This is a genomic window from Maribacter huludaoensis, assembly GCF_029350945.1.
Lineage (GTDB): Bacteria > Bacteroidota > Bacteroidia > Flavobacteriales > Flavobacteriaceae > Maribacter > Maribacter huludaoensis.
In genome coordinates this window covers 57,672-115,342 of the sequence record NZ_JARKMS010000003.1, presented here as the reverse complement: position 1 = coordinate 115,342, position 57,671 = coordinate 57,672, and the positions used below count along the sequence as shown (strand labels likewise).

Genomic DNA, 57,671 nt, shown 5'->3' with positions numbered 1-57,671 from the left:
AAAACCTTTAAAGCATTATTTGGAACAGCTACAGAGGATGCCTCTTACTATATCATTTGGGAATATAGATTACCAAAAGCAATGACAACTATAATGGTCGGTGGCGGACTGTCGCTTAGCGGACTACTAATGCAAACGCTATTCAGAAACCCTTTAGCAGGACCGTATGTACTTGGTATTAGTTCTGGCGCCAGTTTAGGCGCTGCGCTCTTAATTATGGGTACTTCATTATTTTCGGGCGCATTCACTCTTTCTACTTTCAATGATATCACATTAGCTATAGCATCAAGTCTTGGTTCTTTTTTGGTGCTATCACTAGTTCTTGTGGTTGCAGCGAAGGTAAAAGACACCATGGCCCTATTGATTATAGGGCTCATGTTTGGCAGTATTACCGCTGCTATTGTTAGTGTACTTTCTTATTTCTCTAAAGCTGAAAAGCTGCAACAGTACATTTTTTGGTCTTTTGGTAGCTTAGGTAATCTATCTTGGGTACAATTACTCATAGTTGCGCTATGTACTATAACAGGAATTTTTCTAAGCATCATATCCATTAAACCTTTAAACGCTTTTTTACTTGGTGAAAATTATGCTAAGAGTTTAGGTATAGGTCTACAAAAATCACGGTATCTTATTATAGTTGCTACTGGGCTACTTGCTGGATCTATAACCGCATTTGCCGGTCCTATAGCCTTTATTGGCTTAGCTGTACCACACATTACCAAACAACTGTTTCATACCACAGATCATAAAGTTCAAATACCCGCTGTACTTTGCTGTGGCGCTATTTTAATGTTGATATGTGATACTATTGCGCAATTGCCCGGATCAGTTAGTGTTTTACCTATAAATGCGATTACTAGTATTTTTGGAGCTCCGGTAGTAATTTGGCTACTGGTTCGTAAAAGAAAAATGATATTCTAATTTTAAACTGACATCATCACTAAAAGCACATCACATAGCACCCTTTCCATCAACAAGCTGTCCGTCGGGTATGACGACAAAGTTGTTGTCTCCAATATTTCTTTTAAATTAAAGAAGGGAGAACTTGCGGCTATTGTTGGTATCAACGGAATAGGAAAATCTACATTGCTACGCACCTTAGGTAATTTTCAACCTAAATTTTCCGGTACTATAGCAGTTGAAGGAAAAGAACTTTCAACTTATAACGAACTACAAATAGCATCTAAAATCAGTGTGGTGTTAACTGAGCCTATCGCTTCTAAAAACCTTTCAGTTTATGAATTGTTGGCTTTAGGTAGACAACCCTATACCAATTGGTTAGGCAAATTAGCCAAGAAAGATATATCTATTATTAACAATAGCATTTCACTCTTAGAGTTAGAACCGTTTTTAGATAAAAAGTGTTTTCATCTGAGTGATGGTCAATTACAACGTGTACTTATTGCAAGGGCCTTAATTCAAGATACGGATATTATATTATTAGATGAACCAACCACTCACTTGGATCTCTACCACAAGGTTCAAATATTAAAGCTACTGAAAACAATTGCCCATAAAACCCACAAAGTCATCTTATTTACCAGTCACGAAATTGAGCTTGCTATCCAGTTATGTGATAAAATGTTGATTTTAGACGGAAAAGAGAACGCATTTAATGAACCATGTGCATTAATTGAAAATAAAAAATTTGATTCTCTCTTCCCTACAGACACAATTTCCTTTGACCCTAATACCGGCTCTTTTAAAATCAAGAAATAGGTTTTTCAACATTTATAAGAAATTAAAGTTGGTATGTTAATTAAAAACAGACCAGCTCTTTTAAACTTTATTGAGCAATCAAGTATCTTTACCAGATTACTTTAGCATAAGAATGAACGAAATCTATATTTACTTAATCATTGCTGTCCTATGTATTGCCATCGGATATTTTTTGGGTAACTATATTCAGCTTCTTAAAACAAAATCCCGTCAAAGCACTTTAGAGGAGAGAGAGCAACAAATGCTCAATAATCTTTCTGTTTTTCAGGACAGATTAAAGCATAGTGAGATACAAAAGGAACAGTTACAGTCAGAAAAAGAACGGCTAGGCAATCAAATTGTGCGTTATCAATCTGATATAGAAAATTTACAGAGTAAGAATAGAGAGCAGAAAGAGGAAGTTGAAAAGCTTCAAGAAAAATTTACAAAGGAATTTGAAAATCTTGCCAATAAAATATTGGAAGAAAAGAGCTTAAAATTTACGGAACGTAATGAAAAGAATATCAAAAATATTCTTACTCCCTTAAATGAAAAAATACTCCTGTTTGAAAAGAAGGTAGAGGAAAGTCAGAAAGAAAACATCAGCATACATTCCGCATTAAAAGAACAGTTGCTCAATCTACAGACCCAAAACATCAAAATTACACAAGAAGCCGAAAACTTGACCAAAGCCTTGAAAGGAGATAGCAAAACGCAAGGTAATTGGGGAGAATTGGTATTGGAACGCGTATTAGAAAAATCAGGTTTAGAGAAAGACCGTGAATATACAGTACAAAAAAGTTTTACTCGTGAAGATGGTAGCCGCGTGTTACCAGATGTCATCATCAACCTACCGGACGGTAAGAAAATGGTGGTAGATTCTAAAGTATCCTTAACCGATTATGAGCGTTATGTAAATGCCGAAGATGAACTTAGAGAGAAGTTTTTGAAAGACCATATCAATTCCCTTAGAAGACACGTTGATCAATTATCCGCCAAGAAATATGAGGATTTATATGAAATGGAGAGTCCAGATTTTGTACTGATGTTCGTCCCCATTGAACCTGCATTCGCTATTGCTATAAATCAAGATAGTTCTTTATATAATAAAGCTTTTGAGCAAAATATTATTATTGTTACTCCTTCAACACTTCTTGCTACCTTGCGCACAATCGATAGTATGTGGAATAATGAGAAGCAGCAACGAAATGCTATTGAAATTGCACGGCAGGCAGGTGCACTTTATGATAAATTTGAAGGATTTGTCAATGACTTAATGAAAGTAGGCAAGAAAATGGATGATGCAAAAGATGAATACCGTGGTGCCATGAACAAATTGGTCAACGGTAGAGGCAATATCATTACTAGTATAGAAAAGCTTAAAAAAATGGGTGCTAAAGCTAAAAAATCCATTCCAGATTCGCTTATTAACAGAGCGTTTGAAGATGACGATTTTGAAGAAGAACCTAAATTGAAATTGTAATTATAACCATTAACTATATTAAAATTAAATACATGAAAAAGATAGTATCATTACTTTTATTAAGCGTAGTCATTATTGGTGCGCTGTATTACGCCTTTATATATTTTGTTACTTTTAGTGAAGGCGTTAGATCTGGAGAACTTATTAAAATTAGCCGTAAAGGGGTGATAGCAAAAACTTGGGAAGGTGAAATTAGCCAAGGTATTTCAGGTGCTCAAATATTCTCTTTTTCAGTATTGGACAAAGACAAAGATGTTATTGAAAAATTACAGGAATATCAAGGCCAATACGTTAAAGTAAGTTATGTAGAACGTTATGCGACCTTCTTTTGGCTGGGCGATACCAAATATTTTGTTACCGAGGTACATGCCGAAAAATCTCCGCATTTTAGAAATTAAAAAAGAGACCAGAAGACTATGAAAAAATTTAAAAGCGTTAAAGAGTCAAGGGTTTCTATTACAGAGTTGATGCTACCTTCCCACTCTAATTTTGGAGGAAAAGTACATGGTGGATACATATTGAACCTAATGGATCAAATTGCCTTTGCCTGTGCCTCAAAACACTCTCAGCAGTACTGCGTTACCGCATCCGTAAACCGTGTAAACTTTTTAAACCCTATAGAAGTTGGCGAATTAGTGACCTTAAAGGCTAGTATAAACTATACCGGCAGAACATCTATGGTAGTAGGTGTTCGTGTAGAATCAGAGAATATTACCTCAGGCACCAAAAAGCATTGTAACTCGTCTTACTTTACCATGGTAGCCAAGGGAACAGATGGTAAAAATGTTCCCGTACCAGGTTTAATAATTTCCGATGATCAAGGTATTAGAAGATTTGCCCGTAGCAAATACAGAAAATTAGAAGCTCAAGAAAGAGACACTAAATTTGAATCTAAATCTTTTAATTCCAAAGAATACATTCAGGAATTGAAATCTGAAAATATTAAGATCGATATGAAGTAAGAAGCTTTGCCGCGGCGGCATCTAAAAACCAGACCAGGTCTTTTGTTTTAGGTGCTACGTGACTTGCAGGATATTCTAAATACCCTTCTTCCCTATCCACAATTATCTTCACTTTTTTCGCCTTACTTTCCCCAGTTACCAAGAAGGCAACGGTTTTAGCATTATTGATGATTCTACCCGTAAGAGAAACTCTGCGTTGACCCGATTCCGGGTGAATAGCCACCTCGCAATTATCCGGTGAAACCCATAGATTAATTTCATGAGGAAAAATAGAAGCAGTATGACCATCATCTCCCATACCAAGAATAACCAAATCGAATTGTGGCAGGTCCAATTCTTTTGGCAACTCTTTCTCCAATAACTCCCCGTAACGTTTCGCTTCGTCCTTTGGGTCGTTTTCTCCTTTAATTCTATGAATATTAGCTTCTGGTATATCTACTTTAGAAATAAGATGTTCTACCGTCATTTTATAATTACTCTCACTATCGGTAGGCGCTACACATCTTTCATCTCCCCAGTATAAATGAATATTCTTCCAATCTACATTATCGGCAAATTGTTCTGCAAGAACATCGAATACTATTTTAGGTGTACTACCACCGGACAGGGCTATATGAAAAGGTTTCTGTGTACCTGATTTTTCGATCAAATACTTAGAAAATTCTTCGGCAACCTTTACTTTATTTTGATATACTTTCAATTCCATTTTTAATACACGCTTTAATTAATCTTATAACCAATTAGCAAATTACGCAGTAGCCCGATTCATCTGCCAAATTCTCGCTAGGATTTCTCCATTCGCCAACACCTTCAATTAACTCATTGGCATTTTCAGGACCCCAAACTCCGGCCGCATAACCGTACATTTTTACATCCTTTCCATCTTTCCAGTAATCTAAAATTGGATCCACAAAAGCCCAGGCAGCCTCAACTTCATCCGCTCTTGCATATAAAGTAGCATCTCCTTGCATCGCATCTAACAAAAGACGCTCATAAGCTTCCATAACATGTGTTTCGGTTAAACTGGAATAATAGAAATCCATATTCGCACGTTCTACCTCAAACCCTTGCCCCGGTACTTTAACACCGAACTTTATTAGAATACCTTCATCTGGTTGAATACGTATTACCAACTTGTTGTCCTTGTTACTAATACCAGATTCCTTAAAAATTTGATGATGCGGAGTTTTAAAATGTATAACTACCTCTGTTACCTTTGTAGGCATACGTTTGGCCGTTCTTACGTAAAAGGGAACATCTGCCCAACGCCAGTTATCCACAAAGAATTTCACCGCCGCAAAGGTTTCTGTAGTTGAGTTTTTATCAACCCCTTCTTCTTCTCTGTAGCCCTTTACTTCTTGTCCGTCTATTTTAGAGGACACGTATTGTGCCCTGATCGTATTTTCAAAAAGTGTTTTCTCGTCGTTCATGATCCTGAGCGACTTTAATGCCTTCAGCTTCTCATTACGAATTTCTTCTGCATCTGCACTCAACGGTGGCTCCATTACGATCAACGCTACTATCTGCAATAAATGACTCTGAAACATATCTCTTAATGCCCCAGATTTATCGTAATATCCTCCTCTTTTTTCTACACCTACACTTTCGGCATTCGTAATTTCTACATGGTGAATATAATTTCTGTTCCAAAGTGGCTCAAAAATGCTATTGGCAAAACGTGTTACCAATAAATTCTGAACAGTTTCCTTACCAAGGTAATGGTCAATTCTAAATATCTGGCCTTCTTTAAAATAGGTATGCAAACCGTCATTTAATTCCTTTGCCGATTCTAAACTGTACCCAAAAGGTTTTTCTACTATAATTCTTCTCCAACCCTCTGTTTCATCATTTAGACCTTGGTCAGATAAATTTTTTGCTATTGGTTCATATAAGCTTGGTGGCGTAGACAAATAGAACATATGATTGCCTTCCGTACCATATTTCTGATCAAGATCAGAAATGCGCTTTTCCAAACGCTCATATGATATATCATAATCAGAACCCAAATCTTCGTAAAAGAGCTTATCTGCAAATTTTTGAATATAATCTGCATCAAATTCCTCACGCTCCTGTTCTAAATAAGGGCTTTCTAAAACTACCTTGTTCCTAAATTTTAAATCGCCAAGATCACTTCTACTTACACCCAGTACCACAAAATTATCAGGTAAGTCATTTCCCTTATATAAATTGAATATTGCAGGTATAAGTTTTCTTGCCGTTAAATCTCCAGATGCCCCAAAGATTATGAGCATTTGATTTTCTGTCTTTTTCATTTTAGGTAGATATTCTTTATTCTTCAAATATCTTAAAAAGTAAGCCATTATTGGGCGTTATTAAGATACAATTTGGATTTAAAGTCAATATTTTAAATTATTTTTGATTCACATTATGTTACTGACAATAAATAATTAAAAATTGTAACATTTTGATGTATTCTAATTATAAAACATTCAATTTATGTACGATTTTGGTTTAGTAGGTCTTGGAGTAATGGGACAAAATTTTATCCTCAATGTGGCCGACAACGGATTCTCTGCCTACGGATATGATTTAGATGATGAAAAAGTAGAGACTTTAAAGACTTTAGGAGGAGATTTAGATAAGGTAAGTGCATCTAGCAACATAAAAACGTTTGTAAAGAACCTTAAGCAACCACGTAAAATAATGCTTTTGGTACCTGCAGGGAAAATTGTAGACGCCGTTATAGAATCTCTGTTACCGCATATTGACAAGGGAGATATAATAATAGACGGCGGTAACTCTTTCTTTACCGATACGGACAGAAGAGAATCTTACTTACAAGAGAGAGGTATCAACTTTTTTGGAGCAGGGGTTTCCGGTGGAGCAAAAGGTGCCCGTAAAGGACCTAGTATTATGCCAGGTGGTTCAAAATCTGCATATGAACATATAAAACCAATTTTTGAAGCCGTATCCGCCAAATATAACGGCGAACCATGTGTAGCATACCTAGGTCCAAAATCTGCCGGTAACTACGTGAAAATGGTTCATAACGGTATTGAATATGGACTTATGCAGTTAACATCTGAAATATATGATGTGCTCAAAAAAGGAGGCGATTACAATAATGATGAATTGCACGGTACTTTTGCGAAATGGAACTCAGGAAGATTACAATCTTTCTTAGTTGAAATTACTTCTGAAATTTTTGAACAAAAAGATGATTTAACTGAAGGCAGATTGGTAGATCAAATATTGGATAAGGCCAAACAAAAAGGTACTGGTAAATGGACGAGCCAAAATGCCATGGATCTTGGTATTCCCGTTCCTTCAATAGATGTTGCCGTAAGTATGCGAGAACTTTCTGCATTGAAGGACGAAAGAATTAAAGCCGATGCCTTATATGACAGACCAACCGTAGCACACATGGATAAAGAAAAGCTAGAATCCTTAACGGAAAAGGCTTTATACTTTTCATTTATCATCACTTATTCCCAAGGTCTTCATCAATTAGCGGATGCCTCTAGAGAATATGGTTATAACTTGGATATTTCTGAAATTGCTAAAATTTGGAGAGCAGGCTGCATCATTCGTGCCGGATTGTTAGCCGATATCACTGAGGCCTTTAAAGCCGAACCAACATTGCCAAACTTATTGCTATCTCCAAATTTTGTGGATAAAGTAAAAGAAACCGTAGGTGCCGCAAGGGAACTGGTAGCATTTGGTGCACAAAACGGAATTCCGTTGCCTGGTCTATCAAATTCGCTTACTTATTTTGATGCCTATACCTCTAGTAAATTACCTTTGAACCTTATACAGGCACAACGAGATTACTTTGGCTCTCATACCTATGAGCGTTTAGACCGTGAAGGTATTTTTCATACAGAATGGGAAGATTAAATTTTAAAATTTGAGAAAATTACACATATCTTTTAGTAGCATTTGCCTTTTGGTTGTTTCTGCAATTACAATTATATCCTGCAAGCAACCTTCAAAAGAAGAAGTTCCTGTAGAAATACTGGATAACCATACTTTGAACAGAGCTGCAAATGCTACTATAAATGATTCTCTTGTTAGGCAAGTATATGTGCCTATATACTCAGATATCTATAATCAAACAAGAGACTCAAGAACCCTTCTTACCGCTACCCTAAGCATAAGAAATACCAGTTTAAAGGACAGTTTGTTCGTAAGCAAGATCGATTATTACAATACAGAGGGAGATTTGGTAAGAAGTTATATAGACTCCCCTATTTACCTTACCCCAATGGAATCTATTGATTATGTTATAGAACAACAAGATACCTCTGGTGGTAGCGGGGCTAATTTTTTAATAGATTGGTACGCTAAAAAACGACTAAATCCATTATTTCAAGCAGTGATGGTAGGTGGCCTTGGCGCTCAAGCTTTTTCTTTTACTACTGACGGGATTGAGGTTATCGAGGAATAACCCAAGCAAATGAACGTAATTAAAGTCCGTTTATCATACTAAAGTACATGTATTCTATTTACGTTATTGAACTATCTAAAAAAGTATATACCGAAAACAGAAAATTTCGGGAGGCAAATCCTCAATTTAACGGTGTACTAGAATGTTTATATGTAGGCATGACAAGCAAAACCCCTAAAGAGCGGTTTAACCAACATAAAAATGGTTCTTTAAGTAAAAAAGGACATAACCTTTCCTCTAAAATTGTTCAGAAATACGGCTTGTATCTACGCGGAAGTCTTTTTAATCACATAGATCCAATTAAAACAAGAGCCCAGGCTTTAAAAATGGAAGAGCAATTAGCACTTGAACTTAGACGCAAAATATACGCGGTTTGGTTTAACTAGTGACAATCAATTACTTTGGCAAGGGTGTTACGGCATCTAAAAGTTCATCTTCCATACCGTAATATTTTAGCGCAAAGCCAAATGCTATAACAGATAGTATAACGCCAATAAGAAACACCGTATACGTTAACCGTAACAATCTATATTTTTCCTGTAATACTTTCCCTAGATAATATAAATCCATACTCAAAGAATCATAAATAGACTCTTTGCTTTTTATAATATCCCTTAACTTAGATTTAAAGTCACTCAAAGTCATGGTGTGAAAATTTCCAAAGAACAAAAAATTGGTATCCTTCTTCTTAATTTCATTTTCAACAACATCCGTATTACTCACTTTTGGCCGTGTAGCCAAAACGGACATGATCATAGATGCAATACTGAATAGAACAAAAATTACTGTTGGATAAATTAAATACGAATTTGATGGTGAATCCAGTTTCGGTATCAGATTTGCCAACAACAAGGAAATGATAATAGCATTTACGGATAATAAAATATTAGCCTTGGTATCCGCTATATCACTCAATTTTATATGATTCCTAAGTTCTATTCGATATAAAGATTGAATGGCACGTTGCGGACTATCATCTTTTAATTTTGCTTTTAGTTTTTCTTTCTTTTCGGTTTTTTCAGCTTTTTGTAGCCTAGAGATTAGCGATAAGATATTTTTTTCTTTCTGCTCCTGCCAATTTTCTTTTGCATAATCCGTGTAATATCGATGTTCTATTCGAAGTTTTTCCAAATAGTTTAATCGCCATGTATCTAGGTCAAGATTGTTTTTATTAAAATTCTCCAGTTCCAATCTTAATAATTGTAGCATCTCCTCAAAATCCTCCGATGCATAAAACCATGTACGAACATCCTTGAGTACTGCTTCTGCATGGTTGGTAGGCTTTTCATCGCTCCATGCATTTTCTACCAATTTAACAATATTGGCAATGCGCTGCCCTGAACAATCATTATCATTTAAAAACTTTGTAGCCAATTGTACACTCTCCTGTACATGATTCTGGTAATCTATGGCAAAACCGGCATGAAGAAACCATGTAGCCAACAATACATCATCTACTACTACATTCTCTCCTGAATCAAATTCCAAAACGTTTTTGGTCTTTTCTACGGTTTTATTGGCATAACCCTGACTATGAAATAGAAAATTTTTGTTCATCTGTTCAGATAACAAGTTTCTAATATACTTCTCAGCTTTCGCTACGGTAGATTCTTTCATAACATCAAGTTTGTCGTTTATAATTATTTCATGTAAAAATTAGTTGCCAATGCAATTAAAACAAGCCATTTGTTCTTTGGTCATCTGTATATCTTCAGACCCTTTTAAGGCTGTATCCAATTTTTCACTTTTCACCAATTCTTTATGAAATAGCGCTGCATACTCTAGAAGATGGTTGCGCCTACTTTTTATTTTGGCAATAAGTTCTTTTCCATCCAATTCATAAATGTCATTTGGCCATACGGAGAAAGATGATTCTATTGCCCCATCAGTTAGCATTTCTTGCAAAACCCTAGCCTCTTCTTCAAATACCGATGCAGGGGCGTCTTGCATAAAATAAACATCAAACGGTGAGATTAGTCCGGGAAGAAAATCAATTTCCTTTTCAAAAGATTGCACCTCCGGAAGAAATGCATCGTTAGAAATTATACTGGGCAAAATACCTTCTAGATTAAAAAAAGCATTATCCCGATCACATGGTAACGGTATTGCATTTATTGAATTACCTGCGTTTTCAATAGCCCAACCCCATTGTTTGGCATGACGATCCCAATCACCTATCAGCAAATCAAATAAACGTGCTCTGACCAATGAATTTATGACTACGTGAACCTTATCGGGATTTTTCATTTTCAACTTTTGTAAATCATCCGTATCCAATAAACTATCTACATTTTGTATTCCCAACCAGTTTGCATTTCCCTTTGTTTCATATTCCAAAAGAAAAAGTCGATTACCATATTTCTCGTTATAATTTAATAGCTGTTTTTGTTTTGGCAAGAATACCAGTTGTGGTCTGGTATTTAAAATCTTAGCTTTTTCAGAAAGTTTTGCTACGACCAATGCAGCATATGGATGTTGGGCAGAGATACCGTCAACCACAATATTTTCTAACCCTAATGTCTTGGCAACTTTTGGAATTAAAGGAGAAGGGTCTTTAGAAACACTACGCAATGTCATTAAGGTACCATCATCTATCCGTAGTTTTAAAGAATGTGTTTGATGGCCGCCGCCCTCTTCCACTATTTTTGCATTACCATTAATATCCTTCAAGTAAAGAATTGAAACTTTTACAGGAGTAGACCATGCTTTTCTATACTGTTCTCCCTGCATCACATTTTTTAAACCATTTCCTTCATATAGTGTGCTTGCAGCAACCAATACAGAATCATACTTGCTAAAGTCAATTTCTTCAACATCGGCAATCCCAACAATCTTACAAGTTTCAAAAGATTTATCCGTACTGGATAGTGACCAATAGGTCAATCCCAAGAACACCAAAAATAAAACCAAGATCAAGAATGCTATTTTTTTCAATTTGCAGAATTTAATTTTCTCAGAACAAGAGTACAGCTTAATGGCCTTAATGAATCCTCTGATAAATTTATTTTTTAACCTTAAACAGTAGACCATTTATTCTGAACATTATAGGGTACATCATTTTTTTGAATGTTAAAAAATTAATGAATTCTCATTATAATTTGATTAAATTTAATAGCTAAGCAAATTGAATAACTTAAAAGTGTGTTTTTATGAATGGATTGATAATGGATTACCCACTAACCACCACTACCATATTAAATTATGCAAAAAGCGCCTTTCCCGATAAAAAACTAATCTCTTACCTACCTGATGGAAGTAGACATGAATATACATACGGCCAACTCTACAAAAGATGTTGTCAATTGGCAAATGCATTAAAAAACAAACTTGGCATCCGTAAAGGGGATATGGTAGGCACTTTTGCCTGGAACCATTACCAACATGTGGAACTATATTATGGAATTCCGGGTATTGGCGCAGTCTGCCATACTATAAATATTAGGCTGTCATCTCAACAGACAGAATTTATAATCAATCATTCTGAAGACAAGGTCATTTTTGTAGACGCCACCCTAGTTCCCTTATTAGAAAAAATTGCACCAAAATTAGAAACGGTAGAAAAGTTCATTATAATAAATGCCCCTAAAGGTTTTACAACGAGTTTACAAAATATTATACATTACGAAGATTTAATAGGCGAGCAATTAGAAACGATAGACTGGCCAGAACTGAACGAGAACGATGCTAGCGGCATGTGCTATACGAGCGGAACTACAGGCATGCCCAAAGGGGTATTATACTCACACAGATCTACCTATTTACATGCAATGACAATACTATCGCCCAATGCGGGTAATTATAGTAACAGGGATGTCATATTATTGATTGTACCACAATTTCATGTTATGGCCTGGGGCTTTCCTTACATGTGCCTTTTAACAGGATCAGACATGGTAATGCCTTCTTTACACTTAGGACCGGAATCCATTATAAGAATTCTTAAAAACGAAAATGTTAACAAGGCCAACGGTGTACCTTCTATATGGAGAGGCGTTTATGAGGAAATGAAAAAAAATCCTCCAAAGGACAAATTGGCTTTAGAAGAATATTTAGTAGGCGGTTCTGCCCTATCGGCTAGTCTTATCGAAAATTTTGAAAAGGATTTTGGTATTAAAGGTGTCCAAGCTTGGGGCATGACAGAAACGTCTCCACTTGGTACCGCAAGTAGACTTCAGAAAAAACATGAAAATCTTAACGAGAAAGAGCAAATTAAAATACGCGCCAAGCAGGGAATCGAGTTTCCCGGCATAGAAATGCGTATTGTTGGTGATGACGGTAAAGTAGCACCCAGAGATGGCAAAACTATGGGAGAATTACAGGTAAAGGGCGCATGGGTAATAAAGTCTTATTTTAAGACCAATAGCCGAGACAGCTTTACCAAAGACGGTTGGTTTAGAACTGGTGATGTAAGCACTATTGATAAAAACGGTTATATGGAAATCACTGATCGTACAAAAGATTTAATTAAAAGTGGTGGTGAATGGATATCTAGTGTTGCCTTGGAATTGGCCTTAATGTCTCACCCAAAAATTAAAGAGGCCGCAGTAATTGCCATACCAGATAAAAAATGGTCAGAAAGACCTTTGGCAACATTGGTTTTAACCAATAACACAGAAACTGTATCCCCTGATGAATTAAAGGAATATTTGAAAAAAGACTTTGCCAACTATCAAATACCAGAAAATTATAAGTTTATTGATGAAGTACCAAAAACAAGTGTTGGTAAATTTGATAAGAAAGAAATAAGGAGATTATACGCAGAAGGGAAACTCTAAAAATAAAGTTTCCCTTCTACTTATAACATAAGTCCGGTTAATGGACTATTTACTTAAATACATTTTACGTCTAGAATAAAGGTTGTAAAACTCATCATCTTTTAAACTATCAATAAATAAGATGCTTTCTCCGGTACTTTTCATTTCAGGACCAAGATTCTTATTTACATTAGGGAATTTGTTGAATGAGAATACCGGCTGTTTAATAGCAAAACCTTCTAGTTGAGGATTAAAACTAAAATCCTTGATCTTCTTCTCGCCCAACATTACCTTGGTTGCATAATTTACATAAGGTTCTTTATACGCTTTTGCGATAAAAGGTACCGTACGTGATGCCCTTGGGTTTGCTTCAATGATATATACAATATCATCTTTAATGGCAAATTGTATATTGATGAGACCTACCGTATTTAAAGCCAAGGCAATTTTCTTGGTATGGTCTTTAATCTGCTGCATAACAAATTCACCAAGGTTAAATGGCGGTAAGGTAGAATTTGAGTCGCCGGAATGAATTCCACAAGGCTCAATATGCTCCATTATACCAATTATATAAACATCTTCACCATCACAGATCGCATCGGCTTCCGCTTCTATAGCACCATCCAAATAATGATCTAACAGTAATTTGTTATTAGGTATTTTGCGTAACAGACCAACTACATGCTCTTCTAATTCTTGCTTATTGATTACAATTTTCATTCCTTGACCTCCTAGTACGTAAGACGGTCTTACCAGAAGTGGAAAATCCAACTCATCAGATAGCGCCAATGCTTCATCAGCCGTTTCAGCTACTCCAAATTGAGGGAAAGGAATATCGTTCGCTTTCAAAAGATCGGAGAAACTACCCCTGTCTTCAGCCAAATCTAAAGCTTCAAAACTGGTACCAATTATCTTAACACCATATTTAGAGAGCTTTTCTGCCAATTTAAGAGCTGTTTGCCCACCTAGCTGAACAATAACACCTTCTGGTTTTTCATGACGAATAATATCATATATATGCTCCCAGTATACCGGCTCAAAATATAACTTATCCGCAGTATCAAAATCCGTAGAAACGGTTTCTGGGTTACAGTTGATCATAATAGTCTCATAACCACACTCAGCAGCTGCCAAGACTCCGTGAACGCAACAGTAGTCAAATTCTATACCTTGACCTATCCTGTTTGGTCCGGACCCAAGAACAACAATTTTCTTTTTATCCGTAACTACACTATCGTTTTCTACATAACGTGTACCATCAGGCTTTTCTATTTCAGCTTCAAAAGTTGAATAATAATATGGCGTCATTGCCTTGAACTCTGCAGCACAAGTATCTACCAATTTATAAACTCTATTAATATTCAGTTCGGTACGTTTGTTATACACTTCACTTTCATAACAATCTACCATATGGGCTATTTGTCTATCTGCAAAACCTTTTTGTTTTGCCTCTAACAACAAGTCTTTTGAAAGTGTCGCTATCGTATACTTAGAAATTTCTTTTTCCAAGAAATAAAGCTCTTCATACTGCTTTAAGAACCACATATCAATCTTAGTGATCTCATGTATTCTACTTAACGGAATACCTATTTGTATGGCATCATAAATTACAAATACCCTGTCCCAACTAGGAATGGTAAGCTTACTTATAATTTTGTTATAATCCTTATACCCCTTACCATCTGCACCTAAGCCATTACGTTTGATTTCTAATGATTGTGTTGCCTTGTGTAACGCTTCTTGAAAAGAACGTCCTATACCCATTACTTCGCCTACAGATTTCATCTGCAAACCTAATGTTCGGTCAGAACCTTCAAACTTATCAAAATTCCAACGTGGTATTTTTACGATTACATAATCTAATGTTGGCTCAAATAATGCCGAAGTGGATTTTGTAATTTGATTATCCAATTCGTCAAGCGTATAACCAATAGCCAATTTAGTTGCTACTTTTGCAATAGGATAACCAGTTGCTTTTGAAGCCAATGCCGATGATCTAGACACCCTTGGGTTGATCTCAATGGCTATAATTTCTTCCTCTTCATCAGGACTTACAGCGAACTGTACGTTACAACCACCTTCAAAATCACCTATACTACGCATCATATGTATAGCCATATCACGCATTTTCTGATATGTTCTATCTGAAAGTGTCATCGCTGGTGCCACTGTAATAGAATCACCGGTATGAATACCCATAGGATCCATATTTTCGATAGCACAAATAATAACAACGTTATCGTTTTTATCCCTAAGCAGCTCTAATTCATATTCTTTCCATCCCATTAAGGCTTTGTCGATCATAACTTCATGTATAGGCGAAATCTCAAGACCATAACTTAATTGTTCGTCAAAATCCTCGGGCTTGTAAACTATGGAAGCTCCTGCACCACCAAGCGTATATGAAGCTCGTATTACCAATGGAAAACCAAATTCCTGGGCTATTTCCTTACCCTTTAAGAAAGAGGTTGCAGTTGCCTGTGGTGCCATGCCAACACCAATTTTCAACATTAACTCTCTAAATTGCTCCCTATCCTCGGTAATATTTATAGCGTCTATATCTACACCGATCAATTCTACTCCAAAATCTTCCCAAATCCCCTTTTTATCGGCTTCTATACAAAGATTTAAAGCGGTTTGACCTCCCATAGTCGGTAAAACTGCATCTATCTGAGGATGAGCCTTTAAAATCTCTATTATAGATTTTGTAGTCAATGGCTTTAAATACACGTGATCTGCCATTGATGGATCTGTCATAATCGTTGCAGGGTTACTATTTATTAAAATAGTTTCTATACCGTCTTCACGTAACGAACGTAGAGATTGACTACCTGCATAATCAAATTCACATGCTTGACCGATAACAATAGGACCAGATCCTATTAACAAAATGGATTTTAAATCTTTTCTTTTTGGCATTTTATAACAATTTAATATGGGAATTGGACAAAAAAAAGGTGCTACTTTCAGAAAAGTAACACCTAAATATTTTTAAAACAATGAAATCATTATTTTTTATGGCTTGGTTCAGAGGAAACAGTTAATTTCTTTCTTCCTTTTGCTCTTCTTCTTGCAAGAACTTTTCTTCCATTAACGGAAGCCATACGCTCACGAAAACCGTGTTTGTTCTTTCTTTTTCTCTTTGATGGTTGAAACGTTCTCTTGCTCATCGCCTATATAATTAAGTGCTTTGTATTAATTTTGAAATTTGCCCTTTTAATTGAACGGGTAAAACTGGGCGCAAATATACAAAGAGTTTTTGCTTTAGCAAGGGTTATGAAAAAAAATATTTTTATAAATCCGTACGTCACAAAACGAAGCTTTTGATTAATTTTGCCCGAATTGAAATTTTGCACCGTAATAGCTATATTTTAATAGGGTTTTGCTAAAAACCAAAAACCCCAACTAAAAATTAATAAGATCAATAAACTTAAAATATGTTCAATAAAAATTTAAAATTAATCATAGCCGGACTCATAATAGCCTATTCTGTCTACCAGTTTTTTGAAGGTAATATTGGTAATGGCATTTTTCTAATCTTGTTATCGTTAATTTTTATCTTTTTGTATTTTAGGAACGAGATCATTCTTTTAGCATTTTTACGAATGCGAAAGCAAGATTTGGCCGGTACTAAAAACTGGCTGGATAAAATTAAAAATCCTGAAGCTGCATTAACCGTTAAACAACAAGGATACTATAACTATTTACACGGAATCATTTTTTCCCAGACCAATTTAACCCAAGCAGAGAAATACTTTAAAAAAGCACTTAAACTTGGATTAACGATGGATTATGATGTGGCCATGGCGAAATTAAGCTTAGCAGGCATATCCATGCAGAAACGCCGCAAAAGAGAAGCGACCATGCTACTTAACGAGGCTAAAAAATTAGACAAGAACAACATGTTGACAGATCAGATCAAAATGATGCAACAACAGATGAAGAAAATCTAGTATTATTTAGATTCTCTATAATACCCTTTGTTAGGTATTTCTATAGTGTATTTTTTACGAGAACTGTTATTTAAATGCGCCTCTCTCAACCAAGGATTGTGGCGCTTTAATATTTTGTAGTTGATTTCATATTCTTGTGCAAAATCAGCAAAGTCACTTACCGGCTTATCAATTTCTACATTGAATGTTGGTACGGCTTCGTACATATCTTCCTTATCAATATGAAAACCATACTTTTCAGGATTAGACAAGATTTCTTTAATGGCCATTATTCTAAAAACGTATCTACCGGTCTCACTACCTAGCAACAGATCCCAATAGTTGTCTACTTGTTGAATACCCATGTATTTATTGATAGCTCCAGGTCCTGCATTGTAAGCTGCCGCTGTTAAGGCCCAGCTACCATACTTATTCTTCCATCTGTTCAAATACTTACAGGCAACCTCTGTCGATTTTTCCAAATGGTAGCGCTCATCTACATTAGAGTTTACCTCCAGACCATATTCCCTACCTGTTTCTCTCATTATTTGCCAAAATCCGGTCGCTCCTGCAGGAGACACCACATTGGTAAGCCCACTTTCTGCTACCGCCAAATATTTAAAATCATCCGGAATGCCGTTTTTCGCCAGAATTGGTTCTATTATAGGAAAATATTTATTGGCCCTTTTAATCAATAGAACCGCGTTTGACTGCCAATATGTATTTACTAAAAATTCACGATCAATTCGCTCTAATATTTCTGGATCTGACTGAGGAACTACTTCACCTGCAAAATTTAAATTTTCAGGAATATCAATAGATGAAATTTTATAAGATTTAGAAACGTTGGTCTGAACACTATCATTTGCAACTACCTTATCATTATTTGCCATACCTGTAGTATTTCCTACAGCAAATATCAATGTACCCGCAACAAATACCACACCCAACAACATCAATATATTCTTAATAGTTTTCATGAATTTTATCTTTTATATTATTTCTATCAATTTTCCTGTCTACCAAAGGTATATATAGAACTATTTTATTCCAAAATAATTGTTGCCAAGTTCTGGTTAAACCATTTTGCCCTATGTATAATCATGGTATGTGTTCCCTTAGGTACAACTATACAATCAGTAATATTTTCTTTTGGAAAAACGGTATCCTTTTCACCCTGTATGTGCACCAATTTTTTACATGGTATCTCTTGTTTCCAATTTACCAGCTCGTTTATAGACCAATCTATATAACCCTTATCCCTAACCGATAAATATTTTTCATATAATGACAGCCGCTTTGTTACACTTTCTCCAAAGGCATATTTAGCCAAAAGTTCTATATTGTTGACCAAGCCTGTAGGAAGCAGCTTATGTACTTTGGTATATCTTGCAAAAAGCATCCTTTTTGGCAACTCATACCTTGTTTTTACACTTGAAACGATTATCACTTTTCTTACATCTACAAACTTTGTCATTTCTTGAACCAAGATTCCGCCCAACGACACCCCTAACAAAACCACGTTTTCATGCTTTACCATGCTACTCATTTGTTTAGCGTATTCACTTAGTGATACACCTTTTGTAGGAATACTCCATTCTAGCAAATGAAGTTCAAAATTTTCTTTTGGTAACTTTATATACTCAAAAATAGCGGGACCTGCAGCCATTCCCGGCATACAATACACATGGATCATAATAGCTAGTATAGTTACGAAACGTAGTAAAAACTAGGAAATTAAGTAATTTTTAACTACTTTTGTAAGATAATGTGAAAAACACATCTTATTCCATGTGTTTAATTCTATACAGCATTACAAAAGACTAATTACGATATGAGAACATCGTAATTTTTTTGTCTAATAACAACACTAAAATTATCTATATGAACGATGTTATCATTAATGACAATTCTTTTCTGCGACAATTTGAGACTACCGTAGATGGTCATTTAGCCAGAATTGAATATTCTTCTCAAGAACGAAAGGTATTCCTTACCAAATTAGTTGTTCCAGAAGAAATTAAAGATGAAAATTTCAAAGAAAACTTCATCAAATCCGTTCTAAGTATTATTCAAGAAAGAAATCTTAGAGTTGTACCTACAAGTCCGCATATTGCAGGCTTTCTTCGTAAGAACAGAAGACAATACAAAGAAATGCTACCAATTGGCATTCGCATCTAACAAAATTAAAAAAGCCTTTCTATTGAAAGGCTTTTATTTTATACTTCAACTTCTTCTTTTACAAAATTGAACCTAACCAGACCATCATTATCTATTTCAGTTAGCTTCACTTTATGCAAGGTATTTACCAACCCTGGATCCCATGGAGATTTTACTTTTACGTAGTTCTCGGTAAATCCATGGATATATCCTTCTTTGTTTTCCCCTTCAAACAATACGGTTAACTCATTCTCTAGCTGACTCTCATAAAACGCCCTTCTTTTCTTTACAGATAATCCACGTAACATTTTACTTCTCTTACTTCTAACTTTATTAGGCACTACGCCATCCATAGTAGCAGCAGGAGTATTATCTCTTTCGGAATAGGTGAAGACATGCAAATATGAAATATCCAATTCATTTAAAAAGTGATATGTCTCTAAAAAATGTTCTTCGGTCTCACCAGGAAACCCTACAATAACATCAACACCAATACAGCAATTTGGCATTACCTCCCTAATTTTTTCTACTCTTTCTTTATAAAGATCCGTCATATAACGGCGCTTCATCAATTTTAAAAGATCATCGCTGCCACTTTGTAACGGAATATGGAAATGAGGTACAAAAGTTTTACTTTGAGATACAAACTCAATGGTTTCGTTCTTCAATAGATTAGGCTCTATAGACGAAATTCTTAAACGATGAATACCATCAACATCATCTAATGCCTGGACTAGCTCTAAAAAAGTATGCTCGTGTTTTTTATTGCCAAACTCTCCCTTTCCGTAATCACCTATATTAACTCCCGTTAAAACAATTTCTTTGATTCCTTGCTCTGATATATCCGCAGCGTTTTTAAGAACATTTTCCAAGGTGTCGCTTCTAGATATGCCACGCGCGAGTGGAATTGTACAATACGTACATTTATAGTCACATCCATCCTGGACTTTTAAGAACGCCCTTGTCCTATCACCAATAGCATAACTACCTACATAAAAATCCGCATCTGCTATTTCACATGAATGAACTTGACCGTGATCATTTTTGGTCAAATCATTTATGTAGTCGGTAATTTTAAATTTTTCCGTAGCCCCTAAAACCAAATCTACACCGTCAACATCTGCTAATTCTTCTGGTTTTAATTGCGCATAACATCCTACGGCAGCCACAAAAGCATCAGGATTAATCTTTTGCGCTTTTTTTACAATGGTCTTGAACTTCTTATCGGCATTATCGGTTACAGAACATGTATTAATAACATACATGTCCGCATGTTCTGAAAAATCTACCCTATCAAATCCCTCGTCCGCAAAACTGCGGGCTATGGTAGAAGTCTCTGAAAAATTCAACTTACACCCCAAAGTGTAAAAAGCCACCTTCTTCTTCATTTTAACAATCTATTTAAGAGGACAAAAATACGTAAACCGTACTCTGCCATAAAATTCTAATTAACTGAAATTCAGCCTCAACTGATTAATACTTTCTCCACTTTTTTGTCAATTCAAATACATGGGTCAGAATATCAGCTTCAACCTCATTAAACTCCACTCCTCTTCTCGCCATCATTACCTTTGCAGCGTCAAATGCTTTTGCCGGTTGATATGTTGTAAACCCAGATGCACCGCCCCAACTAAAACTAGGGACAAAATTTCTAGGAAAACCTGGAACATAGATATTAGAATTCACACCAATTACCGTACCGGTATTAAACATGGTATTAATGGCCGTTTTACTATGATCACCCATCATAAGTCCGCAAAACTGTAGACCCGTTTGCTCAAAACGCTCCGTTGCATAGTCCCATAAACGCACCTTGGCATAATTGTTCTTTAGATTAGAGTTATTGGAATCTGCGCCAATATTACACCACTCTCCTAATACGGCATTACCTAAATACCCTTCATGCCCTTTACTAGAGTACCCAAATATTACGGAGTTACTGACTTCACCACAAACTTTACTGAAAGGACCTATAGTTGTTGCACCATAGAGCTTACCTCCCATTTTTATAATAGCATTATCACACAACGCCAATGCACCACGTACAAGACTACCTTCCCAAATTTCAGAGTTCTTGCCTAAATATATTGGTCCGTCGGTAGCATTTAAAATACTGAACTCTACCCTTGCTCCTTCTTCAAGAAATATTCGCTCCGGATGTATTACTCTATTGGTATCTGAAATTGGTTGACTTTTTCGTCCTTCTGTGATGAAGTCAAAATCGGACTGTAAAATATCCGCATTTTTATCAAAAATATCCCAAGTGCTATTGATCTGAACTATATCTTCATTGAAATCAATTTTCTTAAAATCCTGTAATTCTTCAATAGTTTTTACCGAAGAGCTACAATAGGCAATTACCACTTCACCCAATTTAATCACTTCACCGGCCTTTAATGAGCCAACAATAGTTATCAAATACTTTGAAGGCAATATAGAAGCATCTATAAATACATTGTTATCTTCTAATATTACAGGATACTTAACGCTTAAATATGCTTCTGTCAAAGAAGTTACGGAAGCTTTCAGGTAAGCCTCCCATCGTTCTTTCAATGTCATTATCCCTACACGAATTTCAGAAACGGGCCGTGTAAATGTAAAGGGTAAAAGATGATTCCTACGAGGACCATCAAAAAGAATAAAGTTCATACAAGATGATTTTTTTTCAAAATTAACAAATATCCCTAGAGCAATAATAGATTATGGACAACTTCCATTATTTTAAAGTTAAATGCAAAAGAAACGCCTTCGAAAATTTCGAAGGCGTTATATGTAATGGAAATAATATAAATACTATTCCTCTTTTTTCTCTTCTTTAGCAAACTTCTTGTACTTGTTCTTGAACTTGTCGATACGACCTGCGGTATCCAAGAATTTAGCTTTACCTGTGTAAAATGGGTGAGAAGTTCTTGAAATCTCCAATTTTACCAATGGATACTCAACACCATCAACTTCTAATGTTTCTTTAGTATCTGCAGTAGATTTCGTTAAAAATACCTCTTCGTTAGACATGTCCTTAAAGGCCACGATTCTATAATTTTCTGGGTGTATATCTTTTTTCATTTTAAAAACTTTAACGCACCCATTCCGACGGGCACTCATTTTAAGGCTGCAAAAATAGTGAAAATCCACTAACGTTCTATTACAAAATCAAAAAAATATTAAAAATAAATTTCATCACTTTTGTAACATTACATATCTACACCATACTAATATACAAAACAACCTATAATCACTTTATATCATGGAAGAAAATCAACCAAAAACAGGAAAATTCGCTAGAGTTTACGGCTTAGTATTAGGTATACTTACCATCACCTTTGCCGTAATGCTATATATAGCCGGCTTACAATACGAACAAAGTCTTGCCCTATTCGCCGTAAATATAAGTATAATGATAGGGGTAATTGTTTTTGGCATTTACAAGTTTAGAGAGGCTAACAACAATTTACTAACAATAAGTGAAGCCATAAAAGTAGGGATAGGTATTGCTTTAATTGGAGCAATTATAGGAATCATTTATCAAATGATTTTTATCAATATTATTGAACCTGATTTTATGACCAATATGATGGCTGCTCAAAAAGCCGAAATGATTTCCCAAAACCCTGGCATGACCCAAGATGAAATTGACGCAGCCGTTAAAATGATGGAAAACTTTTCCGGTCCATTTTTAAGTGCTGCAATTGGTTTGATCAGCGCTTTATTTTTTGGCCTCATAATTTCCCTTTTGGGTGGCTTAATATTGAAAAAAGAAGAAGCTGCTTATTAATACTAAGTAATTGTAGTATTTTTGGAGAGAATACCAGAAGTCGCGCATGCAATTATCAATAGTAATTCCGTTACTTAACGAAGAAGAATCACTTAAAGAACTTCATGATTGGATTGTATCCGTAATGCAATCCAATCATTTATCTTATGAAATACTTTTTGTAGATGATGGTAGTACAGATAATTCTTGGAATATAATTTCTGAATTATCCGTTCTTAATCCTTCGGTTAAGGGAATACACTTTTTACGCAATTACGGCAAATCACAAGCTCTTCATGCAGGTTTTAAAGCCGTTAGCGGTGATGTCATCATTACCATGGATGCGGATTTACAAGACAACCCAGAAGAAATTCCAGAGTTATACAACATGATCATCAATGAAGGATACGAATTGGTATCTGGTTGGAAAAAGAAAAGGTACGATTCCATCATCTTTAAAAATACACCTTCAAAACTGTTCAATTGGGCTGCAAGACGTACATCTGGAGTTCAACTAAATGACTTTAATTGCGGGTTGAAAGCTTATGCAAAAGAGGTTGTCAAGAATATTGAAGTATCTGGCGAAATGCACAGATACATTCCTGTTCTTGCAAAAAATGCCGGCTTTTCAAAAATTGGAGAAAAGGTCGTAAAACACCAAGCTCGCAAATATGGTAAAACAAAATTCGGAATGGAACGTTTCATTAATGGATTTTTAGATTTATTGACCATTTGGTTCGTATCTAGATTTGGTAAGCGACCCATGCACTTATTTGGCGCACTGGGCGTTTTAATGTTTTTGATCGGATTTGGGTTTGCTATCTATTTGGGCATTGACAAATTATTCATCAACAAGTTTGGAAGATTGATTACTGATCGTCCGCAATTTTATATTTCACTTATAGCCATGGTCATAGGAACACAGTTGTTCTTAGCCGGATTTTTAGGAGAAATAATGATACGTTCTAAAAAAGAAGAAAAAAGATATATAGTTTCAAAAGAAATAAACATAGCACTTTTAGAAAAGTAAAATTCTTACTAATTTAAATGCACATAAAACCTTAAATAATATGGATAACATCCTAGATACTGCCAAAACCTGGCTTACCGATTTTTTCGATCCAGCTGTCAAAAAAGAAATTGAACATCTAATTGCCAACGATAAAGAAGAATTGAACGACCGTTTCTATAAAAATATGGAATTCGGTACTGGTGGTATGAGGGGCGTAATGGGCGTTGGTACCAATCGTATAAACAAATATACGTTGGGCAAAAGCACACAAGGCCTTAGCAACTATTTAAATAAAATATACAAAGGCGAGGAAATTAAAGTAGTAATCGCTTTTGATTGCCGTCATAATAGTGACACCCTTGCTAGAACTGTAGCCGAAGTTCTTTCTGCCAACGGCATTAAAGTATTCTTGTTTTCTGAATTACGTACCACGCCAGAACTTTCATTCGCAGTAAGACATTTAAACTGTCATGCAGGGATAGTGTTAACGGCATCGCACAACCCACCTGAATATAACGGCTATAAAGTGTATTGGACCGATGGTGGACAGATAGTACCACCACAGGATGGTGAAATTATTTCTGAAATAAACTCGCTTGGTTTTGAGGATATCAAATTTACTCCTAATGACAGCCTTATTGAGGTAATTGACAAAGAAGTTGATGAAGCTTTTATTTCGCAATCTGTTGCTGCAGGTAATTTTAATGCTGCCGGCAAAGATGATTTTAAAATTGTTTTTACATCGTTACACGGCACATCAATTACCGCTATACCAGAAGTTTTGAAAAGAGGTGGGTATGAAAATGTAACAATTATAGAGGAACAAGCGAAACCAGACGGAAATTTCCCAACAGTTAAATCTCCAAACCCAGAAGAATCAGAAGCGCTTTCAATGGCCGTTAAAAAAGCCGAGGAAATTGGTGCGGATATGGTTGTAGGTACCGATCCGGATAGTGATCGTTTAGGTATTGCCGTGCGTAACCTTGATGGCGAAATGGAAATTGTTAACGGTAACCAGGCCATGGTACTTATGACAAAATTTCTTTTGGAGAAGAGAAAAGAGAAAGGATTCAAGGGCAATGAATTTATTGCCACAACTATAGTTTCTACCCCAATGATGGAAGCCATGGCAAAAGCTTACGGTGTAGAATTCAAAACTTCTTTGACCGGATTTAAATGGATCGGCAAAATGATCAAGGACTTCCCTGAATCTGACTTTATTGGTGGTGGCGAAGAAAGCTTTGGTTACATGGTAGGTGATTTTGTTCGTGATAAAGATGCGGTTACCTCTACCCTATTGGCTTGCGAAATTGCCAGTCAAGCAAAAGCTAATGGCAGTTCTTTCTACAAAGACCTTATACAATGTTATGTTGATTATGGTTTCTATAAGGAGCACTTAGTTTCTATTACCAAAAAAGGTATTAGTGGCGCAGAAGAAATTAAGCAAATGTTAAAAGATTTTAAGGAAAATCCGGTAGAATCTGTTGCTGGGTCTAAGGTGAAATGGATTGAGGATTACAATACTTCAACTGCCAAAAATGTACTGACAGGTGAAGAAAAAACTATTGATATTCCAAAATCCAACGTTTTAATATACGAAACCGAAGATGGCACAAGAATTGCCGCTAGACCAAGTGGAACGGAACCTAAAGTGAAATTTTACATTAGTACCAATACAAAATTGGAAAAAACCGAAGATTATAAAAAAGTGGCAGCAGAACTTGACAATAAAGTCAAAAGCATTCTTGCTGAGCTTAATTTAGCTTAATGAACTATTTTAAAAAGATTCTTCGCTTTGCGAAGCCTTACAAGATATATGCAATTTTAAACATTATATCTAACATCTTTTATGCACTGTTTTCAACATTGGCAATGATTTCATTATTTCCAATGTTGACGGTGTTATTTGACAAAACAAAAAAAGTTTACACAAAGCCGAAATGGAATGGCTTTTCCAATATAGAGGACTACGTAACTGATTCTTTAAACTTTTTCATAACGGAACAAGGCCAACACAAAGATTCAGGTGAAATACTCATGCTTATGGTTGGGTTAATTATCACCATGTTTCTTTTAAAGAACCTTTTTAATTATTTGGCCATGTATTTTATTACGTTTTTACGTAATGGGGTACTTAAAGATTTACGTAATGAACTGTATGACAAAACTGTAGAACTACCTATATCCTATTATTCCGAAAAAAGAAAAGGCGATACCATTGCCCGTATTACTTCAGATGTACTTGAAATTCAACATTCATTTTTATCCATTTTGGAACTGATTGTCAGAGAACCTTTGACAATTGTATTTACTATAATAGCGATGCTGGCAATTAGCCCTAAACTAACGCTGTTCGTATTTCTATTTCTTCCTCTTTCAGGATTTTTAATTTCCTTGATCGGAAAATCATTAAAACGTAAATCTGACAAGGTTCAACAAGAACAAGGCTATTTCTTATCCATTCTAGAAGAAACCTTGGGTGGATTACGGGCTATTAAAGCATTTAATGCCGAGTCTGTTTTTGGCAAAAAATTTCAAGCATCCACTAAAAGATTTTTCAATTTTTCAAATAACTTGCTTAACAGACAAAACCTGGCTTCACCTACAAGTGAATTTTTTGGTATTGCCGCTATAGGTGTAATTCTATGGTACGGCGGTCAAATGGTTCTTGTAGATAAAACGCTTGAAGGCAGTTTATTCATCACTTACATGACCTTGTCTTATCAAATACTGACTCCTGCCAAAGCTATTAGCAAAGCTTCCTATAGCGTTAAAAAAGGAAATGCAGCTGCGGAACGTGTTTTAGAAGTATTAGAAACGGAGAACCCTATTTCCGAAATAGACAACCCCATTCTACAGGACACTTTCACCAAGACCGTTAAAATTGATAATATTTCCTTTAAATATGAAGATGAATATGTGCTTAAAAACTTCAACCTAACCGTTGAAAAAGGAAAAACAGTAGCTTTAGTTGGTCAGTCCGGAAGTGGAAAAAGTACTATCGCAAATCTTGTAACTAGATTTTACGATGTCAATGAAGGCGAAATCAGCATTGACGGAAACAATATAAAAAACCTAAGCAAAAAATCGCTCCGAGGTCTATTGGGACTGGTTACACAAGACTCTATCCTATTTAATGATACAGTTAAAAACAACATTGGTCTAGGTAAAGAAAATGCTACTGACGAAGAAATTATAGCTGCCGCAAAAATTGCCAATGCACATGATTTTATAATGGATCTCCCAAAGGGTTACGACACTAATATTGGGGACAGCGGCAATAAATTAAGTGGCGGACAAAAACAACGTTTGTCCATTTCTAGAGCGGTTCTTAAGAATCCTCCTATTATGATATTGGACGAAGCTACCTCTGCCCTAGATACTGAAAGCGAACGTCTGGTGCAAGATGCGCTTGAAAAGATGATGAAGAACAGAACTTCTATTGTTATTGCTCACAGGCTGTCAACCATTCAGAATGCAGATACCATTGTTGTACTTCAGAAAGGAGAAATAGTTGAGCAAGGTACGCATGCTGAACTTTTAGAATTAAATGGCACATATAGAAAGCTGGTTGAGATGCAATCGTTGGCTTAATTACACTTACATGTTTTACCTTAAATTAGGTTAAAAAAAGAATTACATTAAACCTTTTATCAACTTCAAGGTCTAATAATAAACAAACCTCATTTTTTTGGTGATCGAAGAGGAAACATTAGTTATAGACTTACAAACAAAGAGTAGGCAAGCCCAGGCTTTTGAGGTATTGGTAAATACCTATAAAGAACGCTTGTACTGGCAAATACGTAGTATTGTTTTAAATCATGATGATGCTGATGATGTTCTACAAAACACCTTTATTAAAGTATATAAAAATATAGACGGATTTAAAGGTGATAGCAAACTCTTTTCCTGGATGTACAGAATTGCAACTAATGAAGCCTTGAACTTTATAAAACAACGTGCAAAAACACAGGGTGTATCAGATACCGATTATCAAGATAAATTGGTAGCCAACTTAGAAGCTGATGTATACTTTGAAGGAGACGAAATTCAGCTTCAACTACAAAAAGCTATTGCAACGCTACCTGAAAAGCAAAAATTGGTATTTAACATGAAGTATTTTCAAGAATTAAAATATGAAGAAATTTCAGAAATTTTGGACACCTCCGTTGGCGGATTAAAGGCATCTTATCACTTAGCGGTTAAAAAATTGGAACAGTATTTAAAAGAAGATTAAACCTTTTATACAATTGATTGTCAAACTTATATCATGAACAAAAACAAAAATAATCCGTTTAAAACTCCAAAAGGCTATTTTAATAGCTTTGAGGATAAATTGATGGATAAATTATCTCAACCAGAAAGTACTTTTCCAGAAGAAAGTGCATTTCAGGTACCCGATAATTATTTTGAAACGTTCAATAAAAGATTACGGAACAAGCTTGAGAATGAGACAAAAGTAGTTCCTCTTGTTCCATATAAGAAATTTTTTGCCGTGGCAGCTTCTATTGCCGCAATTGCCATTCTAGCTTTAGGATATAATTGGAACAATAATCAAGAATTGGGTTTCAATGATTTGGCCAACACTGATATTGAAGCTTATTTTGAAAATAATGATTTTGAATTAACCCCCTATGAAATTGCTGAAGTATTGCCCGTAACAAATACTGAATACTCAGATTTCCTAAGCTCACCATTAAAAGGTGATATTCTTTTGGAATACTTAAATGAAAATGTGAGCGATTTTGACGAATTAAACATTGTAGACAATGAATAAATATATAATAATCATATTCCTTTTTGTAACCACTCTTTCTTTTGGACAGCGAAATCAAGATTGGGAAAAAATAAACAGTTTAAAAGTTGCTTTTATTACAGAAAAACTTTCGTTAAGTTCTAAGGAAGCACAAGAATTTTGGCCAGTTTATAACGAATACCAAGAGAAAAGAAATGCGCTTCGCAAAAAAAGTCATAACCAGATTAGAGGTAAAATAAAAGATTCAAATACGCTTACCGAAAAGGAAGCGGAAAACCTTTTAGCATTACATATTCAAATTGAAGAAGAAGAAGAGGCTTTGGATTCTAGTTTTTTGAAAAAAGTAAGTAAAGTTATAACCGCAAAAAAAACTCTTTTGTTATTGCGCTCAGAAGAAGAATTTAAACGTCAACTTATGAAGCAATACCGTCAAAACAAAGGTGGCAGATAACTACTTAAACGTTAGTTTAGAAATACGATTTTTACCTGCAGCATAAGCAATGGAATCGTTTTTAAAACGAATTGTATAGAAAGATTCTTTAGATAATTCTTTCCAACTTGCACCCATATCCGAAGAATAGGAAATACCTGTAAAACCTAAGGCTACCATTTCCTTACCATTAGAACCAGGAACAAACTGAACACAACTTTTGTAACCCGGCTCTTTGCCTTCCGCAATTAATTCCCATGTTTTTCCACCATTTTTTGTAATTGCTTTGTTGGCATTTTTATTATCTGGTTTGGTATAATCACCACCAATGGCAAAACCTAGGTTTTCATCATAAAAATCAATGGAATAAATACCTTCGGTTGCCGCTTCACTTTTTATAGGGGTTGAATATACTTTCCATGACCTACCTTTATCCATTGAAAACAAAATTCTACCGGATGTGGTCGCCACCCAAATTTTATCTCCTAAAGTCTTGATATTTGTATTACTTGCAGCAAAAGCACCTTCAGCTTCTATTCCTTTTGGTAATTGCGAACAAGGTAACTTAGACCAAGTGCTTCCTCCATCTGAAGTTATAATAATACTTAAACAACCATCTACAGAATCTCCTATTGCAATACCTTCGTTATCATTCAAAAAAGTCATGGCATCATAAAAAACACCTTCTCCCTCCTCTTTATAGACCAATTCCATTAGACCGTTATTCCCTGTTTTATACAATAATGCTGGCGACTCTATAGAAAGCATAAAAAAATCGGTACTCGTATGGGCTACTGCCCTAAAAGCCGGTATACTTGTATGGTATTTTTCAACATTGGCACGAACTTTCCCTGTAGTTAATTCAACCGTACCATAATTGCCATTGTTTGCAGCAAAAGCCAAATTATTATCCATCAACTCTATCGCTCTAATACTTAATGAATCTGTATATAATGTTTCAATTTCTAAAGATTGAAAAGGAGCTTTTGAAACACTTTTAGCACATGAAATCATTAAAACGATTAAAAGAAAGGTATAACGCATGGTATTCTGGTATAAAGTTCATCAAAAATAAATGGAATCACTTCTAAAACAATACCTTTGCAGCCATAAATTTTTGGAGGACAAAAGCCTATTTGATCGATAATTAATACTATGACGGCTTTAAACCTTCTGATAAAGTAACAATAGCTATTCTAATGAAATTACACAGAAACTTGGTATTTGCCGTAATAGACGCCCTCAATCTCATCTTTAACGAAAACGAATATGCAGACAAGGTCGTTCAAAAAGTACTACGATACGATAAACGATGGGGCTCTCGCGATCGTGGCTTTATTGCCGAGACTACTTATGAAATGGTACGTTACAAACGTTTATATACTGAAATAGCAGAGGTAAAAGCTCCTTTTAGCAGACCCGATCTATTTCGCATGTGGGCAGTTTGGGCAGTTTTAAAAGGTATTAAACTACCAGATTGGAAACAGATAGAACCAACACCTGAGCGAAGAATAAAAGGTAAATTCGACGAACTTTCTCAAATTAGAAAGTTTAGAGAAGCTGTGCCAGATTGGATAGATGAATTATGTGAAAAAGCTTTAGGTGAAAAATTATGGACAGAAGAGCTAGCAAAACTTAATGAGCCCGCAGAAGTAATTTTGCGTACCAATACCTTAAAAACCAATAAAGAAGAATTACGCAAAGCATTATTGGACGAAAATATTGTTGCCGAACCAATTAGAGGCTATGCCTCTGCGTTAAAATTGGTTGAAAGAGCAAATGTTTTTGTAACCCAAGCTTTTAAAAACGGAATGTTTGAAGTGCAAGATGCTTCATCTCAATTAGTAGCCGAGTTTTTAGACGTAGAACCTGGGCAACGCGTTGTTGACACATGTGCCGGTGCCGGTGGAAAATCTCTACACTTAGCTGCATTAATGGAAAATAAAGGTCAATTGATCTCCATGGACATCTATGGTAGTAAATTGAAAGAACTGAAAAGACGTGCTAGAAGAAATGGCGCACACAATATTGAAGTTCGTGAAATAGACTCTACCAAAGTGTACAAAAAACTTTATGGCAGTGCTGACAGAGTTCTTATTGATGCACCTTGTACCGGTTTGGGAGTTTTGAGAAGAAACCCAGATTCTAAATGGAAAATGAAGCCGGAGTTTCTTGATAAGATTGTAAAAACCCAACACGAAATCATTAGAAACTATAGTAAAATAGTAAAACCTGGTGGAAAAATGGTGTATGCTACTTGTTCTATTCTTCCTCAAGAAAACAGTCACCAAGTGCAGTCTTTCTTGAAGTCTGAAGAAGGAAAAGATTTTACTTTGGTAAAAGACAAAAAGATATATGCCTCTAAAAGTGGCTATGACGGATTTTATATGGCACTATTAGAGAAGAGTATATAATATTAGTTATGTACAAAATAAAAAGCCTTTCAATTCTTAGAATTGAAAGGCTTTTTTGATGATAGTAGTATTTAAGCGCCTAATCTTTTAACGTTGGGTATTCAATTCCTAATTGCTCTAAATAAGTATCATACTTAGTTTCATCATAATAGTATTTTTCCAGCTCTGATCGAAACTGATCTTGCTTGTCCTTATTTAAATAAATAGGCGGCATATCACTTTCTGATATCATCGGCCGGTATTTGGTTTCTTTTTGCTGTTCATTATTAAAATAATCCCAAGCACCTTCCAACAAATTGGGCTTCAACAAAAAGTCGATAATTGTCATTGCCTCAACTTTTGCCCCTGCCACTACTCCTTTATGCGCTATAGGAGTTGCCATAGTAATTGCATTACTCCAATGATGTCCTTGTAAACCTGGAATATTAGATGGGTACCTCAATGTTACCGTTGGCACTTTCCAAGAGATATCACCTATATCATCTGACCCACCGCTTATTGGCTCTAAGACCGGAAGCCCTAATTCAGCCAACTCAAGGGGCAAACCTTCTATTTTTTCAGAGTTCACTTCTTTCTGCACTGCTTTTGCCAATTGCTGATCGGCTTCAGACCATTCTGGTAATCCTACTTCTTTGATATTGGAATACATGGTTTCCGCAATTACCTTATTGTAATGTCTTGGCCAAGCTGTACCCAAAACCTTAGAAGTCATTGTAGTTCCCGTCATTAACGCTGCACCTTTAGCCATATCGTTGGCCATAGCGTACATTTCCATAATCCCCTCATACTTAATATCCCTAAAATAAAACCATACTGCCGCTTTTGAAGGTACCACGTTAGGTTGGTCGCCAGCATCTGTAAATATAGAATGTGAACGTTTTAAAGGATGTAAATGTTCTCTCTTGTAATTCCAAGCAATATTCATTAATTCAGCAGCATCTAAGGCACTCTTGCCCCTCCATGGTGACCCTGCGGAGTGTGCCGCCTCACCATCAAAAGAATATTCTACAGATATTAATCCCGTACCTCTAGTTGGACCATATGATACACCAAGATTATTACCTACATGGGTAAAAATACACATATCTATATCGTCAAAACGACCATCTCTTACATACCATGCTTTTGCAGCTACAAGTTCTTCCGCAATACCTGGCCAAACTAGTAATGTACCGCCTATATTCTCGCGCTCCATAATTTTTTTAACCGCTAGCGCAGATGTTATATTTAAAGGAATACCAGAATTATGACCTTCCCCATGACCTGGCGCCCCTTCAACTATTGGCTTATGATAAGCAACACCTGGGTATTGTGAGGCTTTTGGTATACAATCCACATCACTACCCAAGGCAATTGTAGGCCCTTCTCCATTACTCCATTTGGCAAACCAAGCAGTGGGTATTCCCGAAATTGAATTCTCTATCTCAAAACCATTTTCCGCTAAAATTCCTGTTAAGTATTTTGAAGATTCCACTTCTTGAAACCCTAGTTCCGAAAAACTAAAAATCTTATCGACCATTACCTGTGCCAGCTTCTTGTTGTCATCAACTAATGCCGCTACTTCGGTTTTTAACTTTTCAATTTGTTTTTTTGATTTTTTCTGCTGTGCATACGTAGCGCTTAAGGAGAATAAACAGCATGCGATTGCCAATAGCGTAGTTTTTTGTTTCATGATGGTTTTTGAATTAGTTGCTAGAAGTTACACAAATTGATGATTACACATGCATAATCATTCAATTTTTGTCTAATTCAAAACCTGGGTAATCTAATTTAAAGCAAAATGAATTTTACATGGCGCTAAAATCCATAATTGAAAACTCCAGAATTATATAATACTACTAAAAAAGTGGCAACTGATGATTTTGAGGAACTTTTGGAGCTTCTTCAACTTCTGGCTCTTTTTTAATTTTAGCATCCTTTTTAACTTCTAAAATTTGTTGTGCCTTAGGCATTTCTTTTATTTCTGGAATTTTTTCGACTTCCACAACTTCAGAGATTACTATAGCATCCGTTATTTGCTTCTGCCCCCAACTTGTCATGACCTCCACAATAGGAAGTAACGATTTACCTAATGCTGTCAATGTATATTCTACACGTGGCGGAATTTCACCGTACAACGTACGATCTAAAATACCTGAACGCTCTAAGGACTTTAACTGCTTACTCAACATTTGGCGATTAATACCTTCTATTTCCGTAAAAAGCTTATTAAATCTATTCGTACCCTTATTTACATGATAGAGAATAATTGGTTTCCACTTACCACCGATCATTTCCATACTATAGTCCAGTGCTTGAGTCTCCTTTTTGTGTTTTGCCATATGTTCTAACCTTTACTAACTCTAAAATACTTCAAAAAAAAATTAATATACTCAAGTCCAATAAACGCACTATTGATTAATTAATGACAATAGTCTAATTTTCATACTTTAAAGTTTTACTTAATCAACAGTATATTTAAGGGTGATAAAGATAAAACAAAATCTTACTTATTTCATTAACAATTACTGTTTAAAACTGTTTAAGATTAGCGTAAATAGTATGTAGTAAAGTCTTAATTTTGTAATTCAAAAATCAATACCAGACACACTACAATGATTCACTTTTTTGGGGAACCTAGCAAAAAGGTTTTTGCGGTACAGACCGCTAAGGAACTTTCATCTGAAGATATAAGTAAACTTATATGGTTGTTCGGCAACCAACCTAAAATAAATGCGGCGTCTCTTGACGCCTTTTTTGTTGGTCCTAGAGCCGCAATGATTACTCCTTGGAGTACCAATGCCACTGAAATTACTCAAAACATGGGCATTTCTGATATTATTAGAATTGAGGAATTTAATGCTGTAGAGGAAAAATATACAGGATTTGACCCTATGATTTCTCAAAAATACAGCACTCTAGATCAAAAGGTGTTTGATGTTCATGTTGAACCGCAACCTATTTTAAATATTGAAGATATTGCTGCTTTCAATCAACAAGAAGGTTTGGCACTTAATGATGAAGAAGTTGATTATTTAGAGAACCTGAGCAAAAAATTAGGTAGAAAACTTACCGATTCTGAAGTATTTGGGTTTAGCCAAGTAAACTCTGAACATTGTAGACATAAAATTTTTAATGGCACTTTTGTTATTGATGGTGAAGAAATGCCTTCTTCATTATTTAAATTGATAAAGAAAACCTCTCAAGAATTTCCTAACGATATTGTATCTGCCTATAAAGACAATGTTGCCTTTGTAAAAGGACCTAAGGTGATGCAGTTTGCTCCAAAAACTGCCGATAAACCAGATTTCTACCTAGAGAAAGAATTTGATTCCGTAATATCCATAAAGGCGGAAACACATAATTTTCCTACTACCGTAGAACCCTTTAACGGTGCCGCAACGGGTGCTGGTGGAGAGATCAGAGACCGTTTAGCCGGTGGCAAAGGTTCTTTACCGCTTGCCGGAACCGCTGTATATATGACCGCTTATTCTCGTTTAGAAAAAGAAAGACCTTGGGAACAAGGTATGCAAGAGAGAGATTGGTTATACCAAACTCCAATGGATATTCTCATAAAAGCTTCTAATGGTGCATCTGATTTTGGAAACAAATTTGGACAACCATTGATTTCCGGATCGGTGCTTACTTTTGAGTATGATGAAGCCTCTACTCCGTTTGAATCATCTGAAAATGAAACTTTTGCAAATGACAACAATCGTAGATTAGGATATGATAAAGTTATTATGCAAGCTGGCGGTATTGGCTATGGTAAAGTAGATCAAGCCATTAAAGCGGCGCCGGAAACCGGCAATAAAATTGTTATTCTAGGTGGTGATAATTACCGAATTGGTATGGGCGGTGCGGCTGTTTCCAGTGCAGATACCGGTGAATTCAGCTCCGCTATTGAATTGAACGCCGTGCAACGTTCTAACCCAGAAATGCAAAAAAGAGCTGCCAATGCCATTAGAGGAATGGTAGAGAGTGATGAAAATACCATTGTTTCCATTCATGATCACGGAGCCGGCGGACACCTTAACTGTCTTTCTGAACTTGTTGAGGAAACAGGTGGCAAAATAGATTTGGACAAGTTACCCGTTGGTGACCCCACCCTATCCGCAAAAGAAATTATCGGTAATGAATCCCAAGAACGTATGGGCCTTGTAATCGGTAAAAAAGATGTTGACCTTTTAAAACGTATTGCTGATCGTGAGCGTTCGCCTATGTATGAAGTGGGCGATGTTACCGGTGATGACCGATTTACTTTTGAGTCCAAAACGAACGGTGCCAAGCCCATGGATTTAGAATTATCGGACATGTTCGGTAGTTCTCCAAAAACAGTAATGACCGACAATACGGTAAAACGTGATTATAAAAATGCGGAGTATTCATTGGAGTATTTCCATGACTATTTGGATGCCGTTCTTCAATTGGAAGCCGTAGCCAGTAAAGATTGGCTTACCAACAAAGTAGACCGTTGTGTGGGAGGACGTGTAGCAAAACAGCAATGTGTAGGCCCATTACAATTGCCATTGAACAATTGTGGAGTAATGGCGTTAGACTTTAAAGGAAAGGAAGGTATTGCCACTAGTATTGGGCACTCCCCCATTTCCGCATTAATAGACCCTGCTGCAGGTAGCAAAAACAGCATTGCGGAATCTTTGACCAACTTGGTTTGGGCACCGCTAAAAGATGGCTTGGCCTCTGTATCACTCTCTGCCAATTGGATGTGGCCTTGCAAAAACGAAGGTGAAGATGCGCGGCTATACAAAGCGGTACAAGCAGTTTCTGATTTCGCTATCGACCTTGGTATCAATGTACCAACAGGAAAGGATTCGCTTTCCATGAAACAAAAATATAAAGATGGTGATGTTATATCTCCTGGTACGGTAGTAATTTCAGCGGCCGGTAACTGTAACGATATCACCAAGGTAGTAGAGCCGGTCTTACAAAAAAATGCAGGTGCAATCTACTATATCAATTTATCTAAAGATAGTTTTAAATTAGGTGGTTCATCTTTTGCCCAAACTAGAAATAGCATTGGTAGCGAAACACCGACCATTACCGATCCTTCATATTTTAAAAATGTTTTCAATACTATTCAATCACTAATAAAAGATGGCAAAATAGTAGCGGGACATGATGTTGCCTCTGGCGGATTAATTACTACACTTTTAGAATTATGTTTTGCCGATATTGAATTAGGAGCAAATCTTGACCTTACAGGCTTAGATGAGGCTGATACCATTAAAGTACTGTTTTCCGAAAACGCAGGTATTGTTTTTCAAGCAAAAGACGATAGCATAGAAGCTATATTAAGGTCTAATAATATTGATGTCAAGAAAATAGGAACTGTTACCAGTGAAGCTACACTTACTGTTAAAAATAACGGTATGGAAATGGGGCTTAACGTTGAAACCTTGCGTGACACTTGGTTTAAAACTTCATATTTATTGGACAATCAGCAAACTGCAAACGGTTTGGCAAAAGACAGGTTTGAAAATTACAAAGTACAACCGTTACAATATACTTTTCCGACTTCAAGTGTATTGACCCTTCCTAACCGTGCCCTCAATGCTAGTGAAAGTAGACCAAAAGCAGCCATTCTCCGTGAAAAAGGAAGCAACTCTGAGCGTGAAATGGCAAATGCAATGTATTTAGCAGGGTTTGATGTAAAAGATGTTCATATGACCGACCTTATTTCTGGTCGTGAAAACCTAGAGGATATTCAGTTCCTAGGAGCCGTTGGCGGTTTCTCTAACTCTGATGTATTAGGAAGTGCCAAAGGATGGGCAGGAGCTATTAAATACAACGAAAAGGCTAACACGGTCATTAAAAACTTCTTTGCAAGACCGGATACACTATCCATAGGTATTTGTAACGGTTGCCAGTTGTTCATGGAGTTAGATTTAATTAACCCGGAGCACGAGACTCATGGTAAAATGACGTATAACGATTCTCATAAGCACGAGAGCAATTTCACCTCTGTAGAAATACAGAAAAATAACTCTGTTATGCTTTCCTCTTTAGAAGGCAGTAAATTGGGTGTTTGGATATCTCATGGCGAAGGTAAATTTGCGTTACCGCTAACAGAAGACAAATATGATATTGTTGCCAAGTACGGTTATGAAGGCTATCCGGCAAATCCTAATGGTAGTGATTTCAATACTGCTATGCTTTGCGATAAAACCGGTAGACACTTGGTAACTATGCCGCACATTGAACGTTCTATTTTTCCATGGAATTGGGCATACTATCCATTAGACAGAAATGACGAAGTTTCACCATGGTTAGAAGCATTTCAAAATGCAAAAAAATGGGTAGACAAACAGAAATAAACCTATTCTTATTATAAAAAGCAAAAGCTGTGCACTCCCATGTCTGGGGTACACAGCTTTTTTTACAACCAAAACGTATTATCTAACCAAAAGCCGTCCACTCCATATCTTCTCATTTGAGTTTTGTAATTTATAAAGGTATAACCCTGGATCTAAATCTTTTCTTTTTACCGTTATCTCATTTTGTCCGGCTATGCTTTCTCCTTCCATATGGTGATTTCCTATTAATCTGCCGCTCAATGTGTAAATATCAAATTGATATGTATCCGCCTTCTCTTCATAAAAGAATAGACTAGAGCTTTCTACCATAGGATTTGGATATACCACAGACTTGTTTAAATCTGAGTCTACAAATTTTTGACCTGGCTCACGATTATGAAAGTCTATATTTTGTAACTCCATGGACTTCTCTTCTGCATATCCATTATTTGCAAGAAGATTGAACGACACTACCTTTAAATCCGAAAAATCCGTACTTGCATCTGCATCATTTTTAAAATCAGTACCGGACAATGTATACGCATCCATTTTACTATCTAAGTTTACAGTAGTTTTATAGATAGCGCCATTACCCTTTATCAATTGTATTTCTAAATTACCAGTTCCTTTTGCCTCAAAACTTACTTTACCATAATCACTTAAATCTACTGCAGTAAACCTTGGGCTCAAAGCACGGTAGGCACCTATATAAGTACTGGTAGTACCTTTTAATTTAATATTTCTTTCTACAGGGTAACCATCACCAACATAAGGTCCATCCGCAGGCAAAACTTCATAGTCCGTTACTACAGTCTCATCTGCCGAATCATCTAACCCCCATGGTGCATCTGCCACGAACAGGTCATCTGGCGTGGTTCCCAAACCAGCACTTATTCTAAAACCAAGATCGAACAAAGTACCCGTTTTAAGAGCAACAGAATCTAGATAACCATCTATATCCGCAGAAACTCCCAATACTTCGGTATTGCTGGTTTCGGTAAGTTTTAACCCTCCTTCCAAGTTTATACTTTCGGAATTATTCTTATTTACAATATTCAACAACACTTCACCATTCTTATAACTTGCAGACTTTACAAATACCGGTGGCGGGGTTGACCCATTATATTGGGTTATTTCCGCATTGACCTCTAATAGGTTTAAAATTTCATCTGCCATTAGCAATAAATCGTCCACGGAATTAGACCAGATTTGAAAATTATAATATGATGTCTCACTGGCGTAGGCGTCAATATTCCAATGCGATTCTATCGTAAATTTATCATCGGCATTTACTCTTGCAGAAAACGTTAATGCAAATTCCAAACTACCGTCCGGTTGTTTAATTATTGACTTTATAAAATCTTTCTCTCTCAATTGTATGTTTGACACCGATAATAATTGCGCCCCAAGAAAACGATCGCAAATAAACTTACTATGTTCATAAACCGCATTATCTGTTTTAATGACCATTAAGGATCCTAAATTTTCAGTACCGTTCAAATAATCAACCGAATAGATATCAGAGGCGTTCGTTAAATCAAGTAAATCTGTAGGTGAAGATTCTATTGTACTAGTTTCACCAACGACACCTAAGGGTACTAAACTGTTTAAAGGAATTTCATTTATGCCGGTTTTAGAACTTAATCCATAATAGGCATTCTTTACCACCTTCTTTGCTGTTTCCTTATTAAAAACATAGTTGGATTTTGCTCTGTTAAAATTTCTTTTACTAATTAAATTTGCCAACCTGTCATTACTTTCCAAACCACCTTTACTGGCACTAGAGGTAGTAACTATTACTGGGCAAGATGCTACACCTGAACAAGAAGGGTCATCACAGTCTACAAGACCGTCACCATCATCGTCAATGCCGTTCATGCAATCTTCTTGTGGAACGGGAGCCGTTGGGCAACGTGCACCATCATTACTAGAAGCTGCAGGACCAAATGCAAATATGTTAGATTTCATATTTCCGCTAACCACATCCTGTACTTGTTCAATTTTATAAACAGAACCTGTTTGGTTGGCAGAAATGTAAAAGTTGCCATCCACATCAAAATAGACCGCTCCAAAAGTATAGCTTAAACCCTCTAAAATAGGTACTTCACCCAAATTGTAGACTTTACCTGTACCTGGATCAATTTTGTATAATTTTCTACTTCCACCCTCTACCGTATATAACATACCATCGGCGGCATTAAAAGCCCAGTCCGCAATACCTAAACTTTGACTTAATTCAAACGCTCCTAAATATTCCAAATAAGTTGGCGAAGCGGGATTGATATCGACCTTAAAATAAGAAGAACCTCCTGCCTTAAAGTAATATATACCATCAGGAGAAATATCACCTACATACTTATTGCCGCTTGGTAATTCTGGAATTGTAAATTGATTAACCGTGTAGTCTTTGCCTATTCTCACAATTGTGCTAGACGGGGTAGAAAGGTATCCCCACAAATAACCATCAGTTGCATTATACCCTACTCCGTTTACGTTGCCCGGAGTAATATCTTCGGCAACTAAATAGGAACTACCAGATGCAAGATCTAGTGCATAAATATCATTATATTGAAATAAATATGCGTTATAATCGCAATTGAACGGTTCTGATTGAGCACTAATACTAAAAGGTAATATAATGCCGGCAATGATTGTTATGAACTTTAAAGAAAATATAGATACGTAGTTTTTTTCCATTATTTCTACAATTTGGGATAATTATTCTTTCTCAAATCTAAAATTAATTTTTAAGGAAATTTCTTACAAATATTTGAGATGTATACATAACACGTTCAATTACAATTTATTGTAGATAAATGGCAAAAATCGATGAATGCCCCCTAATGAGCTCTTATTAAGAATATTGTAATGAGATGCTGATTTATTTAACAATACAATTTTAAAATATGGAGTTCTTTCACTATTTTGCAATTCTTATTAGAAATTAAGTATGCAAAAAGTTACCCGTCTTTTTGACTTTCCATATTATCAGCTTGAAAAGCATGCCTTAAAAGCGGCATTGGTGTCAAAAACAAATGGCGAGTGGATTAAAACATCTACTCAAGAATATATAGATAAAGCAAACACAATTAGTCGAGGGCTTTTACGCCTTGGGGTCAAACCCAATGACAAGATTGCCGTAATATCACTTACCAATAGAACGGAGTGGAATATTATGGATATCGGCATTCTTCAACTTGGTGCACAAAACGTCCCAATCTACCCAACAATATCAGAAGAGGATTATGCTTATGTGCTAAATCATTCAGAAGCAAAATTCTGTTTTGTTTCCTGTGACGAAGTATATGAAAAAGTATCTGCAATTAAAGACCAAGTAAAGAGTTTAGAAAACGTATACTCATTTGATGAGCTTTCTAACTGTGATAACTGGGAAAAAGTCCTTGAATTAGGTGCAGATACATCTAACCAAGTAGAAGTAGAAAGTTTAATGAACGCCGTTTCACCAAACGATCTGGCAACGTTAATTTACACATCTGGTACTACTGGTAGACCTAAAGGCGTTATGCTATCACATAATAATTTGGTAAGTAATGCTATTGAAAGTTCTAAACGTTTTCCTATAGAAGATGGTAAAACTAAGGCATTAAGTTTCTTACCTCTATGCCATGTGTATGAGCGTATGCTAATATACCTTTATCAGTATAGAGGCGTATCTATCTACTATGCAGAGTCGCTTGACAAAATAAGTGACAACTTAAAAGAGACCAGTCCGCATGTTATGACAGCGGTACCACGCCTTTTAGAAAAAGTATACGATAAAATATATGCCAAAGGTACAGAGCTAACCGGTATAAAAAAGAAATTATTCTTTTGGGCGGTAGATATAGGATTAGCGTACGAGCCCTACGGACAAAATGGTTGGTGGTACGAAAAGAAATTATCTATAGCAAGAAAATTAATTTTCAGTAAATGGAAAGAAGGTTTAGGCGGCAACCTTGGCTTAATAGCTTCTGGTAGTGCCGCGCTACAACCACGATTATCAAGAATATTCAATGCTGCGGAATTTGGACTTATGGAAGGCTACGGACTATCCGAAACTTCTCCGGTCATATCAGTTAATGATATGCGCGAAGGCGGATTTAAAATTGGTACCGTAGGAAAACCTATTGGGCAGACCGAAGTCAAAATTGCATCTGACGGTGAAATTTGTATTAAAGGTCCACAAGTAATGATGGGCTATTATAAGGATGAAGAAAAAACCAAAGAAGTCATTGTTGACGGTTATTTCTTAACGGGAGATATTGGTGAACTTGACAGTGAAGGATTCTTAAAAATTACCGATCGTAAAAAGGAAATGTTCAAAACCTCTGGTGGTAAATATGTAGCGCCACAGCTTTTAGAAAATCGTTTTAAGCAATCTAGATTTATTGAACAGATTATGGTGGTCGGTGAAGGTGAAAAAATGCCTGCCGCTTTAATTCAACCAGACTTTGAGTTTTTAAAAGAATGGGCTTCTATACATCATATAAAGGTATCTGACAATGCCAGTCTCATATCCAATGAAAAGGTCTTAAATAGGTACCAACAAGAAATTGATGAAGCAAATGAGAAATTTGCCAAATGGGAGAAAGTGAAACAGTTTAGACTTACACCAGATGCTTGGAGTATGGAAGGCGGACACCTTACCCCTACCATGAAGTTGAAAAGAAAAATTATAAAGGAAAAATATATTGACCTATATAATGATATCTACCAACATTAACAGCTTCAGTTTCATTTAATAGCGTAGATACTTAATACAATAACTATATATAAACGATGGATGGATTATAAAATGGTCCATCCATCGTTTATAAAATAATAGTTGCAGTAAGCAACCAAACAAGGCAAAAGCCTGTTTCTCGATTACTATAAATCTTTATTATTTGCTGTAGTGTTTTTTCGGTTTTTTAGCTTTGAAAAGTATCATTATCAATGATATAAATTCAAGTAGAGAAAATTAGGCATCATAAATTCTTATACAGCAATACCAAACAATTTAATAGCGTGTAAAATATCCAGTTGATTAATAAATGCGCGAATTAAACATACACCGTTATCTTAAAAAAAATATTATCTACAACTTTTATAATACGCAATTTTGTTTGTCCTAAATTTCCTCCGAAATTAGATAACGAACTAATTTTTAGACCATAAAGAGACTCCTTCTCTATTTTGACGATTTCAATTAATAGAAATTTTACATTAATTTATTATGCATGCATAATAAATTTTCTTATATTTGGGAACCAACTAAAGAGTATGAAAGAAGCAACTATAGATTATGCGTTGAGAGCTACATGGCAAGCGGTAGCGAGAATGTATAATGAAGAAGCAAAGAATTTTGATTCTACTATGGCTGTTGGGTTTACTTTATTGAGCATTGACCCAAAGACCGGAACTCCTTCCACGGCATTAGGACCAAAAATGGGCATGGAAGCTACTAGCCTTTCTAGAATTTTAAAAAGCATGGAGCAGAAAGGATTGATTCTTAGGAAACCCAACCCTAACGATGGTAGAGGTGTTCTTATATATTTAACGGATTTTGGTTTAGAAAAAAGAAATGATTCTAAAAGCACTGTTCTTAGATTTAATGAAGCGGTAAAACAAGAAGTTACAGAAGAAAAATTGGAAAGTTTTTTTGAGGTTACGGATGCCATCAACAAGCTCATTGCAGACAAAAAATTATTTTAATACAACTTATCAAATTAATACAGCATAAAGTACATGAACAAGCACATTAAAAAAGTAGCAGTAATTGGCTCAGGAATAATGGGTAGCGGTATAGCCTGTCATTTTGCAAATATTGGCGTAGAGGTTCTATTGTTAGATATTGTTCCTCGTGAACTAAATGATAAAGAAAAAGCTAAAGGTTTAACCTTAGAAGACAAGGTAGTACGCAATAGAATGGTGAACGATTCTTTGACGGCAGCGTTGAAATCAAAACCATCTCCTATTTATCATCAGAAATTTGCAAATCGTATTACCACAGGAAACTTAGAAGATGATATTGCAAAAGTATCTAAGGTAGATTGGATTATTGAGGTTGTCGTTGAACGTTTGGATATTAAAAAACAGGTTTTCGAGAACTTAGAAAAATATCGTACACCTGGGACCCTTATTACTTCAAATACCTCTGGTATTCCTATTAAATTTATGTCTGAAGGTAGAAGTGAAGATTTCCAGAAACATTTCTGTGGTACACACTTTTTTAACCCGGCACGTTACCTTAAACTTTTTGAAATAATTCCTGGTCCAAAAACAGATGCAAATGTACTTGAGTTTTTAAACGGATACGGTGAAAAGTTCTTAGGTAAAACTTCTGTTGTAGCTAAAGATACTCCGGCATTCATTGGTAATAGAATTGGAATATTCAGTATTCAGAGTCTTTTTCATATGGTTAAAGATATGGATATGACCGTTGAAGAAGTAGATAAATTGACAGGTCCTGTTATTGGCAGACCAAAATCCGCTACATTCAGAACTGTTGATGTTGTTGGTTTAGATACATTGGTGCACGTTGCCAATGGTATTTATGATAACTGTAAGGATGACGAACGTCACGATCTGTTTAAACTACCTGGTTTCATCAATACAATGATGGAAAACAAATGGTTGGGAAGTAAAACAGGACAAGGTTTCTATAAAAAATCTAAAGACGCAAAAGGTAAAACAGAAATATTAACACTTGATTTGGATACGATGGATTATCGTTCTAAAAAGAGTGCGAAATTTGCCACTTTAGAATTGACAAAAACGGTTGATAAAGTTGTTGATCGCTTTGCTGTACTTTGTGGAGGAAAAGATAAAGCAGGTGAATTCTACCGTAAAAGTTTTGGGCAGTTGTTCGCTTACGTATCACATAGAATACCTGAAATCACAGACGAGCTTTACAAGATAGATGATGCCATGAAAGCTGGGTTTGGTTGGGAACATGGTCCTTTCCAAATTTGGGACGCCGTTGGTTTAGAAAAGGGACTTGAATTCATCAAAGCAGAAGGCTTAGAAGCTGCTGCTTGGGTTCAAGATATGAAGGATGCCGGTAAAGATTCGTTCTATACCGTAAAAGAAGGCAGTACTTATTTTTATGATATACCGAAAAAATCCATGGAAAAAATTCCTGGACAAGATTCATTTATCATATTGGATAATATTAGAAAATCTAAAGAAGTATTTAAAAATGCCGGTGTTGTTGTTGAAGATTTGGGCGATGGTATTTTGAATGTAGAATTCCAATCTAAAATGAATACCATTGGCGGTGATGTTCTAAACGGTCTTAACAAGGCTATAGACATGGCCGAAAAAGATTACAGAGGTTTGGTTGTTGGTAACCAAGCTGCTAACTTCTCTGTAGGTGCAAATATTGGTATGATATTTATGATGGCCGTTGAGCAAGAATATGATGAGCTTAACATGGCTATTAAATATTTCCAAGATACCATGATGCGTATGCGTTACTCTTCTATCCCTACAATCTCTGCCCCACATGGTATGGCATTGGGTGGTGGATGTGAAATTTCTTTACACGCTGACAAGGTTGTTGCAGCGGCAGAAACCTATATGGGCCTTGTTGAATTTGGTGTTGGTGTTCTTCCTGGTGGAGGTGGCTCCAAAGAAATGGCCTTACGTGCACAAGATACTTTCAAGAAAGGTGATGTTGAATTAAACGTTCTACAAGAATATTTCTTGACCATTGGTATGGCCAAAGTATCTACTTCTGCTTATGAAGCTTATGATTTAGGTTTACTACAAAAAGGCAAAGATGTTGTTGTTGTAAATAAAGACCGCCAAATAGCAACTGCAAAAGCACATGCTATGTTAATGGCAGATTCCGGTTATACACAACCAGCAGCACGTAACGACATAAAAGTATTGGGTAAACAAGCTTTAGGTATGTTCGTTGTTGGTACTGATTCTATGGAGGCTAGCCACTATATTAGTGAACACGACAAGAAAATTGCAAATAAACTTGCTTATGTAATGGCAGGTGGTGATTTATCGGAACCTACTCGAGTATCGGAACAATATTTATTGGATATTGAACGTGAGGCATTCTTATCTCTATGTACGGAGAGAAAGACCCTTGAACGTATTCAACATATGTTGAAAACGGGTAAGCCGTTACGTAACTAAAATTTCGTAGCTGTTAGCCTATAGTATTACCTATGGGTTTATTTTAAAACAACAATTAAATGCTAATAGCTAAAAGCTAATAGCCAAAAGCATAAAAAATGAAAACTGCATATATAGTAAAAGGATATAGAACTGCTGTTGGAAAAGCTCCAAAAGGTGTTTTCCGTTTTAAGCGTACAGATGAATTGGCTGCCGAGACCATTGAGTATATGATGAAGGAATTGCCACAATTCGATAATAAACGTATTGATGATGTTATCGTTGGTAACGCAATGCCAGAAGGTTCTCAAGGTCTGAACATGGCAAGGCTAATTTCTTTAATGGGATTGGATATTGTTGATGTACCAGGTGTAACCGTAAATAGATTCTGTGCTTCGGGCTTAGAGACTATTGGTGTTGCCGCAGCTAAGATTCAGGCCGGAATGGCAGATTGCATCATTGCCGGAGGCGCAGAAAGTATGAGTTCTGTTCCTATGACAGGTAACAAACCGGAACTAAACTATGACTTGGCAAGTTCTGGTCATGAAGATTACTACTGGGGCATGGGTAATACCGCAGAAGCTGTAGCTAATGAGTACAAGGTTTCAAGAGAAGACCAAGATAACTTTGCCTACAACTCACACATGAAAGCATTAAAAGCGCAAGCTGAAGACCGTTTTCAAAGTCAGATAGCCCCAATAGAAGTAGAAGAAACATACTTGGACGCTAACGGGAAAAAAGCACATCGCAAATATACGGTAACCAAAGATGAAGGACCTAGAAAAGGTACTTCGGTAGAAGTTTTAAACAAACTTCGTCCCGTATTTGCTGCAGGTGGTAGTGTTACCGCGGGAAATTCATCTCAAATGAGTGATGGTGCAGCGTTCGTTTTAATCATGAGCGAAGAAATGGTGAAAGAATTAAATCTTGAGCCTATTGCTCGTTTAGTCAATTATGCTGCTGCAGGTGTACCGCCTAGAATTATGGGTATTGGTCCTATTGCCGCTATTCCAAAAGCATTGAAGCAGGCGGGATTAAAACAGAACGATATTGATTTGATAGAATTGAACGAAGCATTTGCTTCACAATCATTAGCGGTTATGCGTGAATTAAATCTGAATCAAGATATTGTCAACGTAAATGGTGGTGCTATTGCGCTTGGTCATCCATTAGGTTGTACCGGTGCTAAATTATCCGTACAGTTATTTGATGAAATGCGTAAAAGAAATATGCAGGGCAAATATGGTATGGTAACCATGTGCGTAGGTACAGGTCAAGGTGCGGCAGGTATATTTGAATTTTTAAATTAACAACTTTTATCAATTACTATTAGTGTATTTATAGAATACATAATACTAATTATTTTATACTAAATACTATTAACAACATGAGTACAGATACAGCAAAAAAAGATCTTCTTAGAGGAGGACAGTTCCTTGTAAAGGAAACTAATTGTGAAGACGTTTTCACACTTGAAGATTTGAACGAAGAGCAACGCATGATGCGTGAGAGTACCAAAGAATTTGTTGACAGAGAACTTTGGGCACATTGGGAGCGTTTTGAAAATAAAGATTATGCTTTCACTGAAGAAACTATGCGTAAAGCAGGTGAGTTAGGGTTATTGAGTGTTGCTGTACCAGAATCATATGGTGGTATGGGCATGGGCTTTGTTTCTACTATGTTGGTATGTGATTATATTTCTGGGGCTACTGGATCCTTCAGTACTGCTTTTGGAGCGCATACGGGTATTGGTACAATGCCAATTACCCTTTATGGATCAGAAGAGCAAAAACAAAAATATGTTCCAAAATTAGCTTCAGGAGAGTGGTTTGGCGCATATTGCCTTACCGAACCAGGTGCTGGTTCTGATGCAAACTCAGGAAAAACGAAAGCTGTTCTTTCTGAAGATGGTAAATCTTACAGCATTACAGGTCAGAAAATGTGGATTTCAAACGCAGGTTTCTGTAATATGTTTATCGTATTTGCACGTATTGAAGATGATAAAAATATTACTGGTTTTATCGTTGAAAATGACCCTAGTAACGGAATCACTTTAGGTGACGAGGAAAAGAAATTAGGTATCCACTCCTCTTCTACCCGTCAGGTATTCTTCAATGAAACAAAAGTTTCCGTTGAGAATATGCTTTCTACTAGAGGAAACGGATTTAAGATTGCAATGAACGCTTTAAATGTGGGGCGTATTAAATTGGCTGCTGCTTGTTTAGATGCACAAAGAAGAGTTATTGGTGAAGCTACTAAATATGCTAACGAGCGTATTCAGTTCAAAACTCCTATTATGAACTTTGGCGCCATTAAGTCTAAGATTGCGGATATGGCTACCAGTGTTTATGTAGATGAGTCTGCCAGTTATAGAGCTGCCAAGAATATTGAAGACCGTATTGCTATTCGTGAAGCTGAAGGTAATACACACCAAGAAGCTGAACTAAAAGGTGTTGAAGAATATGCAATTGAATGTTCTATTCTTAAAGTAGCCGTTTCTGAAGATTGCCAAAATACTACTGACGAAGGAATCCAAATTTTTGGTGGTATGGGCTTTAGTGCCGATACTCCTATGGAATCTGCTTGGAGAGATTCAAGAATTGCACGTATTTATGAAGGTACTAACGAAATCAATAGAATGTTGGCCGTTGGTATGCTTGTTAAAAAAGCCATGAAAGGCCATGTAGATCTTTTAGGTCCTGCTACGGCGGTTGGTGAAGAGTTAATGGGTATTCCTTCTTTTGATACTCCTGATTTTTCAGAATTATTTGCCGAAGAAAAAGATATCTTAAAGAGATTAAAAAAAGTATTTTTAATGGTTGCCGGTTCTGCCGTTCAAAAATTTGGACCAGAATTAGAAAAACACCAGCAGTTAATGTTGGCGGCATCTGATATTCTTATTGAGGTATATATGGCAGAATCTGCTTTATTACGTACAGAGAAAAATGCAAAACGTTTTGGCGAGGAAGCTCAAGCTACACAAATAGCCATGTCTAGATTATATTTGTTCAATGCAACTGAAACCATCATCAATAAAGGAAAAGAAGCTATTATTTCTTTTGCCGAGGGCGATGAGCAAAGAATGATGTTAATGGGACTTAAACGTTTCACGAAATATACAAATTACCCGAATGTAGTTGCTTTACGCACACAAATTGCCGATAAGGTTGCTGCAGACAACGGTTACACGTTTGACTAATTCAGATTACCTTTTGTTGTTTGGTAACTTGAATACTAAACCGTCCCGAATGGGGCGGTTTTTTTTGTTTGGTAAAGATTCATTTTGAAACTATTTTTAAACCATGAACAAGAAATTACTAGAACAGGTTTATAACACTTCAGACTTTAATACGAATGGGCATCAATTAATTGATCAACTTACTTTGCATTTAAAGGATAAGCTTAATGAAACTTCCAAAAAAGCTATAAATTGGACCAATCCTGATGATGAACTTGAATTTTGGAGAAATTTTCTGATTAATGGGGATAGTAACAACTTGTTCAAAGAAATTACCAATAGAACCACATATATTCACCATCCACATTATATAGGTCACCAAGTAAGTCCGCCAGCACCAATAACCGCATTAACGAGTTTAATCAGCGCTTTGCTAAATAATGGTACAGCGGTTTACGAAATGGGCATGTCCTCAAATGCAATAGAGCGTATTATCATAGAACTTATATGCCAGAAAATTGGCTTCAATGATTTATCGGGAGGATTTTTAACTTCTGGAGGAACCTTGGCCAACCTAACTGCATTATTAAGCGCCAGAAAAGCCATTACAAAACAAGATATATGGAATGACGGCAGCCAAAATCAATTAGGAATTATGGTAAGCGAAGAAGCACATTATTGTGTTGATCGTGCGGCTAGAATCATGGGATTGGGCAACCAAGGCATAATTAAAGTACCTGTTACAGAAGGATTTAGCATGAATACCGATATTCTAGCGGTCAAATTTAAAGAAGCTGTTGACCAAGGTATAGAAATATTTGCTATTGTAGGTAGTGCACCCTCTACGGCAACCGGTATTTTTGATGACTTGGAAACCATTGGGAAATTTGCAAAAGAACGAAACATTTGGTTTCATGTTGACGGAGCCCATGGTGGTGCGGGGATATTTTCTAAAAAATACAAACATACCCTCAAAGGTATTGACCAAGCGGATTCGGTTGTTATAGATGGCCATAAAATGATGATGATGCCGGCGTTGACCACCGCCCTACTCTTTAAAAATGAAGTCCATGCAAAAACCACTTTTAGTCAAAAAGCCGATTATTTGCTATCGGACTCTGAACATGAAGATTGGTATAACTCTGGCAAACGTACCTTTGAATGCACCAAAAATATGATGGCCATACATTGGTTTACGCTTTTAAAATTATACGGGGAAGAAATCTTTGACATCAATGTTACCCATCTGTACGACATGGGTGTACAATTTGCAAACATAATAGAGCAAGAAACCAATTTTGAATTGGCGCTAAGACCAATGTCCAATATTGTATGTTTTAGATATTGTGCTCCAGATTCGGATATTGAAAGCTTAAACATTCTAAATGAAAAAATTCGCCAATTTCTACTAGAAGATGGCGAATTTTATATTGTACAGACTAAGCTGAAAGGACTACATTATTTACGAGTTACAATCATGAATCCGTTCACTACAGAGCAACATTTAAAAGCCCTTATCGCTAAAATTAAAGCGTATGTTACTGGCTGATTATTCTCTTAAAGATTCCATCATTTGATCCTCACTCTCTTTTTTAGAGAAGTTGATAGCACACTCTATAAGTGCCAAATGTGAATAGGCCTGTGGGAAATTACCCAACAATCTTTTTGTCTTAAAATCAATATCTTCACTAAAGAGACCTAAATGATTACTATAACCTAGTAATCGCTCAAAATATTCAAGTGCCTTTTTGCGCTCCCCTATTTTAAACAGGCTATTTATATACCAGAATGTGCATACGGTAAACGATGATGATGGTAGACCAAAGTCATCTTCGTTCTTATATCGGTATAACAATCCGTCATTGCTTAATTCTTTTCCAATAGCGTTAACGGTTTTTATGTAGCGCTCATCTTTGGCTTTCACACAACCATAAGATTCCATCAATAATACAGAGGCATCTAGCTCTTTAGAACCGTACGATTGCGTGTAAGCCCCTACTTCTTCGTTCCATGCATTATCATAGATATCTTTCCAGATTTCAGCTCTAATAGGCTCCCATTTTTCAATTTTATGCTTTTTACCTAACATCTCTGCAACCTTAATGGCACGATCTAAGGCTGTCCAACATAATACTTTCGAGAAGGTAAAATGTCTATCTTCTGCACGGAATTCCCAAATACCTTTATCGGCATCCTTCCAATTATTGCTAACGATCCAAACGATTCCTTTCGTTATCGCCCATAAATCTTCACCATTTTCAATATCAATGCTGAATTTTACCATCTGCTCATATATCACATCCATCAGAATACCATAAATATCATTCTGTTTTTGGTGATATGCCGCATTACCGATACGTACAGGTTTTGAGCCTTTGTAACCTGCCAAATGCTCCAATGTTTCTTCGGTTAATTTTTTCTCCTTATTAATACCGTACATGATCTGTAGCTTTTCTGCTTTATCTGGTATTAAATCAATAATGAATTGCAAATAGCGTCGAGCGACATTCTTATGACCCAATTCTGATACTACCTTAATTACCATAGAGGCATCACGGATCCAACAAAAGCGATAATCCCAATTACGTACCTCTCCTATAGTTTCCGGCAATGAAGTTGTTGCCGCTGCTAGTACGGCACCGGTCTTATCATAGCTTAAGAGCTTTAAGGTCAGTGCACTTCTAGAAATTTCTTCGTTGAATTTTTTGTAGGTAGGTGTTAAATTAGACCAGTTTAACCAATATACCTTTGTATTTTGCAATTCTAAATACGCTCTTTCCGTGGTTGGCAATAACAATTTCTCGTTGTAGCCCATTAACATAAACTCATCTTGTGTTAACGTGAGCTCTGCGCTGTTTGCTACAGATTCTTTATTGAAAGAGGTATATAAAAAGACAGTATCGAACTTTACATCGTGCGTAAGACTTGCTATAAAGTCTTTTTTGATAAAGGTATCGGTGGTACCCATTGCATACTCTAACTTAGGGTCATATAATACCGAAAAACTAGGTTTACCGGAGATATGCTTAAAATACCGTATCAATTCTGGAGGAGAATGATACTTTTTCTCCTCTTTACGATATCTGGGCATAAAATCATGAATCTCAAAATGGTCATTGCCAGATTTAAAGGAAGTAATTAAAATATTGGTATACTGCTCGTACTTCTGTGAAATTTCATAACTATCATCTACATTGATTTCAAAACTTCCTCCAATAGAGTCATCCAATAATTTGGCAAATACTGACGGACTATCAAATTCTGGCAAACAACACCAGTCTATACTTCCTGTCTTTGATATTAATGCGGCACTTCTACAATTTCCTATTATTCCGTAGTCTAAATTATCCATTCAATAAAAATGTTGATTCATATGAGGTTTCAATTGGTATTGCCCTCCTTTTTCCCGAAATTTAGAGAAATAATTATCAAAAAGTAGCAAAAAAATCTCTTTTATGGCGAAAACTATCATTATCTCAAATAGACTACCTGTACAATTACAAATTAGCAATGGCGACATTACTGCGGTACCAAGTGTAGGCGGATTGGCTACTGGAATGAAATCTGTACACTCTGGCGGTGATAGCTTGTGGATAGGTTGGAGCGGATTAACTGACGAACAAATACCTGAAGAGTTGATACCAAAAATTGATAGTGCACTTGCAGAACATGGTTCTTCAAAAGTAAACTTGACAGAAAAAGAGGTTGACGGATTTTACTACGGATTTAGCAATAGAACCGTTTGGCCACTTTTCCACTACTTTTTGGAATACTCTGAGTTTGAATTGGAGAGCTGGGAAATTTATAAAGCGGTGAACCAGAAATTTGCCGATGCCATTCTTGCCAAAGCGGATAATGAAGATACAATTTGGATTCATGACTACCAGCTGATGTTAGTACCACAAATGGTACGCGCAGAAAGACCTGATATTTCTATTGGCTTCTTTTTACACATTCCCTTTCCTTCATATGAAATCTTTAGAACACTACCATGGAGACGTGAGGTATTGCAAGGTTTGTTAGGTTCAGATTTAATTGGTTTTCATACCTATGACTATGAGCGTCACTTTTTAAGCTCTGTACGCAGACTGTTGGGCTTAGAAGTAAGTTTTAATGACATCTATTTAGATGATAGGGTGATTAAAGTTGACTCCTTCCCTATGGGAATTGATTATAAAAAATTCAGCGAAGCTGCAAAAGAACATTCTCAGCGGACCGAGGATGAAAAATCTGAATTACAGAAACGACTGGATACCCATAAAAAATCTGCACCAGATGCCAAATTCTTCTTATCTATTGACCGTTTAGATTACACCAAGGGTATTGCAAAACGCCTGAATGCCTTTGAATATTTCCTAAACAAATACCCACAATATAAAGAGAAAGTAAGACTGATAATTCTAGCTGTACCGTCACGCTCTAATGTACCGCAGTACCAATTGCTAAAACGTGAAGTTGACGAGTTGGTAGGTCGTATTAACGGAGAACTTTCAACCGTAAGCTGGACACCTATCTGGTATTTCTACAGATCAATGCCTTTTGATAATTTAATTGACCTTTACACTTCTTCAGATATTGCATGGTTAACTCCCATTAGAGATGGTATGAACTTGGTTGCAAAGGAATACATTGCTACCAGAACGGATAAAACGGGTGTATTGATCTTAAGCGAAATGGCCGGCTCTGCTAATGAGATGAACGAGTCCTTGCTTATAAATCCCAACAACTTTGAACAAATAGCAGATTCTTTATACGAGGCTATCAACATGCCAAAAGAAGAACAGATTTCTAGAAATACGTCATTACAAAAACGATTAGAGCGTTACAATGTAGAAAAATGGGCGAACGACTTTATGAATTCATTAGTAGGCCAAAAAGAAAAAGACCAAACGTATAAATCGAAAAAATTATCCGAAAATCTCATGAATACCGTGATGGATGATTATAGCAAAGCCAAGAGAAGATTGGTGTTCTTGGACTATGATGGTACATTGGCAGGCTTTCATTCAGATCCACAAAAAGCTTCACCGGACGAGGAGCTATACCAACTTTTAGACGAGATTTCTTCTCAGCCAAATACGGATATGTATTTGATCAGTGGGCGTGACAAAGAAACATTTACCAAATGGTTCTTACCCAAAAAATACAATATGATTGTTGAACATGGCGTATGGATCTCACAAGGTGGCGAAGAGTTTAGAATGTTAGAGACCGTAAAGAAAGACTGGATGGAAAAAATTCTACCCGTATTGGAATCTTTTGTAGACCGCACACCAGGTAGCTTTATTGAAGAGAAAAATTACTCTTTGGCATGGCATTACAGAAAAACCGATCCAGATTTTGGTCAAAAACGTTCTGTTGAATTGAATACAGTACTTACCAGTCTTATTGCCAATGATGACCTTAGTGTCTTAAACGGTAATAAGGTTATGGAAATAAAAAGTAGCAATGTAAACAAAGGTAGGGCATCTATGCGCGTGTACACGGAAAACGAGTACGATTTTGTTTTCGCTATTGGTGATGACTGGACAGATGAGTTTATGTTTCAAGAGCTGCCCCAAGATGCTATTACAGTTAAGGTTGGCAGACAAAAAACTCAAGCAAGGTACTTTGTTGATAACACAAAAAATGTTCGTGCAATTTTAAAAAGATTTGCCAACAAAAAATAATGTTATCCACTTACTTATTACAATGAAAAAAATTTTCACGCTTGTATTTGTAGTTATTATTTGCTGCCTTGAATCTTATGCTCAACAAGGAACAGAATTGTACCTGGCGGATATAAATTGGTTTAATGACTCATTAAAAATTGGATTCCCAATAAATATTTCTAATAAAGAAGGTTATGACAATCAGCCTTCTTTTTTTTCTGATGATAAAATTTTATTTGCATCAACAAGAACTAGTCAAACTGATATTGCTATCTATGATATAAACAAAAAAACAACAGCCTGGCTTTCCAATACGTCTAATGGCAGTGAATATTCTCCGCTAAAAATTCCTGGTAATGAAAATATTTCAGCCGTTCGTTTAGATGACACTGGTCTACAACGTTTATATGAGTATAACGTAAAGACAGGGAAATCAAAGATATTAATACCAGACTTAAAAGTGGGTTATCATGTTTGGTTCACCAAAGACATAATTGTATGTACCGTATTAATTGAAAATCGTATGGATTTGGTGGTATATAATCTAAAGAAGAATACCCATAATACTGTACGGAAAAATGTAGGTAGGTCTTTGCATAAAATCCCCAATACAGAACTAATAAGTTTTATAGCAAAAGAGGGCGAGAATGCAACTGTTACATCTCTAAACCCTAACTCTAAGGAAACAAATGATATCATAACTCTTTTAGAAGATACCCAAGATGTTTGTTGGACAAACAATGGCAAATTACTTACTGCCTATGAATCAACAATTTTGTCTTTTGACCCCAAAACGGATACAGAATGGCAGTTGGCATGCCAAATCGATAATCCAGATGTCAATGGCGTATCTAGATTGGCAATTAGTCCAAAAGGAAATTATCTAAGTTTTGTATCTAAAGATTCTCAAAAAACTATTATTGACAAACAAGTAGAAACGTTCAACGCACGAGATGTACAAGCATTTGCCAACTGTTTTTCCAAAAATGTTGTGGTAAAAAACTACCCAAAAGACACCTTGTATATAGGGCGGGAAATTTTAAAGGAAAAATATCAGAGCTTTTATGACCGTACGCCACATATTGATGTAAAAGTATCCTCTAGAATACATTTGGGTAAGACCGTCATTGATCAAGAACAGATAACCATTGACGATAAACAATTTCAACAAGTTGCCATTTATGAGGTTGACGGACTTATAAATAGCATGACTTTCATAAAAGATATACCAATCAATGAAGATCCAGAAATACCTGTACAACAACAACTTGAAGGTTATAATGCTCAAGACATCAATGCCTTTTTAGGTCCATACGCCAAAAACGTGAAAGTTTATGGTGCTAACGGCGAACTAAGAACAGAGGGAATTGAAAATATGCGTAAGGACTATAATCGTTTTTTTGGCACTACCCCAAACCTTTATTGTGATACTAAGAATAGGATTGTAATCGGTAATATAGTTATTGATGAAGAATTTATTACCGTTAACGGTGATTCTTATACTGCAATAGGTATTTATGAAATAGAAAATAATAAAATAGCGAAGGTTACTTTTTTACATTGATCTATTGAAGCAAAAGTTACATATTCTACCAATCATAATTATTTCTCAATTTGCCTGTACCTCTACTTGGTTTGCAGGTAACGCGATTATAGAATCGTTGACCAAAAAATTAGATTTTGGCGCAGACATTGTTAGTTACGTTATCTCTTCCGTACAATTCGGATTTATAATAGGTACATTGATTTTTGGAATTCTAATGATTGCTGATCGCTTTTCCCCTTCTAAGGTTTTTATGGTTTGCGCTTTTTTAGCTTCTATTTCAAACTTGTTGTTGGTTTACCCTGATTTAAATGTTGGCGGATTATTATTTGCCAGGTTTAGTACAGGTTTCTTTTTAGCAGGTATCTATCCCGTAGGAATGAAAATAGCTGCAGATTATTATGAAAAAGGTTTGGGCAAAGCATTGGGATTTCTCGTAGGGGCTTTAGTTCTTGGTACCGCCTTTCCATTTTTAATTAAGGGCAGCCCATTGGCCAACCATCCAGATACCGTTATTAAACTGACTTCTAGTATTACTGCAATAGGTGGTTTATTTCTGTTTTTTCTGGTACCCAATGGTCCTTTCAGAGTTGCGAGTGCCACTATAAAACTAGATGCAGGACCCCAACTGTTCAAAAATAAAAAATTCAAAAAAGCTGCTTTTGGCTATTTTGGCCATATGTGGGAACTTTATGCGTTTTGGGCATTTACACCTATCGCAATTCAGTTTTTTGCCATAGAATCGGCTAGCGAAATTTCTGTGTCACTTTGGTCGGGAATCATAATAGCCCTTGGCGGATTATCATGTGCCTATGGTGGTCTAATTTCGCAACGCATAGGCAGTAAAAAAGTGGCTCTAATTGCTCTAATAGCATCTGGTTTTTTATGTTCAATATCGCCAATACTATTTTCATTTCCTATATACCTTTTTTTAGCAGGTTGGTGTTTATGGGGAATTGCGGTAACTGCAGATTCACCACAATTCTCAAATTTAGTGGCATCCGCAGTTGCTCCAGAGTTAAAAGGCACAGCACTTACACTAGTAAATTGTATAGGTTTTGCAACAACCATCATCAGTATACAACTTCTAGGATCGCTTCAATCCATCGTACCTATTTCTCTTTTGTTTATTCC

Annotated in this window: 45 protein-coding genes (2 of these 45 cut by a window edge); 29 read left to right on the top strand and 16 right to left on the bottom strand. The window is 36.1% G+C overall.

The window, feature by feature from the left end:
* The 5 genes from PXC01_RS10370 to PXC01_RS10350 form a co-directional block, all read left to right on the top strand.
* Nucleotides 1-921, top strand: partial view of a FecCD family ABC transporter permease gene (locus PXC01_RS10370; protein ID WP_276472229.1) — the 3' portion only. Its footprint begins 108 nt before the window's first position; 921 of the gene's 1,029 nt are visible here — the last part of the coding sequence; its start codon lies beyond the left edge, outside the window; its stop codon occupies nt 919-921.
* A 12-nt stretch (nt 922-933) separates the two neighbouring features.
* Nucleotides 934-1,719 (top strand): ABC transporter ATP-binding protein, encoded by a 786-nt coding sequence (locus PXC01_RS10365; protein ID WP_420828589.1) that lies wholly within the window; start codon nt 934-936, stop codon nt 1,717-1,719.
* 112 nt (nt 1,720-1,831) lie between these two features.
* On the top strand, nt 1,832-3,181 hold the full coding sequence (locus tag PXC01_RS10360) for a DNA recombination protein RmuC (RefSeq protein WP_276472590.1): 1,350 nt from the start codon (nt 1,832-1,834) through the stop codon (nt 3,179-3,181).
* 32 nt (nt 3,182-3,213) lie between these two features.
* On the top strand, nt 3,214-3,579 hold the full coding sequence (locus PXC01_RS10355; protein WP_276472228.1) for a 6-phosphogluconate dehydrogenase: 366 nt from the start codon (nt 3,214-3,216) through the stop codon (nt 3,577-3,579).
* 18 nt (nt 3,580-3,597) lie between these two features.
* A complete protein-coding gene (locus PXC01_RS10350) occupies nt 3,598-4,143 on the top strand; it encodes an acyl-CoA thioesterase (RefSeq protein WP_276472227.1) in 546 nt (181 codons plus the stop codon).
* On the opposite strand, the gene pgl is transcribed toward PXC01_RS10350, so the two are convergent.
* Nucleotides 4,124-4,849: a 6-phosphogluconolactonase gene (pgl, locus tag PXC01_RS10345; RefSeq protein ID WP_276472226.1), complete on the bottom strand. Its 726-nt coding sequence runs from the start codon at nt 4,847-4,849 to the stop codon at nt 4,124-4,126. The genes PXC01_RS10350 and pgl overlap by 20 nt on opposite strands.
* A gap of 34 nt (nt 4,850-4,883) precedes the next feature.
* Nucleotides 4,884-6,416, bottom strand: coding sequence for a glucose-6-phosphate dehydrogenase (gene zwf / locus PXC01_RS10340; protein ID WP_276472225.1), 1,533 nt, complete (start codon nt 6,414-6,416; stop codon nt 4,884-4,886).
* 184 nt (nt 6,417-6,600) lie between these two features.
* Here zwf and gndA point away from each other — a divergent pair, with 184 nt between their 5' ends.
* From gndA to PXC01_RS10325, 3 genes are read left to right on the top strand one after another with little or no spacing between them, the layout of a single operon-like run.
* Nucleotides 6,601-8,001 carry an NADP-dependent phosphogluconate dehydrogenase gene (gndA, locus tag PXC01_RS10335; protein WP_276472224.1) on the top strand — a complete coding sequence of 467 codons (1,401 nt, stop codon included), beginning with the start codon at nt 6,601-6,603 and terminating at the stop codon, nt 7,999-8,001.
* A 10-nt stretch (nt 8,002-8,011) separates the two neighbouring features.
* Nucleotides 8,012-8,551, top strand: a complete 540-nt coding sequence (locus PXC01_RS10330) for a DUF3124 domain-containing protein (RefSeq protein ID WP_276472223.1) — start codon at nt 8,012-8,014, stop codon at nt 8,549-8,551.
* A gap of 47 nt (nt 8,552-8,598) precedes the next feature.
* Nucleotides 8,599-8,937, top strand: coding sequence for a ribose-5-phosphate isomerase (locus PXC01_RS10325; protein WP_276472222.1), 339 nt, complete (start codon nt 8,599-8,601; stop codon nt 8,935-8,937).
* A 10-nt stretch (nt 8,938-8,947) separates the two neighbouring features.
* On the opposite strand, the gene PXC01_RS10320 is transcribed toward PXC01_RS10325, so the two are convergent.
* Together PXC01_RS10320 and PXC01_RS10315 are read right to left on the bottom strand one after the other, a co-directional pair.
* Entirely contained in the window at nt 8,948-10,168 is a 1,221-nt protein-coding gene (locus PXC01_RS10320; RefSeq protein ID WP_276472221.1) for a Pycsar system effector family protein, read from the bottom strand.
* A gap of 39 nt (nt 10,169-10,207) precedes the next feature.
* Nucleotides 10,208-11,485: a hypothetical protein gene (locus PXC01_RS10315; protein WP_276472220.1), complete on the bottom strand. Its 1,278-nt coding sequence runs from the start codon at nt 11,483-11,485 to the stop codon at nt 10,208-10,210.
* Nucleotides 11,486-11,700: 215 nt separating this feature from the next.
* Between PXC01_RS10315 and PXC01_RS10310 the strand changes: the two genes are divergently transcribed.
* Nucleotides 11,701-13,326 carry a long-chain fatty acid--CoA ligase gene (locus PXC01_RS10310; protein ID WP_276472219.1) on the top strand — a complete coding sequence of 542 codons (1,626 nt, stop codon included), beginning with the start codon at nt 11,701-11,703 and terminating at the stop codon, nt 13,324-13,326.
* 45 nt (nt 13,327-13,371) lie between these two features.
* Here PXC01_RS10310 and carB read toward each other — a convergent pair whose 3' ends face one another.
* Nucleotides 13,372-16,224: a carbamoyl-phosphate synthase large subunit gene (carB, locus tag PXC01_RS10305; RefSeq protein ID WP_276472218.1), complete on the bottom strand. Its 2,853-nt coding sequence runs from the start codon at nt 16,222-16,224 to the stop codon at nt 13,372-13,374.
* 89 nt (nt 16,225-16,313) lie between these two features.
* Entirely contained in the window at nt 16,314-16,475 is a 162-nt protein-coding gene (gene rpmH, locus PXC01_RS10300; protein ID WP_036155072.1) for a 50S ribosomal protein L34, read from the bottom strand.
* Between the two features lie 267 nt (nt 16,476-16,742).
* Here rpmH and PXC01_RS10295 point away from each other — a divergent pair, with 267 nt between their 5' ends.
* Nucleotides 16,743-17,258 carry a DUF2892 domain-containing protein gene (locus tag PXC01_RS10295; RefSeq protein ID WP_276472217.1) on the top strand — a complete coding sequence of 172 codons (516 nt, stop codon included), beginning with the start codon at nt 16,743-16,745 and terminating at the stop codon, nt 17,256-17,258.
* A gap of 2 nt (nt 17,259-17,260) precedes the next feature.
* Here PXC01_RS10295 and PXC01_RS10290 read toward each other — a convergent pair whose 3' ends face one another.
* Nucleotides 17,261-18,217 (bottom strand): lytic transglycosylase domain-containing protein, encoded by a 957-nt coding sequence (locus PXC01_RS10290; RefSeq protein WP_276472216.1) that lies wholly within the window; start codon nt 18,215-18,217, stop codon nt 17,261-17,263.
* A gap of 65 nt (nt 18,218-18,282) precedes the next feature.
* The gene (locus PXC01_RS10285; protein ID WP_276472215.1) at nt 18,283-18,933 is read right to left on the bottom strand and encodes an alpha/beta hydrolase; all 651 of its coding nucleotides are present in this window, start codon (nt 18,931-18,933) and stop codon (nt 18,283-18,285) included.
* Nucleotides 18,934-19,121: 188 nt separating this feature from the next.
* Between PXC01_RS10285 and PXC01_RS10280 the strand changes: the two genes are divergently transcribed.
* On the top strand, nt 19,122-19,418 hold the full coding sequence (locus tag PXC01_RS10280; protein WP_276472214.1) for a GNAT family N-acetyltransferase: 297 nt from the start codon (nt 19,122-19,124) through the stop codon (nt 19,416-19,418).
* A gap of 38 nt (nt 19,419-19,456) precedes the next feature.
* Here PXC01_RS10280 and mtaB read toward each other — a convergent pair whose 3' ends face one another.
* The 3 genes from mtaB to PXC01_RS10265 all read right to left on the bottom strand — a co-directional run bounded on the left by mtaB (nt 19,457) and on the right by PXC01_RS10265 (nt 22,460).
* On the bottom strand, nt 19,457-20,785 hold the full coding sequence (gene mtaB / locus PXC01_RS10275) for a tRNA (N(6)-L-threonylcarbamoyladenosine(37)-C(2))-methylthiotransferase MtaB (RefSeq protein WP_276472213.1): 1,329 nt from the start codon (nt 20,783-20,785) through the stop codon (nt 19,457-19,459).
* An 85-nt stretch (nt 20,786-20,870) separates the two neighbouring features.
* Nucleotides 20,871-22,046, bottom strand: coding sequence for a GlmU family protein (locus PXC01_RS10270; protein ID WP_276472212.1), 1,176 nt, complete (start codon nt 22,044-22,046; stop codon nt 20,871-20,873).
* Nucleotides 22,047-22,190: 144 nt separating this feature from the next.
* On the bottom strand, nt 22,191-22,460 hold the full coding sequence (locus PXC01_RS10265) for a type B 50S ribosomal protein L31 (RefSeq protein ID WP_276472211.1): 270 nt from the start codon (nt 22,458-22,460) through the stop codon (nt 22,191-22,193).
* Nucleotides 22,461-22,641: 181 nt separating this feature from the next.
* Between PXC01_RS10265 and PXC01_RS10260 the strand changes: the two genes are divergently transcribed.
* From PXC01_RS10260 to PXC01_RS10230, 7 genes are all read left to right on the top strand, one after another.
* Nucleotides 22,642-23,169 (top strand): DUF4199 domain-containing protein, encoded by a 528-nt coding sequence (locus tag PXC01_RS10260; RefSeq protein WP_276472210.1) that lies wholly within the window; start codon nt 22,642-22,644, stop codon nt 23,167-23,169.
* 46 nt (nt 23,170-23,215) lie between these two features.
* Entirely contained in the window at nt 23,216-24,178 is a 963-nt protein-coding gene (locus PXC01_RS10255; protein ID WP_276472209.1) for a glycosyltransferase family 2 protein, read from the top strand.
* Nucleotides 24,179-24,218: 40 nt separating this feature from the next.
* Entirely contained in the window at nt 24,219-25,928 is a 1,710-nt protein-coding gene (locus PXC01_RS10250; RefSeq protein WP_276472208.1) for a phospho-sugar mutase, read from the top strand.
* A complete protein-coding gene (locus tag PXC01_RS10245; protein WP_276472207.1) occupies nt 25,928-27,754 on the top strand; it encodes an ABC transporter ATP-binding protein in 1,827 nt (608 codons plus the stop codon). The genes PXC01_RS10250 and PXC01_RS10245 overlap by 1 nt, the downstream gene beginning before the upstream one ends.
* A gap of 100 nt (nt 27,755-27,854) precedes the next feature.
* Entirely contained in the window at nt 27,855-28,397 is a 543-nt protein-coding gene (locus PXC01_RS10240; RefSeq protein WP_276472206.1) for an RNA polymerase sigma factor, read from the top strand.
* Between the two features lie 33 nt (nt 28,398-28,430).
* Nucleotides 28,431-28,937 (top strand): hypothetical protein, encoded by a 507-nt coding sequence (locus PXC01_RS10235; protein WP_276472205.1) that lies wholly within the window; start codon nt 28,431-28,433, stop codon nt 28,935-28,937.
* Nucleotides 28,930-29,367 (top strand): hypothetical protein, encoded by a 438-nt coding sequence (locus PXC01_RS10230; protein ID WP_276472204.1) that lies wholly within the window; start codon nt 28,930-28,932, stop codon nt 29,365-29,367. Before PXC01_RS10235 ends, PXC01_RS10230 begins: the two co-directional genes overlap by 8 nt.
* Here the strand turns inward: PXC01_RS10230 and PXC01_RS10225 are convergent, their stop codons facing one another.
* On the bottom strand, nt 29,368-30,390 hold the full coding sequence (locus tag PXC01_RS10225; protein WP_276472203.1) for a WD40/YVTN/BNR-like repeat-containing protein: 1,023 nt from the start codon (nt 30,388-30,390) through the stop codon (nt 29,368-29,370). It abuts the gene before it with no gap.
* A gap of 155 nt (nt 30,391-30,545) precedes the next feature.
* On the opposite strand from PXC01_RS10225, the gene PXC01_RS10220 reads away from it, so the two are divergent.
* Nucleotides 30,546-31,760 carry an RsmB/NOP family class I SAM-dependent RNA methyltransferase gene (locus tag PXC01_RS10220; protein WP_276472202.1) on the top strand — a complete coding sequence of 405 codons (1,215 nt, stop codon included), beginning with the start codon at nt 30,546-30,548 and terminating at the stop codon, nt 31,758-31,760.
* 79 nt (nt 31,761-31,839) lie between these two features.
* Here PXC01_RS10220 and PXC01_RS10215 read toward each other — a convergent pair whose 3' ends face one another.
* Complete coding sequence (locus PXC01_RS10215) at nt 31,840-33,432, bottom strand: zinc-binding metallopeptidase family protein (protein ID WP_276472201.1); 1,593 nt, start codon at nt 33,430-33,432, stop codon at nt 31,840-31,842.
* 166 nt (nt 33,433-33,598) lie between these two features.
* A complete protein-coding gene (locus PXC01_RS10210; protein ID WP_276472200.1) occupies nt 33,599-34,081 on the bottom strand; it encodes a winged helix-turn-helix transcriptional regulator in 483 nt (160 codons plus the stop codon).
* 273 nt (nt 34,082-34,354) lie between these two features.
* Here PXC01_RS10210 and purL point away from each other — a divergent pair, with 273 nt between their 5' ends.
* Nucleotides 34,355-38,074 carry a phosphoribosylformylglycinamidine synthase gene (purL, locus tag PXC01_RS10205; protein WP_276472199.1) on the top strand — a complete coding sequence of 1,240 codons (3,720 nt, stop codon included), beginning with the start codon at nt 34,355-34,357 and terminating at the stop codon, nt 38,072-38,074.
* A 78-nt stretch (nt 38,075-38,152) separates the two neighbouring features.
* Here the strand turns inward: purL and PXC01_RS10200 are convergent, their stop codons facing one another.
* The gene (locus tag PXC01_RS10200) at nt 38,153-40,750 is read right to left on the bottom strand and encodes a T9SS type A sorting domain-containing protein (RefSeq protein WP_276472198.1); all 2,598 of its coding nucleotides are present in this window, start codon (nt 40,748-40,750) and stop codon (nt 38,153-38,155) included.
* A gap of 253 nt (nt 40,751-41,003) precedes the next feature.
* Here PXC01_RS10200 and PXC01_RS10195 point away from each other — a divergent pair, with 253 nt between their 5' ends.
* The 6 genes from PXC01_RS10195 (at nt 41,004) to PXC01_RS10170 (ending at nt 50,892) form a co-directional block, all read left to right on the top strand.
* Entirely contained in the window at nt 41,004-42,776 is a 1,773-nt protein-coding gene (locus PXC01_RS10195; RefSeq protein ID WP_276472197.1) for an AMP-dependent synthetase/ligase, read from the top strand.
* Between the two features lie 539 nt (nt 42,777-43,315).
* On the top strand, nt 43,316-43,747 hold the full coding sequence (locus PXC01_RS10190) for a MarR family winged helix-turn-helix transcriptional regulator (protein WP_276472196.1): 432 nt from the start codon (nt 43,316-43,318) through the stop codon (nt 43,745-43,747).
* A 33-nt stretch (nt 43,748-43,780) separates the two neighbouring features.
* Nucleotides 43,781-46,186 carry a 3-hydroxyacyl-CoA dehydrogenase/enoyl-CoA hydratase family protein gene (locus PXC01_RS10185; RefSeq protein WP_276472195.1) on the top strand — a complete coding sequence of 802 codons (2,406 nt, stop codon included), beginning with the start codon at nt 43,781-43,783 and terminating at the stop codon, nt 46,184-46,186.
* A gap of 98 nt (nt 46,187-46,284) precedes the next feature.
* A complete protein-coding gene (locus tag PXC01_RS10180) occupies nt 46,285-47,475 on the top strand; it encodes an acetyl-CoA C-acyltransferase (RefSeq protein WP_276472194.1) in 1,191 nt (396 codons plus the stop codon).
* 77 nt (nt 47,476-47,552) lie between these two features.
* Nucleotides 47,553-49,364, top strand: a complete 1,812-nt coding sequence (locus PXC01_RS10175; protein ID WP_276472193.1) for an acyl-CoA dehydrogenase family protein — start codon at nt 47,553-47,555, stop codon at nt 49,362-49,364.
* Nucleotides 49,365-49,467: 103 nt separating this feature from the next.
* Entirely contained in the window at nt 49,468-50,892 is a 1,425-nt protein-coding gene (locus tag PXC01_RS10170) for a pyridoxal phosphate-dependent decarboxylase family protein (protein ID WP_276472192.1), read from the top strand.
* Here PXC01_RS10170 and PXC01_RS10165 read toward each other — a convergent pair whose 3' ends face one another.
* Complete coding sequence (locus PXC01_RS10165) at nt 50,893-52,695, bottom strand: glycoside hydrolase family 15 protein (protein ID WP_276472191.1); 1,803 nt, start codon at nt 52,693-52,695, stop codon at nt 50,893-50,895. It abuts the gene before it with no gap.
* Nucleotides 52,696-52,798: 103 nt separating this feature from the next.
* Between PXC01_RS10165 and PXC01_RS10160 the strand changes: the two genes are divergently transcribed.
* The 3 genes in view from PXC01_RS10160 to PXC01_RS10150 are tightly spaced (at most 22 nt apart) and all read left to right on the top strand, a layout consistent with a single transcriptional unit that may run on beyond the window.
* A complete protein-coding gene (locus PXC01_RS10160; protein ID WP_276472190.1) occupies nt 52,799-55,012 on the top strand; it encodes a bifunctional alpha,alpha-trehalose-phosphate synthase (UDP-forming)/trehalose-phosphatase in 2,214 nt (737 codons plus the stop codon).
* Between the two features lie 22 nt (nt 55,013-55,034).
* Nucleotides 55,035-56,558, top strand: coding sequence for a nuclear transport factor 2 family protein (locus PXC01_RS10155; RefSeq protein WP_276472189.1), 1,524 nt, complete (start codon nt 55,035-55,037; stop codon nt 56,556-56,558).
* A 4-nt stretch (nt 56,559-56,562) separates the two neighbouring features.
* On the top strand, nt 56,563-57,671 hold the 5' portion of the coding sequence (locus PXC01_RS10150) for an MFS transporter (protein WP_276472188.1). Its footprint extends 58 nt past the window's final position; the window shows 1,109 of its 1,167 coding nt (coding positions 1-1,109); the start codon lies at nt 56,563-56,565; its stop codon lies beyond the right edge, outside the window.

Coding starts and splice junctions, on each gene's coding strand:
- PXC01_RS10285 (WP_276472215.1), bottom strand. CDS start 18,933: ATGATCCATGTGTATTGTATGCCGGGAATGGCTGCAGGTCCCGCTATT.
- PXC01_RS10260 (WP_276472210.1), top strand. CDS start 22,642: ATGGAAGAAAATCAACCAAAAACAGGAAAATTCGCTAGAGTTTACGGC.
- PXC01_RS10235 (WP_276472205.1), top strand. CDS start 28,431: ATGAACAAAAACAAAAATAATCCGTTTAAAACTCCAAAAGGCTATTTT.
- PXC01_RS10155 (WP_276472189.1), top strand. CDS start 55,035: ATGAAAAAAATTTTCACGCTTGTATTTGTAGTTATTATTTGCTGCCTT.
- PXC01_RS10195 (WP_276472197.1), top strand. CDS start 41,004: ATGCAAAAAGTTACCCGTCTTTTTGACTTTCCATATTATCAGCTTGAA.
- PXC01_RS10355 (WP_276472228.1), top strand. CDS start 3,214: ATGAAAAAGATAGTATCATTACTTTTATTAAGCGTAGTCATTATTGGT.
- PXC01_RS10290 (WP_276472216.1), bottom strand. CDS start 18,217: ATGAAAACTATTAAGAATATATTGATGTTGTTGGGTGTGGTATTTGTT.
- PXC01_RS10165 (WP_276472191.1), bottom strand. CDS start 52,695: ATGGATAATTTAGACTACGGAATAATAGGAAATTGTAGAAGTGCCGCA.
- PXC01_RS10310 (WP_276472219.1), top strand. CDS start 11,701: ATGAATGGATTGATAATGGATTACCCACTAACCACCACTACCATATTA.
- PXC01_RS10210 (WP_276472200.1), bottom strand. CDS start 34,081: ATGGCAAAACACAAAAAGGAGACTCAAGCACTGGACTATAGTATGGAA.
- PXC01_RS10320 (WP_276472221.1), bottom strand. CDS start 10,168: ATGAAAGAATCTACCGTAGCGAAAGCTGAGAAGTATATTAGAAACTTG.
- PXC01_RS10265 (WP_276472211.1), bottom strand. CDS start 22,460: ATGAAAAAAGATATACACCCAGAAAATTATAGAATCGTGGCCTTTAAG.
- PXC01_RS10215 (WP_276472201.1), bottom strand. CDS start 33,432: ATGAAACAAAAAACTACGCTATTGGCAATCGCATGCTGTTTATTCTCC.
- rpmH (WP_036155072.1), bottom strand. CDS start 16,475: ATGAGCAAGAGAACGTTTCAACCATCAAAGAGAAAAAGAAAGAACAAA.
- PXC01_RS10200 (WP_276472198.1), bottom strand. CDS start 40,750: ATGGAAAAAAACTACGTATCTATATTTTCTTTAAAGTTCATAACAATC.
- carB (WP_276472218.1), bottom strand. CDS start 16,224: ATGCCAAAAAGAAAAGATTTAAAATCCATTTTGTTAATAGGATCTGGT.
- purL (WP_276472199.1), top strand. CDS start 34,355: ATGATTCACTTTTTTGGGGAACCTAGCAAAAAGGTTTTTGCGGTACAG.
- gndA (WP_276472224.1), top strand. CDS start 6,601: ATGTACGATTTTGGTTTAGTAGGTCTTGGAGTAATGGGACAAAATTTT.
- pgl (WP_276472226.1), bottom strand. CDS start 4,849: ATGGAATTGAAAGTATATCAAAATAAAGTAAAGGTTGCCGAAGAATTT.
- PXC01_RS10230 (WP_276472204.1), top strand. CDS start 28,930: ATGAATAAATATATAATAATCATATTCCTTTTTGTAACCACTCTTTCT.
- PXC01_RS10360 (WP_276472590.1), top strand. CDS start 1,832: ATGAACGAAATCTATATTTACTTAATCATTGCTGTCCTATGTATTGCC.
- PXC01_RS10180 (WP_276472194.1), top strand. CDS start 46,285: ATGAAAACTGCATATATAGTAAAAGGATATAGAACTGCTGTTGGAAAA.
- PXC01_RS10270 (WP_276472212.1), bottom strand. CDS start 22,046: ATGAACTTTATTCTTTTTGATGGTCCTCGTAGGAATCATCTTTTACCC.
- PXC01_RS10160 (WP_276472190.1), top strand. CDS start 52,799: ATGGCGAAAACTATCATTATCTCAAATAGACTACCTGTACAATTACAA.
- PXC01_RS10325 (WP_276472222.1), top strand. CDS start 8,599: ATGTATTCTATTTACGTTATTGAACTATCTAAAAAAGTATATACCGAA.
- PXC01_RS10295 (WP_276472217.1), top strand. CDS start 16,743: ATGTTCAATAAAAATTTAAAATTAATCATAGCCGGACTCATAATAGCC.
- PXC01_RS10220 (WP_276472202.1), top strand. CDS start 30,546: ATGAAATTACACAGAAACTTGGTATTTGCCGTAATAGACGCCCTCAAT.
- PXC01_RS10170 (WP_276472192.1), top strand. CDS start 49,468: ATGAACAAGAAATTACTAGAACAGGTTTATAACACTTCAGACTTTAAT.
- zwf (WP_276472225.1), bottom strand. CDS start 6,416: ATGAAAAAGACAGAAAATCAAATGCTCATAATCTTTGGGGCATCTGGA.
- PXC01_RS10190 (WP_276472196.1), top strand. CDS start 43,316: ATGAAAGAAGCAACTATAGATTATGCGTTGAGAGCTACATGGCAAGCG.
- PXC01_RS10245 (WP_276472207.1), top strand. CDS start 25,928: ATGAACTATTTTAAAAAGATTCTTCGCTTTGCGAAGCCTTACAAGATA.
- PXC01_RS10185 (WP_276472195.1), top strand. CDS start 43,781: ATGAACAAGCACATTAAAAAAGTAGCAGTAATTGGCTCAGGAATAATG.
- mtaB (WP_276472213.1), bottom strand. CDS start 20,785: ATGAAGAAGAAGGTGGCTTTTTACACTTTGGGGTGTAAGTTGAATTTT.
- PXC01_RS10250 (WP_276472208.1), top strand. CDS start 24,219: ATGGATAACATCCTAGATACTGCCAAAACCTGGCTTACCGATTTTTTC.
- PXC01_RS10225 (WP_276472203.1), bottom strand. CDS start 30,390: ATGCGTTATACCTTTCTTTTAATCGTTTTAATGATTTCATGTGCTAAA.
- PXC01_RS10175 (WP_276472193.1), top strand. CDS start 47,553: ATGAGTACAGATACAGCAAAAAAAGATCTTCTTAGAGGAGGACAGTTC.
- PXC01_RS10255 (WP_276472209.1), top strand. CDS start 23,216: ATGCAATTATCAATAGTAATTCCGTTACTTAACGAAGAAGAATCACTT.
- PXC01_RS10350 (WP_276472227.1), top strand. CDS start 3,598: ATGAAAAAATTTAAAAGCGTTAAAGAGTCAAGGGTTTCTATTACAGAG.
- PXC01_RS10280 (WP_276472214.1), top strand. CDS start 19,122: ATGAACGATGTTATCATTAATGACAATTCTTTTCTGCGACAATTTGAG.